General features: G+C 54.9%; 40 protein-coding genes and 1 tRNA gene (2 of these 41 cut by a window edge). 16 read left to right on the forward strand and 25 right to left on the reverse strand.

All coding sequences use genetic code 11. The features are described from left to right. Together DYU11_RS28930 and DYU11_RS28935 are read left to right on the forward strand one after the other, a co-directional pair. Window positions 1-2,547, forward strand: the 3' portion of a protein-coding gene (locus DYU11_RS28930) for a PVC-type heme-binding CxxCH protein (protein ID WP_119671232.1). The gene continues 447 nt to the left of window position 1, outside the view; 2,547 of the gene's 2,994 nt are visible here — the last part of the coding sequence; its start codon lies beyond the left edge, outside the window; the stop codon is at window positions 2,545-2,547. Window positions 2,548-2,771: 224 nt separating this feature from the next. Then, entirely contained in the window at window positions 2,772-8,903 is a 6,132-nt protein-coding gene (locus tag DYU11_RS28935; protein WP_119671233.1) for an alpha-2-macroglobulin family protein, read from the forward strand. Window positions 8,904-8,974: 71 nt separating this feature from the next. On the opposite strand, the gene DYU11_RS28940 is transcribed toward DYU11_RS28935, so the two are convergent. The 16 genes from DYU11_RS28940 to DYU11_RS29015 form a co-directional block, all read right to left on the reverse strand. Then, the gene (locus DYU11_RS28940) at window positions 8,975-9,313 is read right to left on the reverse strand and encodes a phage holin family protein (RefSeq protein WP_119671234.1); all 339 of its coding nucleotides are present in this window, start codon (window positions 9,311-9,313) and stop codon (window positions 8,975-8,977) included. Window positions 9,314-9,379: 66 nt separating this feature from the next. After that, window positions 9,380-9,988 (reverse strand): bifunctional phosphoribosyl-AMP cyclohydrolase/phosphoribosyl-ATP diphosphatase HisIE, encoded by a 609-nt coding sequence (hisIE, locus tag DYU11_RS28945; RefSeq protein WP_119671235.1) that lies wholly within the window; start codon window positions 9,986-9,988, stop codon window positions 9,380-9,382. A gap of 27 nt (window positions 9,989-10,015) precedes the next feature. Continuing rightward, window positions 10,016-10,825 carry a tryptophan synthase subunit alpha gene (trpA, locus tag DYU11_RS28950; RefSeq protein WP_119671236.1) on the reverse strand — a complete coding sequence of 270 codons (810 nt, stop codon included), beginning with the start codon at window positions 10,823-10,825 and terminating at the stop codon, window positions 10,016-10,018. Between the two features lie 75 nt (window positions 10,826-10,900). Beyond that, the gene (gene trpB, locus DYU11_RS28955) at window positions 10,901-12,103 is read right to left on the reverse strand and encodes a tryptophan synthase subunit beta (protein ID WP_119671237.1); all 1,203 of its coding nucleotides are present in this window, start codon (window positions 12,101-12,103) and stop codon (window positions 10,901-10,903) included. Next, a complete protein-coding gene (locus tag DYU11_RS28960; protein WP_119671238.1) occupies window positions 12,103-12,747 on the reverse strand; it encodes a phosphoribosylanthranilate isomerase in 645 nt (214 codons plus the stop codon). Before DYU11_RS28960 ends, trpB begins: the two co-directional genes overlap by 1 nt. Then, the gene (gene trpC, locus DYU11_RS28965) at window positions 12,744-13,568 is read right to left on the reverse strand and encodes an indole-3-glycerol phosphate synthase TrpC (protein WP_119671239.1); all 825 of its coding nucleotides are present in this window, start codon (window positions 13,566-13,568) and stop codon (window positions 12,744-12,746) included. The genes DYU11_RS28960 and trpC overlap by 4 nt, the downstream gene beginning before the upstream one ends. 76 nt (window positions 13,569-13,644) lie before the next feature. Beyond that, the gene (gene trpD, locus DYU11_RS28970) at window positions 13,645-14,631 is read right to left on the reverse strand and encodes an anthranilate phosphoribosyltransferase (protein ID WP_119671240.1); all 987 of its coding nucleotides are present in this window, start codon (window positions 14,629-14,631) and stop codon (window positions 13,645-13,647) included. Between the two features lie 93 nt (window positions 14,632-14,724). Then, on the reverse strand, window positions 14,725-15,291 hold the full coding sequence (locus tag DYU11_RS28975) for an anthranilate synthase component II (RefSeq protein WP_119671241.1): 567 nt from the start codon (window positions 15,289-15,291) through the stop codon (window positions 14,725-14,727). A 90-nt stretch (window positions 15,292-15,381) separates the two neighbouring features. Beyond that, entirely contained in the window at window positions 15,382-16,824 is a 1,443-nt protein-coding gene (locus DYU11_RS28980) for an anthranilate synthase component I family protein (protein ID WP_119671242.1), read from the reverse strand. A 205-nt stretch (window positions 16,825-17,029) separates the two neighbouring features. Further along, window positions 17,030-17,103: transfer RNA gene (locus DYU11_RS28985), tRNA-Pro, on the reverse strand. 43 nt (window positions 17,104-17,146) lie between these two features. Continuing rightward, complete coding sequence (locus DYU11_RS28990; protein ID WP_119671243.1) at window positions 17,147-17,932, reverse strand: alpha/beta fold hydrolase; 786 nt, start codon at window positions 17,930-17,932, stop codon at window positions 17,147-17,149. Window positions 17,933-17,964: 32 nt separating this feature from the next. Then, a complete protein-coding gene (locus tag DYU11_RS28995) occupies window positions 17,965-19,305 on the reverse strand; it encodes a family 1 glycosylhydrolase (RefSeq protein ID WP_119671244.1) in 1,341 nt (446 codons plus the stop codon). Window positions 19,306-19,420: 115 nt separating this feature from the next. Then, entirely contained in the window at window positions 19,421-20,989 is a 1,569-nt protein-coding gene (locus tag DYU11_RS29000) for a GMC family oxidoreductase (RefSeq protein WP_119671245.1), read from the reverse strand. 47 nt (window positions 20,990-21,036) lie between these two features. Then, a complete protein-coding gene (locus DYU11_RS29005) occupies window positions 21,037-21,636 on the reverse strand; it encodes a gluconate 2-dehydrogenase subunit 3 family protein (protein ID WP_119671246.1) in 600 nt (199 codons plus the stop codon). 78 nt (window positions 21,637-21,714) lie between these two features. Further along, complete coding sequence (locus DYU11_RS29010) at window positions 21,715-22,578, reverse strand: SDR family oxidoreductase (protein WP_119671247.1); 864 nt, start codon at window positions 22,576-22,578, stop codon at window positions 21,715-21,717. A 185-nt stretch (window positions 22,579-22,763) separates the two neighbouring features. Continuing rightward, window positions 22,764-24,674, reverse strand: coding sequence for a RecQ family ATP-dependent DNA helicase (locus DYU11_RS29015; protein ID WP_119671298.1), 1,911 nt, complete (start codon window positions 24,672-24,674; stop codon window positions 22,764-22,766). A gap of 94 nt (window positions 24,675-24,768) precedes the next feature. On the opposite strand from DYU11_RS29015, the gene msrB reads away from it, so the two are divergent. From msrB to DYU11_RS29030, 3 genes are all read left to right on the forward strand, one after another. Further along, window positions 24,769-25,176, forward strand: a complete 408-nt coding sequence (gene msrB / locus DYU11_RS29020) for a peptide-methionine (R)-S-oxide reductase MsrB (RefSeq protein WP_119671248.1) — start codon at window positions 24,769-24,771, stop codon at window positions 25,174-25,176. Window positions 25,177-25,290: 114 nt separating this feature from the next. Further along, a complete protein-coding gene (locus DYU11_RS29025; RefSeq protein ID WP_119671249.1) occupies window positions 25,291-27,918 on the forward strand; it encodes a T9SS type A sorting domain-containing protein in 2,628 nt (875 codons plus the stop codon). Window positions 27,919-27,996: 78 nt separating this feature from the next. Continuing rightward, window positions 27,997-29,268, forward strand: coding sequence for a D-alanyl-D-alanine carboxypeptidase/D-alanyl-D-alanine-endopeptidase (locus DYU11_RS29030; protein ID WP_119671250.1), 1,272 nt, complete (start codon window positions 27,997-27,999; stop codon window positions 29,266-29,268). Here DYU11_RS29030 and DYU11_RS29035 read toward each other — a convergent pair. Then, a complete protein-coding gene (locus DYU11_RS29035) occupies window positions 29,253-30,593 on the reverse strand; it encodes an APC family permease (RefSeq protein WP_119671299.1) in 1,341 nt (446 codons plus the stop codon). The genes DYU11_RS29030 and DYU11_RS29035 overlap by 16 nt on opposite strands. 115 nt (window positions 30,594-30,708) lie before the next feature. On the opposite strand from DYU11_RS29035, the gene crcB reads away from it, so the two are divergent. The 5 genes from crcB (at window position 30,709) to DYU11_RS29060 (ending at window position 38,363) form a co-directional block, all read left to right on the forward strand. Next, window positions 30,709-31,098: a fluoride efflux transporter CrcB gene (gene crcB / locus DYU11_RS29040; protein WP_119671251.1), complete on the forward strand. Its 390-nt coding sequence runs from the start codon at window positions 30,709-30,711 to the stop codon at window positions 31,096-31,098. Between the two features lie 86 nt (window positions 31,099-31,184). Then, window positions 31,185-32,618: a M14 family zinc carboxypeptidase gene (locus DYU11_RS29045; protein ID WP_119671252.1), complete on the forward strand. Its 1,434-nt coding sequence runs from the start codon at window positions 31,185-31,187 to the stop codon at window positions 32,616-32,618. A gap of 216 nt (window positions 32,619-32,834) precedes the next feature. Further along, window positions 32,835-35,702, forward strand: coding sequence for a TonB-dependent receptor (locus tag DYU11_RS29050; protein ID WP_119671253.1), 2,868 nt, complete (start codon window positions 32,835-32,837; stop codon window positions 35,700-35,702). A 35-nt stretch (window positions 35,703-35,737) separates the two neighbouring features. Beyond that, entirely contained in the window at window positions 35,738-37,411 is a 1,674-nt protein-coding gene (locus DYU11_RS29055; RefSeq protein ID WP_119671254.1) for an IPT/TIG domain-containing protein, read from the forward strand. Window positions 37,412-37,868: 457 nt separating this feature from the next. Then, entirely contained in the window at window positions 37,869-38,363 is a 495-nt protein-coding gene (locus DYU11_RS29060) for an RrF2 family transcriptional regulator (protein ID WP_119671255.1), read from the forward strand. A 92-nt stretch (window positions 38,364-38,455) separates the two neighbouring features. Here the strand turns inward: DYU11_RS29060 and DYU11_RS29065 are convergent, their stop codons facing one another. Continuing rightward, on the reverse strand, window positions 38,456-39,979 hold the full coding sequence (locus tag DYU11_RS29065; protein WP_119671256.1) for a DUF4301 family protein: 1,524 nt from the start codon (window positions 39,977-39,979) through the stop codon (window positions 38,456-38,458). Window positions 39,980-40,128: 149 nt separating this feature from the next. Here DYU11_RS29065 and DYU11_RS29070 point away from each other — a divergent pair, with 149 nt between their 5' ends. Beyond that, window positions 40,129-40,845 carry an HAD family hydrolase gene (locus DYU11_RS29070; protein WP_119671257.1) on the forward strand — a complete coding sequence of 239 codons (717 nt, stop codon included), beginning with the start codon at window positions 40,129-40,131 and terminating at the stop codon, window positions 40,843-40,845. On the opposite strand, the gene DYU11_RS29075 is transcribed toward DYU11_RS29070, so the two are convergent. From DYU11_RS29075 to DYU11_RS29085, 3 genes are read right to left on the reverse strand one after another with little or no spacing between them, the layout of a single operon-like run. Next, window positions 40,842-41,540, reverse strand: a complete 699-nt coding sequence (locus DYU11_RS29075; RefSeq protein WP_229366105.1) for an alpha/beta fold hydrolase — start codon at window positions 41,538-41,540, stop codon at window positions 40,842-40,844. The two genes, DYU11_RS29070 and DYU11_RS29075, sit on opposite strands and share 4 nt — an antisense overlap. Before the next feature lie 5 nt (window positions 41,541-41,545). Then, window positions 41,546-43,048 (reverse strand): DUF1501 domain-containing protein, encoded by a 1,503-nt coding sequence (locus tag DYU11_RS29080; RefSeq protein ID WP_119671258.1) that lies wholly within the window; start codon window positions 43,046-43,048, stop codon window positions 41,546-41,548. A gap of 36 nt (window positions 43,049-43,084) precedes the next feature. Next, window positions 43,085-45,838 (reverse strand): DUF1553 domain-containing protein, encoded by a 2,754-nt coding sequence (locus DYU11_RS29085; protein WP_119671259.1) that lies wholly within the window; start codon window positions 45,836-45,838, stop codon window positions 43,085-43,087. 40 nt (window positions 45,839-45,878) lie between these two features. On the opposite strand from DYU11_RS29085, the gene DYU11_RS33385 reads away from it, so the two are divergent. Further along, window positions 45,879-46,037 carry a hypothetical protein gene (locus tag DYU11_RS33385; RefSeq protein ID WP_158600386.1) on the forward strand — a complete coding sequence of 53 codons (159 nt, stop codon included), beginning with the start codon at window positions 45,879-45,881 and terminating at the stop codon, window positions 46,035-46,037. Here the strand turns inward: DYU11_RS33385 and DYU11_RS29090 are convergent. Beyond that, window positions 46,034-48,346 carry a sialate O-acetylesterase gene (locus tag DYU11_RS29090; protein ID WP_310589514.1) on the reverse strand — a complete coding sequence of 771 codons (2,313 nt, stop codon included), beginning with the start codon at window positions 48,344-48,346 and terminating at the stop codon, window positions 46,034-46,036. The genes DYU11_RS33385 and DYU11_RS29090 overlap by 4 nt on opposite strands. A gap of 247 nt (window positions 48,347-48,593) precedes the next feature. Here DYU11_RS29090 and DYU11_RS29095 point away from each other — a divergent pair, with 247 nt between their 5' ends. Next, entirely contained in the window at window positions 48,594-50,744 is a 2,151-nt protein-coding gene (locus DYU11_RS29095) for an FUSC family protein (protein ID WP_119671301.1), read from the forward strand. 8 nt (window positions 50,745-50,752) lie between these two features. Here the strand turns inward: DYU11_RS29095 and DYU11_RS29100 are convergent, their stop codons facing one another. Together DYU11_RS29100 and uvrA are read right to left on the reverse strand one after the other, a co-directional pair. Next, on the reverse strand, window positions 50,753-51,337 hold the full coding sequence (locus tag DYU11_RS29100; protein ID WP_119671261.1) for a hypothetical protein: 585 nt from the start codon (window positions 51,335-51,337) through the stop codon (window positions 50,753-50,755). 160 nt (window positions 51,338-51,497) lie between these two features. Beyond that, the gene (gene uvrA, locus DYU11_RS29105; RefSeq protein WP_119671262.1) at window positions 51,498-54,443 is read right to left on the reverse strand and encodes an excinuclease ABC subunit UvrA; all 2,946 of its coding nucleotides are present in this window, start codon (window positions 54,441-54,443) and stop codon (window positions 51,498-51,500) included. Window positions 54,444-54,609: 166 nt separating this feature from the next. On the opposite strand from uvrA, the gene DYU11_RS29110 reads away from it, so the two are divergent. Next, a complete protein-coding gene (locus DYU11_RS29110) occupies window positions 54,610-55,239 on the forward strand; it encodes an MgtC/SapB family protein (RefSeq protein ID WP_119671263.1) in 630 nt (209 codons plus the stop codon). 41 nt (window positions 55,240-55,280) lie between these two features. Further along, window positions 55,281-55,916 carry a hypothetical protein gene (locus tag DYU11_RS29115; protein WP_119671302.1) on the forward strand — a complete coding sequence of 212 codons (636 nt, stop codon included), beginning with the start codon at window positions 55,281-55,283 and terminating at the stop codon, window positions 55,914-55,916. A 52-nt stretch (window positions 55,917-55,968) separates the two neighbouring features. Here DYU11_RS29115 and DYU11_RS29120 read toward each other — a convergent pair whose 3' ends face one another. Beyond that, entirely contained in the window at window positions 55,969-57,156 is a 1,188-nt protein-coding gene (locus DYU11_RS29120) for an SGNH/GDSL hydrolase family protein (protein WP_229366106.1), read from the reverse strand. A gap of 159 nt (window positions 57,157-57,315) precedes the next feature. Here DYU11_RS29120 and DYU11_RS29125 point away from each other — a divergent pair, with 159 nt between their 5' ends. Next, a protein-coding gene (locus tag DYU11_RS29125; RefSeq protein WP_119671264.1) for an alginate O-acetyltransferase AlgX-related protein crosses the window boundary here: on the forward strand, window positions 57,316-57,671 show its 5' end (the start). 769 nt of this gene lie beyond the right edge of the window; only the first 356 of its 1,125 coding nucleotides appear in the window; the start codon lies at window positions 57,316-57,318; its stop codon lies off the right edge, out of view.

The following is a 57,671-nucleotide window of genomic DNA, read 5'->3' on the forward strand; positions in this document are numbered from 1 at the left end:
GTAATTGTTTCCTGCGCGCCCAACCTGGTGGTGTATACTGATGAGGACGGCGATGACCACCCCGATAAAAAAGAAATTTTGCTGACCGGGTTTGGCGGTCTTGATCATGATCACTCGCTTCACGCGCTGGTGGTCGGCCCGGATGGCAAGTACTATTTCAATACCGGCAATGCCGGACCGCATATCGTAACGGACAAAAGCGGCTGGACTCTGCGCTCCGGTAGCCTGTACGTCGGTGGAACGCCGTACAACAAGATCAACCACGGCAACCAGATCAGCGACGATGGTCGGGTCTGGGTTGGCGGGCTGGCACTCCGCATCAATCCCGACGGAACGGCCATGAAGGTGATGGGTCACAATTTTCGTAACAACTACGAAACAGCCCTCGATTCGTACGGAAATATGTGGCAGAACGACAACGACGACCAGGTGGTAGCTTGCCGGACGAGCTGGCTCATGGAGGGTGGAAACGCTGGCTACTTCAGCAGCGACGGCACCCGTTACTGGCAGGCCGACCAACGGCCGGGCCAGGACGTACCAACGGCCCACTGGCACCAGGACGATCCGGGTGTGATGCCGGCCGGCGACATCTCCGGGGCCGGTTCGCCGACGGGCGTGGTTGTGTACGAAGGTGATGAACTGGGTCCGCGGTACAGGGGAATGCTCCTGAGCGCCGAAGCCGGCCGGAACGTAATTTTCGGGTATAAACCCGAGCCGGAAGGAGCAGGGTACCGGTTGCCCCGAACCGATCTGATCAGTACGTTTCCGGCGGTCGATGAAAATTATAAATGGAACGATGTTGACAAAGACACCCGTAAGTGGTTCCGGCCCAGCGACGTAGCCGTTGGGCCGGACGGTGCCCTGTACATCGCCGACTGGTACGACCCGATTGTTGGCGGCCACCAGATGAAAGATGGAAAAGGCTACGGCCGTATCTACCGCATCACGCCCCGGGGAAAGAAGCTGAAAGTGCCTGACATCAATCTGAAAACTACGCAGGGGCAGATTGCGGCCCTGTTGAATCCGGCCGTAAACGTACGGGCGCTCGGCTTCGAAGCCCTCAAAGCTCAGGGTGATAACGTAGTGGAAGCCTTGTTGCCGCTGCTGTCGTCGAACAACCCATTTCACCGGGCCCGGGCCGTATTTCTGATGGCTAACCTCGGACCTGAGGGCGAGTATGAAGTAACGCGGCTGTTACGTTCTGAGGTGCCCATGCTGCGGATTGCGGCCATTCGGGCGTTGCGGAGTGCCAGCGCTGGAGTATCCATCCGGCCGGGGGAGGAGCTAACCCGTGCCGAAAAAGCTTTGTTGCCGCTGCTCGGTAACCTGGCCAATGATCCCTCACCGGCAGTACGTCGGGAGGTTGCCATTGCCCTGCGGGATGTTCCCTACGCCGATTGCCGGTTTATGCTGAGAAACCTGATCAAAGGATACGATGGCAAAGACCGCTGGTACCTTGAAGCACTCGGGCAAGCAGCCGACGGTAAGGAAGAAGCCCTCTTTGCCGACCTTCGCCCCGGCTTACCCGAAGACCCTACGCAATGGGACCAGCGTACGGCTAATCTGATCTGGCGGCTGCACCCGGCTTCGGCCGTTACGTTGTTGCAGCAGCGGGCGGCTTCGTCTGCGCTCTCGCCGGATGCCCGTCGGCAGGCGATAACTGCGTTGGGTTTTATCAAAAACGCACAGGCCGCACAGGCCATGGTGGCTCTGGCTAAAATGCCGGACAAGGATGTCGCCGATCAGGCTACGTACTGGGCTGGATTTCGGCGCGGCAACGACTGGGCTACGCTGATCAACTGGGAAGAAGCCATGCCCTCAAAGCTGTCGGCTACCGAGCAGGCGATGCTGGCCAAACGACAGATTCTGCTGGACGAGTACAAGTCGGATACGGAGAAACGCCGGGTTGCCCTCGAAATGGCCCGCAATGCCGAAGGGGGTAAAGTGCTGGTGGGTCTCGCGGCTGACAACAAATTGCCCAGTGAGTTGAAGAAGGTAGTGGCGCAGGCTATTCTGAAAAATCCGGATCAGAGTGTACGTACCATGGCAAAAGAGTATTTCGCTGAAAACACCGAAAAGTCAACCGATGGAGACAGGTCGTCGGCCGGTACGCTTTCCGTTGAACAGGTAGCCGCCCTGACCGGCGATAAAACCGCGGGCCAATCAGTGTTCAAAACCAACTGCGCTACGTGCCACCGTCATGGCAAGCAGGGGAACGACATCGGACCGGAGCTGACCAGAATCCACCAGAAGTTTGACAAAAACGGCCTGCTCGATGCCATCATTCACCCGAGCGCGGGGCTGGCGTTTGGGTACGAACCCTGGCTGATTACAACGAAAGCCGGACAAACCTACTACGGCTTTCTGATCAGCGACGGTACGCAGTCACTGGTAGTTAAAGACGCGGCCGGACAGAAACACACCATCCCGACCAGCAAAGTCTTTTCCCGAAAGCAATACAAAACCAGTCTGATGCCTGATCCTGCATCCATGGGACTGAATCAGCAGCAACTGGCCGACCTGGCGGCTTATCTGCTGAAACAGTAAGTTCTGCACCGGTGGCCTGAGCGGATAAGGATGATCAAATTGACTACACAGATAAACGGTTAGTCTGTGCAAGCAGTCACTGTAAAACAGTCGCTGTGAAGCAGTCGCTTTGAAGCGGTCGGATCAGCCTTATCCGCGTTTTAGTCTGTGGAAAACCACTTAATCGAGCATCTACATTAAACGAATGCCCGGTTTTGTTGTCTCTCCGAAAACGGATCGCCACCATGTGTAAATTTGTCAGTACGCTGTTTATCCTGCTTCCCATTCTAACCTGGGCGCAACCGTCTAAAACCTTGCCCGACTATCGCAGTGAGTGGAAAAAAGCGGATTCGCTGGTGGCGGCCGGGCTACCCAAGTCGGCCCTGGCGATTGCGAACCGGGTATATGAACAAGCCAGGTCTACTAAAAATTACCCGCAACTGGCTAAAGCGGCCATGTATCGGCTGATTTCCCGCGGCTACACCGACGAAGAAGGCTACGTGGAACTCGTCCGGTCGCTTTCGCAGGATATTCGGGATACGCCGGAGCCAACCCGATCCGTTTTATCGTCTGTTTTGGGTGACCTTTATTGGCAGTACTTCCAGCAGAACCGGTACAAATTCTACGACCGAACAACCGTTAAGCAAGGTATAGCGCAAAAGCCGACCCCATCAAAACTTGATGCCTCTGATCCCCGCGCCTGGGATGCTCACAAGCTTATAGAAGCAACTACGGCGGCTTATTTAGCCTCCGTGCGGCAACGGGACTTGCTGCAACAAACGCCAGTAGCCACTTACGACGTTCTGATTACCAAAGGTGATGCCGACAGCCGGGTGCTGCGGCCCACCTTGTTTGACTTGTTGGCCCACCGGGCCATTCGCTTCTTTCAGAACACGGAACCTGATCTGCTTAAGCCAATCTTCCGCTTTGAACTCGATCAGGCTGGTTATCTGGCGGCTCCCGAAACCTTTGTCAAACTGCCGTTGCAGTCCAGCGATACGTTGTCCGGACGGTTTCAGGCGCTGCAACTGTATCAGCAGTTGGTACAGTTTCACCTGACCGACAATAACCCCCTGGCGCTGGCTGATGTTGATGCCCTTCGGCTGGCGTTTGTACACCAGTACAGTGTCGTTCCCGAAAACGATTCGCTGTATCACCAGACGCTCCGGCAGCAGATTGCCCGTTTCAGCAATCAACCGGCCGAAGCGGTGTATGCCGTCGCGCTGGCCACTTCACTCGTAAACCTGGCAAATCAGTACCCGCTAGCTTCTACGCCACGGGATTCGTCGACGAGATGGAATCGCAAACAGGCCGCCGAGATTTGCCGGGACGTGATGACCCGCTACAAGGGACGCAAAACGGCGCAGCAGGCCGAACAATTGTTAGCAGTACTGCTTCAGTCTTCCTACTCAGTTGAGGTTGAGCGTGTAAACGTACCAGACCAGCCGTTCCGGGCCTTCGTGCAGTACCAGAACGTAGCGCAGATTCGCTACCGGGTTGTTCGAATGTCTGCACCGGAATATCAAACGCCGGATGGCCAGGCCGAAACGGAAGCGGGTCGGAAAGAGCAGCTAAACCGTTGGCGGAAGCGCAAAGCCGTGGCTGAAGCTACCGTTACGTTACCCGACGACGGTGACCTGAACCAGCACTCGGTTGAGATTCCGATAGCCGGGCTACCCCTGGGACAATACGTACTGATCTTAACTTCCGGCCGCAAGGCAGGCGATACTGAAAGCGACGTTCGCGTGGTCACTTTTTCGGTGTCGACCTTATCGGTTCTGGAGCAGGGACAATCGACCCAGGCCGGAGATGGTGTTTTTGTGGTGGATCGTCGGACCGGTCAGCCTTTGCCAGGGGCGAGCGTACAGATTATACACTGGAAACGGCCTGAAGCCCCACAGTATACACCGCTGTATCGGACCGACGCGCAGGGGAGAGCCAGGGTCCAGAAAGGAGACATACCCAACCAGACGCAATATCGCTACCGGATTGTTCTGGCCGGTGATACGTTGCTTTCTGACGCTCATTATCACTACGCCGGCTATGCTCAGCAGGCGAATGACGAAGACAGACCCCAGCTGAGACTGTTTACCGACCGGGCTATTTACCGGCCTGGCCAGCCAATTTACGTCAAGGGCCTGCTGTTCGACGGTCGCCACAATCAGTACCGCGTAAAGGCCAACGAGGAGGTAAGCGTGACGTTGGTTGACCAGAATGGAGAGAAGGTTGCCGACAAAACACTACGTACCAATGAGTTCGGAACGTTCACCACAACGTTTACTGCGCCCGTCGGGCGGGTAACCGGCTTTATGGCCATCAATTCCGATTATGGAAGCACGTCGATTCGTGTTGAAGAATACAAACGGCCAACATTTGAAGTGGTCGCTCAGCCCATACGCGAGTCGTTCCGATTAGGGCAGACCGTAACCATATCGGCCCAGGCAAAAACCTTTTCCGGCGCGGTAGTGGACAGGGCTGACGTACGCTATCGCGTTGTCCGCCGGTATCAGCAACCCTGGTGGGGCTGGTGGCGGTCCGAGTATGGCGGCCGGGGCGGTTCGTGGCCGGGACGTTCGACTGACGAGACTGAAATTGTAAATGGTGTGGCCAAAACAGATGCCCAGGGTAACGTAACCATTCAGTTTCAGGCCGTTTCCGACCGGAGCAAACCCCGGAGCGACAATCCGGTTTTTGATTTTGACGTCACGTTCGACGTAACCGACCTCTCGGGCGAAACCCGTAGTACGTCGAAGAAGCTACGTATTGGGTATACAGCCGTACAGGTAGACCTGGTAATCGCGTCGCCGGTCGACAAAGAGGAGACACACGCCTTTCCACTGCGAGTCACAAACCAACTGGGAGAACCCGTACGGACAACCGGAGAGATCCGGGTGTTCCGGCTTCAGGCGCCAACTCGCTTACTACGTAGTCGGTTATGGAGCCGCCCCGACCGCCATGTGTTGAGCCGGGCCGACTATGAACGACTGTTTCCTAACGATGTCTTCGATAATGAGAACGATCCGCGGAGCTGGGCTAAGGGCGAGCTGGTCGAACAGCAATCGTTCACGACCCGCACCGATTCGACGTTCCGACCTGAGCTGAACCGCTACCGTTCCGGCGAGTACGTTGCCGAGGTCATCATCCGCGATTCGACGGGGCAGGACATCAGGCAGCCAACGTATTTTTCCGTTGTTGATAACCAGCAACCCAGTGCGTTTACACAGCCGGATGCTTGGGTGCGGGTGCGTAAAGCGACGGTTGAGCCGGGCCAGGAAGCTATTCTTCTGGTTGGCAATGCACAGCCGGGGTGGGTGTTGATGCGGGTGGAAGAGAATCACGCCGTCACACGCTTCGAATGGCTCAAAACGGATGGTAAGCCCCGGCGGGTGGCTTTGCCGGTTTCGGAAAAGCAACGCGGTGGCTTTGCCGTTCACTTCACCATGGTGCAGAACGGCCGGCTCTACGATCATACGCAGGTGATTACGGTGCCTTTCACCAACAAAAGGCTCCACATCGAAACGCAGACGTTTCGTGATAAGCTGAAACCCGGGCAGCCTGAAGAGTGGACGCTTACCATCAGTGGACCCGACAAGGACAAGGTTCTGGCCGAGATGGTGGCCACACTCTATGACGCGTCGCTGGACCAGTTTAGTGCCTTGAGTTGGCCGACAGATCTGTATCAGCCCTACTGGGCATCATTTGGTACCATGCCAACAATGGGTTTTGGGGTGGCTATGAGCCGCTTGTGGATGAACAGGCCGTATCGGGAGCCGGTAACCGTTCGTCCGCGCCAGTACGATCAGTTGTCCCATTTCGGGTATGAGTTCGTTTGGGGTGGACGTCGGTTTTCGACGCGTGGCAATGCAACCATTCGGATACGGGGAGCAAACGCCCAGGCGTTGGAGGAAGTGGCTGTTGCCGGGTATGGAAACGGGGCTAAGAAAGAAATTTCCGGGGCTGTAGCTCGTATGGCCGCGCCCATGGCCGACCAGAGCCTCGGCGGAGGTGGGGCTGCTGCCGAAAAGGCCACCGAAACGGCAGCACCAAAACCGGTTGTTGCCGTGGTGCCCCGCCGTAATTTTAACGAAACAGCCTTTTTCGTTCCGCAGCTGCAAACCGACAGGCAGGGGCGTGTGGTGCTGACGTTCACCATGCCCGAAGCCCTGACCCGCTGGCGGCTGCTGGCGTTCGCGCATACAAAAGACCTGAAAATCGGTACGCTTGAACGGGAAGTTGTGACCCAGAAGGAACTGATGATCACGGCCAATGCGCCCCGCTTCCTCCGCGAAGGGGATACCCTTCGCCTGACCGCCCGATTAAACAACCTGACCACGAAATCCTTAACGGGAACGGCCCGACTGGAACTGTTCGATGCGCTGACCAACGAACCGATCAACCAGAAACTCGGCAATAGCGCCGGACCATTGCCGTTCACCATTGCGGGCAGTCAAAGTACAGCGCTCGGCTGGACGCTGGTCGTACCGGCCGGTTTGGAAACGGTAACGTATCGACTGAGTGCGCAGGCGGGCGATTTTACGGATGGCGAAGAACAAACGCTGCCCGTATTGCCGAACCGGATGCTGGTGACGGATACGCAACCGTTCTGGGTGAACGGCGGTAATCAGACCAAAGAATTTAAACTAACGGCGTTAACTGATCAAAATCCGGAGTTGCCCAGTCAACACGAGCGTCTGACGGTTGAGGTGACAAGCAACCCGGCCTGGTATGCGCTGCAGTCGCTACCGTACCTGATGGAGTACCGCTACGAATGCGCTGAGCAGTTGTTCAGCCGGGTCTATGCCAATACCCTCGCGGCTCATATCATCAGCAGCAAACCGGCGTTCCGGCAGGTGATTGACGAATGGAAACGGAATCCTCTCCGCAACCCGCTTCAGGCCAATGAGAAATTGAAGGCCGTGGCGCTCGAAAATACGCCCTGGCTGGCTCAGGCCCGTAACGAAGCGGAGCGGCAGGCCCAACTGGCGGTGTTGTTCGACCAGAACCGGATGAATACTGAACTGGCTGCGAACGTAGCAAAATTGATCCAGCTACAGGCACCCGAAGGCGGCTTTAGCTGGTTTGGGGGTATGACGCCCAGCCTGACTATGACGCTCCACATTCTGGGTGGATTCGGGCACCTGCAGAAACTCGGTGTTGCGCTGCCTCAATCGGTACAATCAGACCTGCGTTCGATGACGGAGAAGGCCATTCAATACGTCGATGCCGAACTGGTAACCTGGGTTAATGAGCAAAAGAAAGGAAAACCGGAGATCCAGAACACGTATCTGGCGGTACAGTACCTCTACGCCCGTAGTTTTTACCCCGAAAAACCGGTCAACAACGACGTACTGGCCTATCTCCGCCAGCAATTGACGACTAACTGGTTAAAGCAGAGCTTACAGGGACAGGCCTTAACAGCGTTAGCCTTGCATCGCTTTGGTAATCAGCCGGTAGCGCAGCAAATTTTAAAATCGCTGACGGAGCGGGCAAAGGTTTCGGACGAGCTGGGGATGTACTGGCCGGAAAACAAGAGCGGTTTCAGCTGGTACGAAACCCCCATCGAAACGCAGGCCTATCTGATCGAAGCCTTTGAGGAGGCCGGGAAAAGCCAGACCGTTGCAGACGATCTTCGGCGCTGGCTCATCCGCCAGAAACAAACGCAGGCCTGGCACTCGACAAAAGCGACGACCGAAGCTGTTTACGCCCTGTTACTGCGGGGCACCGACTGGCTCGATACCAGATCAACTACTGAGGTTCGGCTAGGTGGCCAACCAATCGACAGCCGGGTAACCAAAACCGAGGCCATAACCGGATACCAGAAAGTTACGTACACGGCTTCCGAAATCAAGCCGGAGATGGGCGTAGTGCAGATTTCGAAGAAGTCGGCAGGTCCTGCCTGGGGCGCCGTGTACTGGCAGCATTTTGAGCCGCTCGACCGGATTCCCGCCGGAAATGCGGGGTTATCGGTGCAAAAGGAGTTGTACGTTCAGACTGATTCGCCGGCGGGTCCGGTCATTACGCCGATCCAGTCGGCAGGGCCGCTGAAACCCGGCGATCTCATTACGGTCAGGCTGGTGCTTCAAACGGACCGTAGCATGGAGTATGTACACCTCAAAGACGGCCGGGCGTCAGGCTTTGAGCCGGTCGATGCGCTCTCCGGTTACCGGTACCAAAACGGGCTTGGCTACTACGAATCGCCCCGCGATGCCAGTACGGATTTCTTTCTGAACTACCTGCCCGTGGGTACCCATGTCTTTGAATACCAGCTCCGGGTGGCTCATACCGGCGATTTCTCAGCGGGTGTGGCTACGGTTCAGTGCTTCTACGCGCCTGAGTTCTCAGCCCACTCGACCGGCGAGCGCGTGAAGGTGAAATAACCGGTTCCTGTAAAATGCAAAAAAGCCAGGTACCCACATACCTGGCTTTTTTTATGATCGAATCTGCTGAATCAGCTAACGATGGCGTCGATCAGGTATGTAATTACCGACACAACGAAGCTGAACAGCAGAGCGGGAATAAAGCCGGCCACATTAAAACCTCCGATTAATGAATCGGCCAGGTAGACCATCAGCACGTTAATGACCAAGTAAAATAAGCCAAGTGTGAGAATGGTGATCGGGATCGTCAGCACAACCAGGATTGGCTTCAGAAAGGCGTTTAGAAGACCCAGTACAATAGCCACGATCAGGTACGTGCCAACTCCTCCCGTAACGCTGATACCCGGAATGAAAATACTGGCGATGTAAACAGCCACCGCGCTGATGAGAATACGAACGATAAGGCCCATGTAAGTGAGGTTTGTGGTTGCGTAGATATGTTTAATATCCGACAAATTCAAACCCGAAACATCAGGCTATTGTTTGGCGTGCCTTCCCTGCAGGACGGTAATCACATCGTCGAGGTCAAGGTTTTTCTGCTCCAGCAAGACCAAAAAGTGAAAAAGCAGGTCGGCCGCTTCGCCTTTGAATAAATCGTCGTTGTCGTCTTTAGCCTCAATCACCAGCTCAACCGCTTCTTCGCCGACTTTTTGGGCAATCTTGTTAACGCCCTTTGCAAACAGCTTGGTGGTATAGGATGCGTCCGACGGATTTTGCTTCCGATCCCGAATAACCCCCTGCAAGTAGTTGAGAAACTGGCCTTTGCCCTGATTGATTTCCTGAAAGCACGTATCCGCGCCCGTGTGGCAGGTTGGGCCGGCTGGAGCAGCTTTGATCAGCAACGTATCACCGTCGCAGTCAACGAGCAGCTCGCGGACGTGCAGAAAGTTACTGGATGTTTCGCCTTTTGTCCAGAGCCGTTGTTTGCTTCGGCTGAAAAAGGTAACGATACGCTCGGCCTGCGTTTTTTCATACGCTTCCTGATTCATGTAGCCTACCATCAGCACTTTCCCGGTTTCGGCGTCCTGAATCACAGCCGGAACAAGCCCATCCGGCGATTTATCAAAATTTACTGGAGAATCCATGTACAAATGTAGTCGGTCTGGCAGTCACTACGACCGGATTGTCTGCACGAACGCCCGGATACTTTCGGCTGAGGGGCCTTCCTGCTCCAAATGCCGGATAAACGCACTGCCTACAATAGCCCCGTTGGCATACTGACAGGCTGTTTCGAAGGTGTCGTGGTTGTTGATGCCAAAGCCAATCAGTCGCGGATTTTTAAGGGCCATGGCCTGTATCCGCTCGAAGTAGGCCCGCATGGAATCACTGATTCCCTTAACCGAACCCGTGATGCTGGCCGAAGATACCATATAAATGAAACCCTCGGTTTCGCTGTCGATCAGCCGGATACGGCTCTCTGCCGTTTGTGGCGTGATCAGAAATACATTCAGAATACCGTACTGCCGGAAGGTGGCTGCGTACTCGCTCAGATACAGATCGAGGGGCAGATCCGGCAGGATAACGCCGTCAACCCCCACTTCCCGGCACTTCTGGCAGAACGCTTCCACACCAAACTGCAGCACCGGATTGACGTAACCCATCAGCAGAATGGGTACGGTAACCGGCTCGCCCGACTGCCCGTCGCGACAACCAGCCAACTGGTCGAACAGCAGCTTCAGCGTCATGCCGTTATCAAGCGCCCGCATATTGCTCTGCTGGATCGTTTCACCATCAGCAACCGGATCGGAATACGGCATACCAATCTCGACCAGATCAACCCCCGCTTGCTGCAATCCACGCAGTACGGTGCAGGTATCATCAAGGTTCGGAAATCCAGCCGTGAAATAAACGTTCAGCAATCGTTCGCTTTTTTGAGCAAACAGATCATTTATGCGATTTTGGGTGAGAGGTTCGTGCGTCATGGCCTGTAGCCCGGACCGTGGCCCGGGCGTGCTAAGCGTGTACTAGTACCGGACCGAAGCCCGGTCTACTATTTTTTAATCGAGATACTTGGTGTAGGTACTCAGGTCTTTGTCGCCCCGGCCCGACAGGCAGACGACCACTACGTCGTTCGGCGTTAAGGGGAGTTCCTCCAGAGCCGCCAGGGCGTGGGCCGATTCCAGCGCCGGGATGATGCCTTCCAGCTTGCTCAGTTTGAAGCCGGCCTGAACCGCGTGCTCGTCGGTAATGTTACAGAAGATACCACGGCCTGACTCAAACAGATGGGCGTGTAATGGCCCGATGCCGGGATAGTCCAGCCCCGCCGAGATGGAGTACGGTTCAGTAACCTGTCCGTCGTCGGTCTGCATCAGAATCGTGCGGCTACCGTGCAGGACGCCCGGCTTACCGAGTGCGGTAGTGGCAGCGGAGTGACCAGTCGATACGCCCTGGCCGGCGGCTTCGGCGGCTACAAGCTTTACCGTAGGCTCGTTCAGATAGTGGAAGAATGCGCCGGCGGCATTGCTACCCCCGCCCACACAGGCCACCATGTAATCAGGCGTTTCGCGGCCTTCTTTCTCCAGCAACTGCCGGCGGGTTTCGGCCGAAATTACCGATTGAAAGCGAGCCACCATGTCCGGATACGGGTGAGGGCCAACCACGGAGCCAATGATGTAGTGCGTATCGACAGGGTTGTTGATCCAGTGGCGCATGGCTTCGTTCGTGGCATCCTTCAGGGTCTGGCTGCCACTGGTAGCCGGTACGACCGTAGCGCCCAGCATACGCATGCGATCCACGTTAGGCTTCTGGCGCTCCATATCGATAGAACCCATGTAGACAATGCACTCCAGGCCCATCAGGGCGCAGACCGTAGCTGTGGCAACGCCATGCTGGCCGGCACCGGTTTCGGCTACGATGCGTTTTTTACCCAGCCGCTGGGCCATCAGGATCTGACCAATGGTATTGTTGATCTTATGAGCGCCGGTATGGCACAGGTCTTCCCGCTTCAGGTAGATGGTAGCGCCGATGTCTTCGGATAGGCGTTTGGCCAGAAACAGAGGAGTAGGGCGGCCTACATAATCGGTCAGCAGAGCCTGGAAGTCAGCCTGAAAGGCAGGGTCGGCCATAATCCGACGGTAGCTTTGCCGGAGTTCTTCGACGTTCGGGTACAGCATCTCCGGAATGAAAGCTCCGCCGAAATTGCCGTAAAATCCTTTATCGCTCACCTCAAACGAGGTGGCTTGTTCAATCAGTTGTTCCATCAGACGATCTCTTCATGCTCAACGGGCCGGAGCCGGTGTATGAGCTCTTTTACTTTCTCCACATCCTTAACCCCCGGGGCGGTTTCAACCTGGCTGTTGACATCCACACCGTACAGCTTCATATCCTTCAGGGCCGTAAGCTGATCCAGATTGTCCAGACCAATGCCCCCGCTGATGAAAAACGGCTTTTCATTGTCGTATCGGCTCAGCAGGCTCCAGTCGAAGCGAATGCCGTTGCCGCCGGGCTGGTCGCCCTTTGCATCGAACAGAAAGAAGTCACACTGCAACTTGTAGTTGTTCAGCATGGAAAAGTTGAACGACTCATCGACACGAAATGCCTTAATCAAACTAATGCCCCGGTTGCGCAGGCTGCGGCAGTACTCAGGGGTTTCGGTGCCATGAAGCTGTACGTACTGCAGATCGTACTTCTTAACGGTACGCAGGATGGAGTCAGGGCTGGCGTTTACAAATACGCCCACTTTCCGGATCGAGCGGGGTAACGCTTTCACCACATCTGCATCCAATCCTTCACCGACAAACCGGGGTGACTGATCGTAAAAAATGAAGCCTATAAAATCGGGGCCTAAAGCCGCAATTTCCTTGATGTTTTCGGCGTCGCGCAGACCGCACACTTTAATCTTCATGGTGTAAACGTATTTGATGGGGTAGGTAGTTGCGAAGTATAATCAGCCACCAGATGCGCCAGCGATGCCGCCGGGTCGGTTGTTTTCATAAATGCTTCTCCGATCAAAAAACCATTGTAGCCCGCTTTCCACAGGGTTACCATAGTGGCGGCTTCGTGCAGGCCACTCTCCGTTATCTTCACAAAATCGTCAGGAATGCGATCGGCTAACCGCAGAGACGTATCGATCGATGTCACAAACGTCTTCAGGTTCCGGTTGTTTACCCCCACCAGATCTACCGTATCGGTCAGGCTGCGTTCCAGTTCGTCTTCGTCATGCACTTCCAGCAGCACTTCCAGCCCCAGATCATGCGCTTGCCGGCTCAGGTCAGCTACCTCTTTGGGCGTCAGACAAGCCGCAATCAGCAGCACCAGATCAGCTCCCCAGGCTTTTGCTTCGAGGAGTTGATACGTATCAATCACAAAATCCTTGCGCAGAATGGGCGTAGCCGGGTTTGCCTGACGGGCCGTTTGCAAATCCGCCGGCGTACCCCCGAAAAACGGCTCGTCCGTCAGCACGGACAGGACAGCCGCACCCGCCCGGACGTACCCCTGCGTTGTAGAGGACACGTCGGCGGTGTCGTTGATGATGCCTTTGGAAGGGGACTTGCGTTTGAACTCCGCGATGACACCCGACGAGCCGGGAGCCAGCAGGGCTGCCCGTGCTGAGTGGGTAAGCCGACTGAAAAGAGGGCTGTTTTTGAGGGCAGACGCTGGGGTGGTAGCCTGTCGCTGGGCTACTTCAATTCGTTTTTGTTCAATGATCCGGTCTAAAATTGTCATTCGTTCGGTGGACCGCGTCTATCATGCCTTGAGTTGCAGCAACTGCAAACCGGCAACTGTCAGGATGATGAGAACGTTATGCAATCAACTTCTTAAAACAACTCAACGCCCGCCCACTTTCCAGCGACTCACGAGCCAGTGCAACGGCCTCTTCGCGGGTAGCAGCCCGGTCGGCGGCAAGCAGCGCCATGGCCGAATTGGCCAGTACGGCCTGCTTCTGCGCCGGGGTAGCTTCGTCGTTCAGCACGTTCATGAAAATCTGCGCTGATTCATCGACTGTAGTTCCTCCGGCGAGCGATTCTGGCGTCAGCGTACTCAGGCCTAACTGTGTCGGTTCCAGCACCTGCTCCGTCTGGTTACTAATGACTTTGAAGGCGCCCGTCAGCGAAATCTCGTCGTACCCATCCAGCGCATGCAGAATCATGAAACGCTTGTCGGTTTGCTGATAAAGGTACGCATATAATCTGGCTAATTCAAGGCTGAACACGCCAACCAGCTGTTTCTGGGGCATCGCCGGGTTGACCATCGGGCCGAGGACGTTAAAAAAGGTTTTCACGCCGAGGTCTTTCCGGATTGGGCCGACGTTTTTCATGGCCGGATGGAACAGCGGAGCGTGCAGGAAGCAGATTCCGGCGGTATCGAGTTTGCGTTCCAGCTCGCCAACGTCGTTGGTAAAGCGGTAACCCAGCCGTTCCATAACCGTCGAGGAACCACACAGCGACGAAACGCCGTGGTTACCGTGTTTGGCAACCCGCTGCCCCGCACCGGCCACCACAAACGCCGAAAGGGTAGAGATGTTAAACGTATCCTTACCGTCGCCACCCGTTCCGCAGAGGTCCATCGGATCGTATGCCGACAGGTCAACGGGCAGACACAGTTCCAGCATGGCGTCGCGGAAGCCTTCCAGTTCTTCCACGCGCAAACTGCGCATCATGTAAACGGTCAGAAACGATGCGATCTGCGCCGGGTTGTACTCGCCCCGCCCAATGCCCAGCAGCACCTGCTTGGCCTGGTCTTTCGTGAGCGTCTTGTACTCGAATAAGTGATTTAGTATTGCTTTCATAGTCAATTAGTGAATGAGTGAATTAGCGAATGAGTGAATCTGAGCTGCTTGTGCGGTTTGGTAGCGGGTCTATTCGCTCATTCACTCTTTCGCTCATTGTTTAAGCCAGTTCTGAATCATCCTGACGCCGTTTTCTGTTAAAACGGATTCCGGGTGGAATTGCAGGCCTTTTACGTCGAATCGAGTATGGGTCAGGCCCATCACCCGCCCGTGTTCATCGACGGCCGTTACGCGGAGGGTTTCAGGCACAGAGTCGGTAACGACAGTCCAGGAGTGGTATCGCCCAACGGTCAGCTCCTCCGGTACACCATCGAACAACGGTTCAGTGCGGTCGGTAACGAAGGTCCGGTGCGCCACGCCATGCAGTACGTCGCCCAGGTTCGCGAGCTGGGCTCCGTATACTTCGCCGATGCCCTGATGACCCAGACAAATACCCAGAATACTCTTGGTTGGCCCGTATTCGGCCACCAGATTCTGCATGATTCCGGCTTCCGACGGAATTCCCGGCCCCGGAGACAGCATGATCTTGTCGTACTGCCCAACTGCATCCAGCGCAATCTTATTGTTCCGGATTACATCCGGCCGCTCACCCAGTTCGCGCAGGATATACACGAGGTTGTAGGTGAACGAATCGTAGTTATCTAAAACGAGGAGTTTCATTTTTCAAGGAGAAAGGGGAGGAGGGAGAAAAGGACGGAAAGGGAATGCTGCTATGCCCTGCTCCTTGTTCTCTTTCCTCTTTCCTCTATTTTAAAGGTTTTTTGCCTGTTCGATGGCCGTGCGCAGCGCGGCCAGTTTGTTATGTACTTCCTGTAGTTCGCTTTCAACAACCGACTTGGCCACAATACCGGCACCCGCCTGATAGTATAACGTATTGTCGCGGCTCATGAACGTACGGATCATGATGGCGTGGTTGAACTCGCCGTCGAATCCCATGTAGCCAATGCTGCCCGAATAAAAACTCCGGCTGATGCTCTCGTAGCGGTCGATGAGCTGCATGGCCATGTGTTTCGGCGCGCCCGACAACGTGCCCGCGGGGAAGGTTTCGGCTACGATCTGCAGCGGATCCGCCGTTTCGTTCAGCTCACCAACGACTTTTGATACCAGGTGGATAACGTGCGAGTAGTACTGCACTTCCTTGAACGTTTCGACTTTCACCACATCGCAGTTGCGGCTGAGGTCGTTGCGGGCCAGATCAACCAGCATTACGTGTTCGGCCGATTCTTTGGGGTCGTCGTAGAGTTTCTGTGCCAGTTCTGCATCGTGCGCATCGTCGCCCGTCCGGCGAAACGTACCGGCGATGGGGTAAATGGTCGCTTCTCGGTTTTTGACCACGATCTGCGACTCGGGCGAAGAGCCGAATAGTTTGTAGTTGCCATAGTCGAAGTAAAACAGATAGGGCGAGGGGTTCAGCGACCGTAAGGCCCGGTAGACGTTAAATTCATCACCTACAAACGGGGTCGAGAACCGGCGCGAAAGCACAATCTGGAATACGTCGCCCCGCTGGCAGTGGTCTTTCCCTTTCTGGATAACCGCCCGGAACTCGTCGTCGGTGAAGTTGGATTGCTCCGGCCCGGCGGGGCTGAAAGAGTAAGTGGGGTAGTTGCGGCTGGTAATCAGGTCGCTGATGTAGTCGAGATTACTGGCTGGCTCATGGGCAGTAGCCGTGTCGGGCAGGTAGCTGTGTTCGAAGAGGTGCAGTTCGTCTTTAAAATGGTTGATGGCAATCACGTAGCGATACACCGTGAAGACGGCCGCCGGAATTTGGTTCTCAGACGGGATGGGTGCCTGAAGGGTAATGTCTTCAAAGCTCTGAACGGCTGGATAGGCAAAATAGCCGAACAGACCATTGGTAATGAACGGAAACGAATCGGGCTCAGGCTGAAAGCTGTTCTTGAACTGCTGCAATGCATCCAGAACCTCCTTGGCTTCTACGGTGCTGGTTTGTTCAGCCTCGCCGGGCAGCTGAACCGTCAGCTGGTTTGCGTTATACGCGAACCGGGCTACCGGGTCAAAGGCGAGGTACGAGAAGCTGTTGTCGTTGCCGTGGTAATCAGAGCTTTCGAGCAGAATGCTGTTCAAAAAGCGGTCGCGGATACGGAGGTAGATGCTGACTGGCGTAATGATGTCGGCGAGCATCCGCTTGTGGCGGGTGCGGACGTGGTACGTAGCGGACTTCGTTAAGGTTTGCATGGGCGTTACCGGGTTCGTTAAAGGCAAAAAATAAGGCCTACCGGGATGAACGGTAGGCCTTGATTTAGTTTGTTTTTACACAAAATGGTGGCTCCATTCATCCCAGATGAGAAGAATGCCACCACCAGATCATGTTATTTGCAATAGCGCGGTTCACAAAGTAAAGCGGTTCAAGTACGAACGTTTTGCTCTAAACTTACTTAAGTCGGGGTGGCGGGATTCGAACCCACGACCTCTACGTCCCGAACGTAGCGCGCTACCAGGCTGCGCTACACCCCGAATTGGGGTACAAAGGTAACAGTTCGAACGTGGTATTGTAAAGTCAGGCGGCAATTTTTTTTGAAATAAACGCAGCTACAACGTCCGGAGCTTCCCACGGCAGCAGATGACCGGTTTCGGGAACAATGTCTACTGTGGCATGTGGTACGTAGGGTAGAACCAGCTCGGATTGAACGTTAGGCGGGAGCGCCTGGTCGTCGGAACCAACCAGAATCGACACGGGCACCCGAACCGCCGGCATACGATCCGAAATATTTTCCCGACTACCCGATTTCAGCCAGGCTTCCCAGGCTGGTTTAGCACTACGGAGGTCATCGGCTATGATTTGCTCACAGGCCATGTCGGAAATGGGTTTCGCCGTAATGTTTTTCAGCGTCTGCTCTGCCGACGTACGCTGACCATATCCCTTGAGCAGCTTTTGCCGTTCATCGTCGGGAATGGGCTCCGGCACCGGTGGCGAAGGCGACAGCAGGACGAGCGCCTGTAAATTAGCCAGTTCGATACGGTTAGTCTGCTCAGTCGCCACCAACAAGGCCACTTTGCCACTCATCGAATGGCCAACAAGAACAAATTTTTCAATGCCCAGCTGCTGTACCACGCAGGTGATGTCTTCGGCCATAGTGCCTACCGAGTACCCATCAGCCGGCGCATCCGAGTCGCCGAAACCCCGCAGGTCGACAGCCAGGCAGCGGTATCGGTCAGACAACAGGTTCATGACCGACTGCCATTCCCGAGCTGATCCCCCAAAGTAATGCAGAAAAATGAGCGTCAGCGGGCCGCTGCCCTGCTCCAGTATATTTAATCGAGTGCCGTTTATCAGATGCTTCATAACGTGCTTTCCGGTTGGTTTGCAGAAAATGCCTAGACCACGACTTTCAGCCGGGCGGGCCGGTCGGTCATTTCGAGCATTTCGCCGTATGGTACGATGGTGATCTGACCGAATTCTTTGAGCAGATCGCGGTAAGCCTGTGCGACGGGCCGCGGTTTGCGGTCGAGGTCGTAGAGACCGCACGCATTGACGCGGTTGTTGACTTCACCCAACTGCGTATCCCAGTCGATCTGGTCGATAAGGCTGTACCACGTAAAGCCCAGCACCGGTACGCCGTCCTTGCGCATCTGGAGAACATTAATCCACTGTTTCCAGAGCCACATGGGCGCGCTATCGGCCTCAAATACGTTAGTTTCCGTGTGCATCACCGGCTTGTGATACCGTTCGTAGTATTGCCGGGTCATCTGGTACCACCCCAATACGTCCATGGAATGATGCACGGAGCCGTCGGGTAGTTTGATCCGTTCATTACGACCGTAATAATCGTTACCCATGATCTGGTAGCCAGGAGGTTCGCCGGTCATAAACCAGTCGTATTCCTGCCGGGTCATGCCGTTGTCGAGCAGATACATGCACATGGTGGCCGAAGGCGGGTTAGCATAGAGCAGGTCAAGTGCCAGGAAGCGGCTTTCATTAGCCAGCATCGTTTCTTCGGAAGGCGTTGCGCAGACTTCGTGAATGTATTCGGCGCTTTCGCTCTGGACAATGACGCAGTCGTTCCGGTATTTGGCGATCTGCTGATTACCCATGATGCTGGCGGCTACCAGGTGTTTAAGCGCCGTTACAAAGCCTTTATCGGTCTTAAGCTGCTCATTCCAGACGCCATCCTTTGCGCTGATGCGGGCCGTTACATACACTTCGTTGACGGGGGTGTAATAGCGAACCCACGGATAGCGTTTGGCTACGGCCCCGGCATAATCGGCGAAAAGAACGGGCAGCTCCGGATTCTGAAAGTTACCGATCCAGTCGGGTACACCAAAGTGCATCAGATCCAGAATGGGTGTAATGCCCAGCCGTTTGATCTCATTCATTACGTCGTCGGCAAAACTCCAGTCGTATTTACCCGGCCCCTGATGTATGGCGTAGTAGGGGAGACCATAGCGCAGAACGCGTATTCCCATATCCTTGACCAGAGCCAGGTCTTCGCGCCAGCGGTCGTAGTGGCCACACTCGCGGAGCTGATCGCGACGAACAGTGCCTTTTTTAATGGTAGGGTAGGAGCACTCAATGCCCGTTGCGAACATGAAATTGCCCGCGTTGCCGCTTGGGAGGCCAGTTCCGTCGTGACCACCGGCTCCGCCGAACTGATCGCCGTCGTAGTTGCCATCGCCGTACTGCTTCTTGATGATGTTTAAAAATCCTTTCTGTGCCATGTTGCTTTGCTAGTAACACACGGAACCCGGCGCAGAATGTCTCCGCCGACCGTGTCGATTTATTTAACAGAAGAGGAAGCAGGGTACCAGCGATGTGCTGCCGGCCGGTATAAAATCAATCCAGGCGATTCAGCCGGTTCAGAAACCGGTCGGCTGTCCGGAGCGATAAGGCCATGATGGTCAGGGCCGGATTAACGCTCAGAGCGCTGGGAAACGTTGAATTGTCACTGATGTATACGTTAGGAATGTCGTACGACTGCCCCTCGGCATTCACAACCGCCCGGTTCGGGTCATTGCCCATCCGGCACGTACCGATTACGTGGGCATTGCGCGGAAACGCCCAGACGTTCCTGGCCCCGGCTGCGTCCCAGATACGACGCATAACCTGATTGGCGTGCGAGGTCATTCGTTCTTCATTATCGCCGTTTGAGAAGTAAATCCGGGGCTTGGGTAGTCCCCGCACATCCTTTTCATCAGAAAGCTCCAGGTAATTATGACCATACGGCAGGCAATCGCCCAGAATGTTAATCCCGGCTATATGGTTGTAAGCCGTGGCGGACTGTTTGAGCGCTTCGCCCCACAGGCCACGGGCGCGGGCCATCTGCGACAGATACGTTACGGGCATCACACCGATGGACTGCAGCAGGTACCCACCCGCAAAGTCGACCGGCCCGGCGAGCTGGTCCGATGGCCGGTGCGTGTCCTCCGAAATCAACGCACCGGGAATGCCTTTGTACGGCCGTACGTCTTCGTCAAATTCCCCCCAGATTTGAAGGGCCGTATGCGCCATCACGTTCCGGCCGACCTGTCCGCTCGAATTGGCCAGGCCGTTGATAAGCAGCAGCCGTGGCGTTTCGATGGTTCCGGCGCAGAGAAACACGTAACGGCAGCGCTGGCGCTCTTCCTGACCGTTACGGACGTAGATCACTTCGTCAATCCGGCCCGACGCCCCTTTTATCAACTGGGTAACAAAGCTCTCCGGCCGAATTTCGGCACCATGATGAACGGCTAGCGGGATGTAGGTTACGTCCATACTGGCCTTTGCGCCGACACTACAACCCGCCTGGCAGAAGCCCCGGTTTGTACAGGCCGACCGCCAGCCAACCCCTTCCTGAAAGTAATGGGCCGACAAAGCCGCATTGGCGGCCGGTGAGGTTCGAATGCCAAGCGTCCGGCAACCGCGCTCCATCAACTGCCCGGCTCCATTCACAGGCAACGGACCGAGTGGATACTGTCGTTTGCGGGCGGGCCCCCACGGGTAGCTGGCCGGTCCGGATACGCCCAGGAATCGCTCAATCTCGTCGTAATACGGCTCAATCTCGTCAAAATCGAAGGGCCAGTCTTCACCTACTCCGAAATCCGACCGCAGGCGCAGGTCGTCGGGCTGAGCGCGGGGCGTATAGGCGGTATAATGTAGCGTAGAGCCACCGACGCCTGTACCCGAGTTGTTGTTGCCGAACGGCAGCGGATCTTCGCCCGCGCTCAGCCGCTCGTCGTTCCAGAATAGTTTGCTTTGCGCCCGTTCGTCGGTCGGAAAATCAGCGGCTGGTTGCCAGTGTTTGCCGGCTTCGAGGGCGACGACTTTCAGGCCCGCAGCCGCCAGTCTGGCCAGTAAAGGGGCTCCGCCTGCGCCAGTTCCGATCACGACGGCATCAACGGTTTCTGATGTAGCGTACTGTTGCATGGTAGGTAATTACCAGCCGGGAAATCCCCCGGCCGTATATTGATTTGTTATAGCGGGCGCGGTTCCCGATCGTCCAGTTCGTTTAAACCAATGCGTTGCCAGGCCGGGGTGTCGGCCATCCCGACGTAGCCAATCGTTTCCTGAGCGAGCGGATGACTGTAATAGTTCTCAACGGCTTCCGCGAGGAGCTCTTCAAAAAAACGGTCGGCGGGCAGGTGATCCCATGGCTCGCCGTCCACCTCGGCTTGTTGAATCAGTGTAAGCAGAGCATCCTGCTGGTCCTCAGCCAAGTGCAGGAACGATTGCTGGTGCCGGCTTTGTGCGGAGGCTTCCAGAGCCGCCAGACCTAACCGGTAAGCGTCCTGATCGGGGGGCATGGCATCATATCGCCAGCCGTTGCTTTCATTGCGGGCTAACCGCTCGTCAATGCCACGGGCAATGTCGATGTAGTGAGCCTCCGAACCGGTTTGCGGAATGAGCCGGTCACAAACGGCTTTCAGCAGGGCGTATTCCGGGGCCGAGAAAAACCGGGGCTCATAAGCAGCCTCCAAAGCCAGCCGGGTTTCCAGCGCGGTTCGAGTTGCAAACGTAACGTGATCGGTGTTGAGTAAGGCCCGGACGGTGCCTTCGGGATAGTGATACGGCATGGCGTGTAGAGTTACGGTTCGGGGTTAGCCGTCAGGGTCCCCGGTCAGACGTTCCGTGCAGACCGGGGACCCTGACGGCTAACCGAGTTTGCCGCCTGTTACTTCAATAATGCTGCCTGTCATAAAACTACCGTCGCTCGATGCCAGCAATACGTAGGCCGGTGCCAGTTCTTCAGGCTGTCCCGGGCGAGCCAGCGCTACCTCATGACCAAACTGTTTTACTTCGTCTTTGGGCATCGTAGCCGGAATGTTGGGTGTCCAGACCGGCCCCGGCGCAACGCAGTTGACCCGGATTTTCCGTTCGCCCAGTTGTATGGCCAGTGATTTGGTGAAGGCATGAATAGCCCCTTTAGTAGCAGTGTAATCGACGAGAATGGGGTTGCCGACAATCCCGACAATACTCCCCGTGTTGACGATAACGTCGTCTTCGTGCAGGTGCGGCAAGGCGGCCTGCGCCATGAAGAAGTACCCGAAAATGTTGGTTTCGAACGTGCGCCGAAGCTGTTCTTCAGTAATATCTTCCAGTTTTTGCTGCGCCATCTGGAAGGCCGCATTGTTTACCAGAATGTTGAGCTTGCTATATTCGGCAACCGTTTCCTGCACGACCCTTTCGCACTCGGCTTTCTGCCGCACGTCGGCCTGAATAACCAGGCACCGGCGTCCTTTCGACTCTACCAGTCGTTTAGTGTACTTGGCATCGTCGGTGTTTTCGTTGTATACGATGGCTACGTCGGCACCTTCCATGGCAAACGCAATAGCCACCGCCCGGCCAATCCCGGAGTCGGCTCCTGTGATGATCGCTACCTTGTCAGTTAATTTGCCGGCGGGTTTGTAGTTCGACAGATCACTGTCGGGGGCGGGGTCCATGTCCGATTGACGAGCCGGATACGGAAGCTGCTGGCCGGTCATTTCCTCGGCCGTGGGGCGAAACTCTTGCTGCATGAGGTCGTTGAGTGAATGAAATTGACGAAGCCAGTGATCAACCGGCTGTTGTCATAGATACCTAAACCGTTGTTCAGCTGTTTTGTTGCTGACCTCACCGAATCATAATGTGGTGTAAAGCGAGTGAAGATTCCGGCAGGCTGGAGAACGTAACCGCAGCATTCACCCGACCCGTGTCAGACGGCTTACCCGTTCAGGGTCAGATTCCCGGCTTTGTTGTACCGGATCTCTTCTTCGGCCAGCATCAGCCGAATGGTTTGCGCCAGGGTATCGGCGTCGGTCTGGGCGAAGTGGTAGGAAAGCTGGCGGGGCGATACACCGGGGCCATTGGCCAGGGCAACGTACTGCCGAATCTGCTCCCGAACCTCGCCGAGCGCTGACCCTGCCTTTTTTTTCTGCTTCAGGCAATTATCGCAGATACCACAGGGTTCGTCTGGCTTTTCGCCGAAATACGCCTGTAGCAGCCGGGTGCGGCACTGTGTCGGGTGTTCGACGTACGTAACGGCGGCCTGGACTTTACGAAGCGCCCGCTGTTTGCGCTCGTTCAGTTCAGCTACGTTGACCGGCAGTTGGGGGGCGTCGAAGCGGGGCGTCAGAAACACAAGCTGTGGTTTATCCTTCTGTTTCTCATACACGACTACGTTGCGCTGGTGCAACTGCTCCAGCAACGTAACGATTTCCTTCTGGTCGACCAGGAAGGCCCGCGCCAGCGCCGATTCCGAAATGGTAACAAAGTCGGTGAACAGTTCGCCCCCGTACATCCGCAGCACCAGCTTGAGAAACGGGTCGAAGCGGGGGTTCATGACCTGAAACTCGTAGAGCTCCCGGTTATCCAGCGTCATGATCAGCCGCGAGGGATGGAAGTACGTTTCGCTCAGTTCGATGAATCCTTCCAGTTGCAGTTGCTTCAGGGCGTAGTGGGTTTCCTGGGGCGGCAGCTTGAAGGTAGTCGTAAACGTTTGCAGGTCGAAGTCGTAGCTGTTGAACTCGCCCCCGCCAACCGGTACGGCCGTGTAGTTGGCCAAGGCCTGATACACCCGGCGCAGCAGGTCAACGGGTGGATACAGCTGCTCGGTTTTATACTGCAGTCCCGACAGGTCGCCCTGGTTATACAGCAGGACGGCGTAGGCCTTCTGCCCATCGCGACCAGCCCGACCGGCTTCCTGGTAGTAGGCTTCGAGCGTGTCGGGTACGTCGAGGTGCACCACCACGCGAACGTCGGGTTTATCGATCCCCATCCCAAAGGCGTTGGTCGCCACCATCACCCGCGTGCGGTCATGAATCCAGGCATCCTGCTTGTCGCCACGTTGCTGGGTGGTCAGACCGGCGTGGTAAAAATCGGCTGAGATGCCGTGCCGGGTCAGCCAACTGGCTACCTGCTGGGTCTGCCGCCGACTGCGCACGTACACGACCGCGCAGCCGGGCACATTGGTTAGCACCCTCAGCAGTCGGTTTTCCTTGTTTTCTTCCTGAATAACCGAATACGACAGATTTGGCCGGGCGAAGGTCTGCCGGAAAACGGCCGGTTCGCGAAGGGCGAGTTTTGCCATAATATCAGTCTGGACTTCGGGCGTTGCCGAGGCCGTCAGGGCGATAACGGGCGTTTCCGGAATTAGCTCCCGAAACTCGGCAATCTGGAGGTACGGCGGGCGGAAGTCGTAGCCCCAGGCCGAGATGCAGTGTGCTTCGTCGACGGCCAGCAGGCAGATCGTCATCTGTTTGGCCCGTTCGATGACCAGTTCGGTGCGAAGCCGTTCGGGCGATACGTACAGAAACTTGGTATTGCCGTAGATGCAGTTATCGAGAATCGAATCGATTTCGCGGTAGTGCATACCGGAGTAGATGGCTGCGGCCGGAATGCCCCGTCGACGCAGCTGCTCCACCTGGTCTTTCATCAGAGCAATCAGGGGCGTCACCACAATGCAGACGCCTTTCATCGCCAGAGCCGGCACCTGAAAGCAGATGGACTTACCCCCACCGGTGGGCATGAGCACCAGCGCATCCTGCCGGGTCAGCACCGCGTTCACTACGTCTTCCTGCATGGGCCGGAACGACGAGTACCCCCAAAACTGCTGTAAAATCTGTCGGACAGTCATACCAACCGCGAAAATACAACCGAGATCAGACAATTCAGACCAATTATCGTTGTACATTTATACGTACATCCCAGCCATTGGCTGATCAGTCATTATGATTCAGAAGGTTATCAAATCCGACGACGAGTGGCGCCGGATTCTAACGCCGGAGCAGTATCGGGTTGCCCGCGGGAAAGGAACCGAGCGGCCGTTTTCGGGCGAATACTGCGAAGCAAAAGACCCGGGCATCTACGCCTGCGTCTGCTGCGACACCGAGTTGTTTGAGTCAACAACCAAATTCGATTCAGGAACGGGCTGGCCAAGTTTCACTGCTCCCATCGAGGACGAGCGCATCCGGCTGGAAAAAGATTTCAGTTACGGCATGATCCGGGTTGAGGTGCTATGCAACGTTTGTGATGCTCATCTTGGTCATGTCTTTGACGACGGCCCTCCGCCCACGGGCATGCGGTATTGCCTCAACTCGGTATCATTGGTGTTGAAACGGACTGCGGATACGGAATAAGCGAAACTGTCGTTAATGGTAAGTCAGTAGCTGTTGCGGTTGAGCCTCGATGTTCAGCCGCAACCGACTACCCTAATTAAACAGTCTATTTATTGACCCTAAGTTTACATCTACATGTACTATCGGAAGTTGCTGGTACGCTTCGTCGTTGCCGGCCTGGCGCTGGCCGGTACAGCGCTGGCTCAGAAGGCCCCGGCCCACCGCTCGGCCTATGAGCAGTATGTCCTGAAGACCCGGACACTCCCTGCTCCCCAAAGTATTTGCTACAAACTGGACCGGGATGTATTTACGCAGATTCTGCCCCCCGAAACGTTCCTGAAAAATCGCCAGAATCCCCGTGCCCGGACCTCGGCTACGGCCAGCTTCAGCGTTACGTACTCCAACTTCTCGCCCGAAGCCCGTACAGCGTTTCAGTATGCCGTCGATATCTGGTCGAACCTGCTGGCCTCACCCGTTCCTATCCGGATTCAGGCCAACTGGACCACCCAGAGCGAGGGCGTGCTGGGTTCAGCCAGCCCGGCTGAGGTGCGGCTGGGTTCCGATGGTACGCAGAAAGGGCGGGGTATTTATCCCATTGCTCTGGCCGAAAAAATCGCCCGGCGACCGCTGAACAACCCTAATGACCCCGACATCGTAGCCAGTTTTAACCGGAACAATAACTGGTATTACGGGCTCGACGGCAAAACGCCCCAGGGCCAGACCGACCTCGTTACGGTGGTGCTGCATGAAATTGGTCACGGGCTGGGAATGACCGGCTTCTTCAACGCGTCGAACAACCGGGGCGAATACCTGGTTGGCTTTCCGTCGATTTACGATCACTTTATCGAAAACAACCAGGGGCAGCGCATTGTAGCTGAAACCGGCCGTTTTCCGGATGGTTCGCTCGAACTGTATCAGCAGTTGACCGGGGAGAACCTGTTTCTGAATGGTCCGCTTCTGCAACAGCGGAGTGGGCAACGCATCAAGATTTACACTCCTACGCGCTACGACCGGGGCTCCAGTATCTACCACGTTGATGAAACGACGTATCCGGCCGGTAACCCTAACTCACTGATGTCCCCCCAGATCGGGCAGGCGGAGGCTATTCACTCGCCCGGCCCGCTGGTGCTGAACATCTTCCGGGATATGGAGTGGCGCACTACCTCCGTACTGCATGAACCGTTGTTGGACGTTGAGGATATTGCCGATCTGCGCTTTACGGTCCGGATTGTGAGTGATACGGCCGTTCAGGCAAACACCGTCCGGCTGTTCTACCGGAAAAGCGCCCCATCGGGTGCCGACACGACCTATACGAGTGTAACGCCAACGCTGGTTGCCGGTACGACTGATACGTATGCGTACACGCTGCCGGCTGCCCAGGCCAGGGGTGAGGTGTGGTACTATTTCCAGATTCAGGATGTGACGGGCCGGGCGTATACCAACCCCGGTAAGGCTCCCGCAGGTTTCCAGCTGCTGAACGTAGTACGGGTAGGCCCCGACAACATACCGCCTACCATTCTGGCCGGCCCCACGCGGAATTTCATCTTCAATCCGGCCGTAAATGACAGTTTACAGGTACTGGCCGACGTATCCGACGACCGTCAGTCGATCGATACGGTGTATGTAGAATACTCGGTCAATGGCCAGATCCGGCCGGCGGTTCCGCTACGTCGCACAACCACCCTGAACGATGTTCGGTATGACAGTTTGTACAGCGCAAAAATTCCGTTTGCCGCCAATACACTGAAAGACGGCGATGTGATTACGTACCGGATCGTGGCGCGGGATTCGTCGCGGGCCAGAAACCAGACCATCAGTCCCCGCACCGGTACGTATGAAGTGCGCGTGTCCTCCGCGTTGCCGACACGGGATAGTTACTCGACCACCTTCCAGGATCAGGCTACGGCCAATGAGTTTGTAGGGGCTGGGTTTAGCATTGCTACGCCTACCGGGTTTGCCGATCCGGCTATTCACTCGGAGCATCCGTATCGCAACGGCGCCGATTTTGAGTACCGAAGCAATTACGAGATGGTACTGCGAACCCCTATCCGCATCAAAGCCAACCCGGATAGTGCCGTTATGCGGTTTGATGAAATCGTACTGGTGGAGCCGGGCGAACCCGGTAGCCAGTACGGCGACGATGATTTTTATGACTATGTCATCGTTGAAGGGTCGAAAGATAACGGCCGTACGTGGCTGCCCATCACGACCGGTTATGACTCAAACGACCAGACCGACTGGATCAACGCCTACAACCGGAATCTGGTCAATGGCGCAAACGCGAACGAACGCAACTCGACAACGCCGGGTACACCAAGTCTGTATAAGCGCCGGGATGGAATCTCGCTGACCAGCAACGGCAACTTCCGGCCGAATGATCAGGTGCTCATCCGTTTCCGGCTGTTTGCCGACCAGCTGGCGCACGGCTGGGGCTGGGCTATCGATAACGTACAGATTCAGGTGCCGCCCCCGCCCCCGGTGCTGGGTGTAGAGCCGGTCAATGTGGGCTCGTTTGCTGTGTATCCGAATCCGGTGAGCAACGGGCTGCTTCGGGTAGAAGCGCAGTTGACCAAGTCGTTTGCCGAAGCGGGCCTGACGGTTACGGGTACCACCGGCCAGACCGTTCGGCAGCAAACACTGAAGGTGAGCGGCTCAAAAATCAGCGAACAGCTCGACCTGACGCAGTTGCCGACCGGCTTGTATTTTGTTAAGCTGCAGGTAGGCGAAACCCAACTGACGAAAAAGATTATCGTAACCAAATAGCGGAACCACACGCTGGAATGCTTAAAAGCGGGAAGTTGTCAGTACGTTTGCGAACGTCTGCCAATTTCCCGCTTTTGCATGAGAATCGTTTTACAGGTGCTGGCTGCTGTATGCCTCATAACAGGCTGTTCGCCGGTTGGTCGGATCAGCCGCGATCTGCGCACCAAACCCACCTACACCGATCATTTTACCGGCGTTGCTCTCTACGATCCAGCCTCGAAAAAAAAGCTGATTCAGCACAATGCCGACAAAGCCTTTACGCCGGCTTCCAACACCAAATTGTTCAGCTTTTACGCCGGGCTGCTGCTGCTGCCCGATACGCTGCCTACCCTGCGCTACGTCGTTCGGCAGGATTCGCTGATTTTCTGGGGGGCGGGTAATCCGTTGCTGCTACATCCTGACCTGACCGACACAACGGCGCTGGCGTTTCTGCGCGGCCGTACCGAACGCCTGTTCTATTCGCCCGCAAATTATACCGGTCAACGCTTTGGCTCCGGCTGGGCCTGGGATGATTACAACGATGATTATTCCGCCGAACTGGCTCCTTTGCCGTTGTATGGCAACGTAGTTCGGTTTACAACCTCCCCGGCTGGTCGCCGGGTTGTTCCGAAGCTGTTTGCCGACAGCGTGAGCGCTACCGCGAAAGACGGAAGCAGTCGGCGGGATGAATTCACAAACCGGTTCAAGGTGCCGACAACGCTACGAACCGGGCGGCAGAATGTGCCGTTTCGCTGGTCGCCCGTGCTGGCGGCTCAGTTGCTGGCCGATACGCTGCACCGGCCCGTCGGTCTGGTTAATCGGCCTGTTCCGGCCGACGCCCGGTTGCTGCGGAGCGCATCTGCCGATTCGCTGTATAAACGCATGCTGCAGGTTAGCGATAACCAGTTTGCCGAACAGATTTTGCTCATGGCTTCGGCCGAACGGCAACGGAACCAGTTGTCATCCTCCGCGGTGCTTCGCTACATGGCCGACAGCGTACTGCGTTATCCGGCAACGTCGGCCCGGTGGGCAGATGGCTCGGGCCTGTCGCGCTACAACCTGTTTACGCCGAACGTACTGATTGATCTGCTGGGACGTATCTACGAAAAAGTGCCGCAGCAGCGGTTGTTTGCCCTATTGCCGGCAGCCGGCCAATCCGGTACCCTGCGAGGAATGCTAACCGCCGAAAAGCCCTACGTTTTTGCGAAGTCGGGGTCTATGAGTGGTGTTTATAACCTGAGCGGCTATCTGCTCACCCGACGTGGAAAGCTGTTATTCTTCAGCATCATGCACAACAACTTCACGCAGCCGGTGGCCGATATGCGCCGACGCACGGCCGAACTGCTGCAGCAACTTCACGACCGGCTCTGACCAACCACCCCGACGCTCCGCCGGAGCAGCCGGTACAGCGGGTAACTAATCAGAATGAAGCCGATGGCGTAGATGCTACTGTTCAGATCGCCGATGACAACCCCCAGCAGGAACGCCAGCGATGCAATCAGGAGTGTCCAGGTGGAGAATGGATAGCCCCAGGCCCGTACGGGTCGGGGTAAACCCGGCTCGGTCTGGCGTAATCGGATCAGCGATGCAAAACCCGACGCATAGCAGAGCACGAAGAAAAACGTAGCGATGTCGGATAGCTTGCTGTACGTATTGGTCAGGATGAGGGCAATTGAAGCTAAGGCCGTCAGCAGAACGGCAATGGCGGGTGTACCGCCGGCGTTTACTGGTGTGACAAACCGGAAGAACAGACCATCCCGGGCCATTGCAAAAATTACCCGCGGATTGAACATGATCTGCGCGTTGATGATCCCCATAATGGAAATCATCAGCAGGAACGTAACGACCTGAGCGCTGCCAGGGCCAAACAACAGTTGAACCGCATCGGCAGCCGCCAGCTTTGAGCCAGCCAGCGTATCCATCGGCAGCACATACAGCAGCGCCAGATTAACAAGTACGTAGATGCCAATGATCAGCAGCACCCCACTAATCATGGAGCGGGGTAGATTCCGGCTGGGATCGACGTCTTCTTCCGTAAAATAGGCGGCCGTGTGCCACCCATCGTAGGTGTAAAAAACGGATTGCAGGGCCGCCAGAACGCCCAGCCAGACGCCACCCTCCGCCAGGGGCCGAACCGTGTCGGAAGAAGCAGCCGCCGAAGAGCCGGGGGAAAAGGCAAAACAGGCGATGACAAAGGCCAGCAACCCCACCGCTTTCAGTACGCTCATAATCTCCTGCGCCCGGCTCGCCGACCGAACCCCCAGCCAGTGAAACGCAACAAACGCCAGCAGAATACCAATCGCTACGGCTTTTTCATTGCCGGCTGTGGCAGGTAGCAGCAGCGCAATGTATTCGCTCATGACCGACGCGCCAAACGCCATGGCCGACACACTGCCGAGCCAGCTGCAGATGCCGATTACAAACCCGGCATAGTCGCCGAAGGCCCGCCGGGCGTAGACGTACCAAGCACCGGCTTTGGGCAGCATGGTGCCGAGTTCAATTACCGATAGGGAGCCGATCAGTGCGTAGATGCCAACCAGCAACCAGACGCCAATGATGAGCGTTGGGTCGCCGATGTCCTGGGCAATTGGGCCAGGTTTGCGCAGAATCCCTGTACCGATGGTGCCACCGATGGTTACCGCTATGCCGAAGCCGACGCCAAGAAGCTTGCGAAGTTGGGTGTTGTTCTGAGCCATGATCCGGTGGGCCAGCCCCACCTGTAGAGGGAGGATGATTACAATGATAGCGAAAATTGGTTGCAAAGGAGCGGTTTTGGAGTCACCTGCGGGTTTTTTCGTAAGTTTGACCCTCATGAAAACGTTGCTGAGCCATCCTTACACCCTCGTTTTTATGGGCGGAGGCATTGGCAGTTTGCTCCGGTTCCTTACGAGCCGATTCGTCCCGGCAACGCTGGCCGGCTCGCCGTTTCCACTGGCCATTCTGATGGTCAACGTAGTAGCCAGTCTGGTACTTGGCTGCGTGGCCGGGTGGCTACTGATGCGGTCGGCCGGAGAGGAAATGCGGCTGTTAATTGGGGTTGGCTTTTGCGGAGGGCTGAGTACGTTTTCCAGCTTCAGTTACGATACGCTCGCGCTGCTGCAAAATGGCCGGTTGGGCGCTGCGTGTCTGAACATAAGCCTGAACGTAGTACTGTGCCTGCTGGCCTCAGCGGGTGGCTTCTGGCTCGGCCAAAAATTTTGACTAAGCATTACCCAGGGTAGCTTACCGGCTGAAGACTTGTCGAAGCAAGCTGCGTAAATCTGCCCGATTCGGGACACTAAAACTTTATGGAGTATTCATCAGCCGAGGAGATTGCCCGGCGTTTATTTGATTCGCACAGTACGTACCGGGAGAAAGCACTGACGCACCGGCGCTTCAGGCACAGTGACATCGTTCCGTTACTGAATGCGCTACGGCAGCACTCTCCTTTTGACATCAGTAAGGTTGGTGAGTCTTTCGAAAACCGGGCGATCTACCAGGTTACGGCCGGAACCGGTCCCGCGCGGGTGTTGCTCTGGTCGCAGATGCACGGCGACGAAGCTACGGCTACTATGGCGCTGTTCGACATCTTTAATTTCCTGCGGGCCGCCGGCGATGGCTTCGATGACATCCGGCAGACGATTCTTCAGAACACCACGCTGTATTTTGTGCCGATGCTGAATCCAGACGGTGCCGAGCGGTTCCAGCGCCGGACGGCTACCGACATCGATATGAACCGCGATGCCCTCCGGCTTCAGACACCCGAAGGGGCTCTCTTAAAAAAATTACAACAGGAACTTCAGCCACTCGTAGGGTTTAACCTACACGATCAGAATCCGCGCTACAGCGTTGGGAAAACGGGTCGGCAGGCAGTTATGTCGTTTCTGGCAACGGCCTATGACGAAGAGCGATCGATAAACGAGGTTCGGCGTCGTTCTATGCAGCTGATTGTCGGCATGAACAGGGTGTTGCAGTCGTTTATTCCGGGTCAGATCGGCCGGTTCGACGATGAGTTTGAACCGCGGGCGTTTGGCGATAACATCCAGAAATGGGGAACAACCCTCGTTCTGATCGAATCGGGCGGCTACAAAGGCGATCCTGAAAAAATGGCTATTCGCCAACTCAATTTCGTGGCCATTCTGACGGCCCTGCTTGCCCTTGCCAATGGATCGTATCAGCAGGAGGATACCGCCGAATATCAGGTTATTCCCGAAAATGGGCGCTTGCTGTTCGATGTTCTGATTCGCAACGCGACGGTTATGCAGAACGGAAAGCCGGTGGTGCTCGATCTGGGTATCAACCGCTATGAAATTACGACCGACTCGGTACAGTATGAGGCAACGCCGGGATTTTATTACCGTAGTGTTATTGAGGACATCGGCGATTTATCCACGTTTACGGGGTTGGAAGAGATTGATGCAACCGGTCTTATACTAGCTCCTCTCGGGGTGTATTCCGAACAGCTCGAATCGGCCGATGACCTGAATCGGCTTGCTATTGACGACTTACGAAAGCAGGGAATTGCCGCCTTTCGGGTAAAGCAGAGTAACCCGGACGTGGCTCCCAAACAGCCTGTTCATCTGCTTGTTACCGAAAAATTACCGGCCGATCCTTTACTAGTTGGTCAGTCGCCATCATTTCAATTGCTGGTAAATTCGCAGCCCGCTTTTGTATTTATCAATGGCTTCTATGAAAACAGAACGATAAATGTCAATTTCTTGTCAAATGGAATTGCCGAATAATCAATGGCCGTTACTTACGTATAGCCAATAAAGTTATCAATTTCGGTTGCTTCGTTTTGTTAAAATTCTGCGTATTTTATAAACTCACAATTAATTGATTTTTAACACTTTACCCATTTTATAAATATAATTCAAGCGTAATATTAGCATAACATTAGCATAACATTAGGAAGGTAGCTTTGCAACGCAAATTAGCATGCGATAGCTACTGCCAATATGAACATTAACTACTTACTTGTATTTTTCTTATTTCTCTCCACTACGGTTCTGGCTCAGACCGGAACAATCCGCGGGTCAATTAAAGACGCCAAATCAAAAGAAGCACTGATCGGTGCTACTGTCCGCGTAGATGGAACACAGCTTGGCGCAGCCGCCGACGTTGAAGGTAATTTCACCATCGCCAACGTACCGGCCGGGACGCACAAGGTGCTCGTTTCGTTCGTATCGTATAAGACGAAGGAAATTCCCAACGTTCGGGTTGAGTCGGGGAACACCACGGTAATCGACACCGAACTGGACGAAGAAGGAACGGCGCTTCAGGAAGTCGTTGTACGGGGCAACCGGGCCACTAATACGGAAGTGGCCGTGATCACTGAAATCAAGCAGTTGAAGCCGATTGCGGTGGGTATCTCAGCCCAGCAGATTCAGAAGTCGCAGGACCGCGACGCAGCCGCAGCCATCCGGCGCGTACCGGGCGTCAGTATTATTGACAACCGCTTCGTGTTGATTCGGGGACTGGCCGCCCGCTACAACTCTGTATTGATTAACGATGTAATCACGCCATCAACCGAAGTTGACACGCGTTCATTCTCCTTTGATTTAGTACCCAGCAACATCATTGACCGGATGATTGTCTTCAAATCTGGTTCGGCCGATCTTCCGGGTGATTTTGCGGGCGGTATTGTGAAAATTTATACGAAGCGTCGCCCGGAGCAAAACTTTGTTGACGCCGGTGTAACCCTTGGATATCGCGCCAATACGACGTTTCAAACTGTACAAACGCATACTCGCGGTGGAGCAAACTGGTTAGGCCTTTGGAGTGCCGATCAGCAGCTTCCTAACAGCTTTCCAACCCAGGCTGGTAACTTTAATAACCTGAATGCACCCCAACGTGCTGCTTATGCCCGGTTGCTACCCAATTCCTGGGGCCTCAAAGAAATAACGGCTATGCCGGATCTTCGGTTTGCCTTGAATATGGGTCGTCGCTTCGATGTTGGCGACGTACGGGTTAGTAATCTGACCAGCATTAACTATGCAATGACAAACCAGTTTGCAGACATTGATTTTAACGTGTATCAGCCTGGTGCTACTGCAAACTCAATTGGTCAGCAGTATAGAGATCTGAACTACGCACGTGGTACTCGCTTAGGGGTTCTGCACAACTGGTCTGCCCGGTTCTCGCCTGCATTCAACCTGGAGTGGAAAACGCTCTTTAACCAGTTGAGTACTACGGAAACGGTTATACGGGAGGGCCAGAATATAGATAATGCTCAGGACGTTCGTAGTTATTCGCAGCGTTTTGAAAACCGTAGTATTCTGACAACTCAGTTAGCAGGGGAACACACGGTCAGCGAACTAACAAAGATTAATTGGGTAGGTGCCTTCGGATATACAGGTCGGTGGGAGCCAGATTGGAAACGCGCTCGCTATATCCGTCCGCTTGAGTCAGAAGAGCCATTTACAATCACAACGCCCAACGATCCAACGCCGACCGAAACAGGGCGGTTTTATTCAAGGCTTCATGAGTATACGGCCTCAGCGATCGGTAATTACGAGCATACGTTTGGTAACCCGACCGATCGTGAACCAAACCGGATCCGATTCGGGGTTTATGGCGAGCGTAAAAACCGTGATTATGCAGCCCGGTTTTACGGATACCAGACTGTAGGGAACGCAACGGAGACGTTGAGACAACGGCCAATAGGCTCTGTCTTTGCGCCAGAAAACGTAACCGGCCAGAGTGGTGGGTACTCGTTGCTGGATGGTACAAGAGATCTGGATTCGTACCGAGGAATAAATAGCTATGTAGCGGGGTACGTAAGTGGCGATGTATACTTTGGCCCGAAAGCAAACTTAACCGTTGGATTCCGGGGAGAGTATAATGATCAGCAGGTAAGAGCTACGATCAGAGGTACGGATACTCAATTAGTGTCGAACAAGATTTTTAGCCCGCTACCGTCGCTGAATTTCACGTACAAGTTAAGTGAACGAACAAATTTACGCTTAGCTTATTCAGCATCAGTGAACCGGCCGGAGTTCCGTGAGCTGGCGCCATTCCGGTACTATGATTTCAACTTATTAGCTGATATTCAGGGTAACACAACGCTGACAACAGCTACGATTCAGAACCTTGATGCCAAGTGGGAGTTTTACCCTACACCCAATGAAGTAATCTCGGTAACCGGCTTCTTCAAGCACTTCAACAAGCCAATCGAGTCGCTCCTGTTGCTTCAGACCAACGGATTTGCTTACACATTCTTTAACAGCCAGTCGGCTCGTAGCTATGGCGTAGAAATTGAAGTTCGTAAGGGATTCGCCAATTCACCCAGCGTCTTCCTGCAGAATACTACCCTGGTTGGTAACGTATCATTTATCAATAGCCAGGTCACAGTTGGTGACGTAGTCACTGCGCCAGATTTGAGCGGACAGATTAATGAATATCGGGGTGTAACGGATACCGAACGCGCATTGACTGGTCAATCGCCTTACCTGATTAACCTCGGCGCTTATTATGCCGCTCCGAAGACGGGCTGGCAGGGAAACATTCTGTACAACGTATTCGGCCAGCGGATCTTCACCGTGGGTAACATTGACAACCCGACTGTTTACGAAATGCCGCGTCACGTTATTGATATCAACGTAACGAAACAGGTTGGTAAGCAGCTTGAACTACGGTTCGGTGTACAGGATATCCTGAATCAGCCAGTACGCTTCTCACAAGATTTCAATCGGGACGGAAAAGTTGGTAGTGACGTAACATCTCAATCAGCCGACGCCGATCAGAACATTCGTACGTTCAGACGTGGTAGCTATTTCACAGTTAGCGCTATCTACACGTTTGGCCGCCGGATAGTAGTGCCCTAAGTCTGGTAAAGTAAGTAAAACAAAACCAATCTCTTATGCAACTTTTGAAAAGCTGGAAGTATTCGCTGTTACTGTTACTTGGTCTGACAGTAGCAATAACAGCCTGTGACAATGATGATGAGCCAGAGGCTGTGCTGAGTATCACAGGAGTTAATCCAACTTCGGCGCCGATTAGTAGTACAGTTACAATCACGGGGACACAGTTTAACTCAACACCAGCTAGTAACACAGTAACTTTTGGTGGAAATGCTGTGGCTACAGTAGTATCCGCTTCACCAACTCAACTGGTGGTTACAGTACCGGCCAACGCTCAAAATGGAGCAATCACGGTTGCTACTGGAAGCCAAACGGCTACAAGTACTCAGCAATTTACGCTGGCAAATCGTCCGGTTATAACTATAGCCGGTAACATCACGGCAAACCAAAACTGGACTGCAGGCAATGTCTATGAATTACGCGGGTTCGTAAACGTTGACAACAACGCAGTATTAACAATTGAACCTGGAACGCTCATCAAGGGTGCAGGACGGGATCAGGATCCTTCGGGTCAGCAAAGAGGGGCTACGCTTATTATTAGACCGGGTTCAAGACTGGAAGCTCGTGGTACTGCCGCTGCTCCTATTGTATTTACCTCGGCCAGAGCGGCAGGCCAGCGTGCTCGTGGCGATTGGGGCGGTATATTCCTGATCGGTAGAGCGCCCATCAACCGCCCGGGTAGTGAGCTTATCGAAGGCGGTATCGGTGGTACTACCGGTACGTTCAATGAGCCCCAGGATAATTCAGGTACGTTGCAGTATGTACGCATTGAGTTTAGCGGTATCGCCTTGCTGCCGAATAGTGAAAGTAATGGCTTAACCATGTATGGTGTTGGATCGGGTACGACGATTGATCACGTACAGGTTTCTTTTGGCGGTGACGATGCATTCGAGTGGTTCGGTGGTACGGTGAACTGTAAGTATCTGGTGGCCTTGCGCAACTTCGATGATGACTGGGACGTAGACTTTGGGTATTCAGGTAAGGTACAGTATGGTGTATCGCTTCGCGATCCAAATGTTGCCGACGTATCGGGTTCAAATGGATTTGAGTCGGATAACTTCAACCCTGGCGCGCCTGCAACTGGCCCGAATGCTGGTCTTCCGTTAACATCGGCGGTATTTGCGAACATGAGCAACTTCGTATTCAGCGGAGCACCGTCCAATGCGCCGACATCAGGAGGTAGTGGTCCTTTTCAATCAGGTATGCACCTGCGTCGGAATACATCCATCAGCATTTTTAACTCATTGGTGTTTGGTTATCCGGAAGGCCTGCGTCTCGACGCGCAGACCGGTACTAAGAACACCCTGGAAAATGCTACGGCTGGTAATCTTCAATTGAGAGGTATCGTTGTTGCCAATACGACGACGCCTGTTCGTGGAGCGCAGAACGTAACTAACGACGAAGCAACTGCTTTCTTTAATACCGCAGCATTCGGAAACAGAGTGTATGCCACTTCTGACATTGCCCAACTGCTGCTTAATGCCCAGAATTTCAATCTTACTGCCCCGAACTTCCTGCCGCAAAGCGGTTCTCCGCTGTTGAGTGGCGCTATTTGGGACGGAAAAGGCGCTGACAATTTCTTCACCAAAGAACAGTTCCGTGGTGCTTTCGGTACAACCGACTGGACGCAGGGCTGGACGAACTGGGATCCGAACAGCACGCCTTATAACTAAGCATTCTTTTTAATTTTCATATTGGTGTCGCACGAAAGGGCCGGGGCTTTGCACCGGCTTTTTTCTTGTCAGTACGGTCTGGTTTTTGGCTCAGTACGCATGACTGAGGGTGGGCGCTGCCTCGAAAAGCCTGCCCAACCGAAAAGGGTTTTACGTAGAGATACTGGATTATAAAATTCCGCAACCGCACTTGTTACCTGTCAGTAACTTCAGCGTCTAATAGCAATTAAATGCTGTTGAACTTTTGGCTTAATTTATGCTGTTTGTCCATGAACATAGTAGTTTGTTCGAGGGCAATTATTGCAGTTAAGGCTTTCTTTCATACATTAGCAGTGAAATAAGCGCTGAAAAGTTTGCTGATAATTAAGAGCTTACTAAATTGGCCCTTTGAATAGTGATAAAATCACAGTTAACATCAATTAACCTTTAATCACCGCAACCTCTTAGGTACCGTAACATGATCTCTAAGAAAGCAAAGTATGCAATCAAAGCCCTGAAGGTTTTGACTGAAGAGTACGGGAAAGGCCCTGTACTGATTTCCTACATATCGGCGAAAGAAAATATCCCGAAAAAATTCTTAGAGGCCATCCTCCTGGAGTTGCGCAACCATGGCATCCTTCAGAGCCAAAAAGGAAAAGGCGGTGGTTATTTGCTGCGGGTTGATCCGGGCCGTGTAAACCTGGCTCAGGTACTGCGCGTGATTGATGGACCGATTGCCCCAACGCCCTGTGTTTCGTTTAATTTCTACGTTCGCTGCGACGATTGCGAAGATGAAGTGACGTGTGCCCTCAAGCCAATCATGGAACGCGTACGAGATGCGAACCTGGGCGTTTACGAAAACACAACCCTGCTGACATTCATGAATCCGTCGTCCCTGGAGACGAAAGAAATACCCATTGGCAGCAAAGCCAGCGACTCCGTTGACAGCTCGGCCAAGCGGATGTCGGCTTAAGCCGGGATCATACGTATAAAACGACGGGGTAAAGTAGAATCGAATGCTCGATTCTACTTTACCCCGTCGGCTGTTTCAGGCCTTGTGCTTTTTTAAGGCTGATGCTCTTTACGAAGCAGGTCGTTAACGGTCTTAACCGGGTTGAACGTAATCAGCGGGACCTCCACAAAGATGGTGTTCCAGTCGGCCATCGCTCCATTCCAGAGGCCGGGCAGCTCCTGCGCCTTTAGGTCTTTTCCATCTTTTGACTTCTGCGTGATGAAGCCCGTTTGCGGATCGCGGTAAGCCGGGAGGTCAAATTTGCGGCCGTGCTGATCTTTCAGACCGCAAACCAGATCAACCGGATTGAAGTGCGTAGCGGTATCGAAGATCGCTTTCTGATCCGGGTCCGACAGGTCAATCTGAGCCGACTCGACAATCTGCAGGGAAACGGAGCCATCCTGGTTTCTTGCCCAGAACGGTCCGCCCCCGGGTTCGCCTACGTTCTTAACCATACCGCAAACCCGCACGGGGCGGTTCAGCTTCCGGCGGAAGTACGTGAGTTTCTCGGCTGTCGACCAGCTGTCAAATTCCGCAGGAGGCAAGGTAAACAGCGTTCGGCGGAATAATTCGTCGGCTTCACTCAGATAGCCTTCGCTGACATCGTCCGATTCGAGCAGACCCTGCAGCCGCGCCACCTGCTGCTGCGCGTCCAGCAGCACAGCCGCCAGTACTTTCTTGTACGTAACGGTTGGTTCTTTGAGTTCATCGGGCACCACGTTATCAATGTTCTTGATAAACACGATGTCAGCATCTATGTCGTTCAGGTTTTCGATCAGCGCACCGTGGCCGGCCGGTCGGAACAGCAGCGTATCGTCGGCGTTCCGGAAAGGGGTGTTGTCCAGATTGACCGAGATGGTGTCTGTCGATTTCTTCTGCTCTGAATACGTTATGTCGAATGTAACGCCGAGCCAGGCTTCGTAGTCGGCCAGGTTCTCGTCGATAAGCTGCTCGAAACGATCGCGGTGTTCGGGGGAAACGGTGAAATGAATACGAACCAGGCCGTCTGCATTGGCATACGAAGCGCCTTCGACCAGGTGCTCTTCGACGGGGGTTCGGGGGCCATCAGGGTAGCGGTGGAATTCGAGCAGTCCCTTTGGCAGGTTGCCGTATCCGAGGCCGTCGTCGAGCAGCAGAAACCGCAGTACGGTCTGTCGCAGCAGCGGCTGCCAGTCTTTATCAGCTACGGCCTTGTCGAGGTCAACGCCTTTGGTGGCCAAGACCGCTTTCAGATCGTCGTAGAAGGCAAAATCCGGCAGACGGACAAAAAACTCGTCGGCAGCTTTGTCGGATTTGCCGTCAAGAGCGGCAAACAACGATTTGAACATACGGGTAGCAGCCCCGGAGGCCGGCACAAACTTGAGCAATGATCGTTCATGAGCGGCTTCGTCGAACCGGTGGATATAAGCCGGCAGTTGCTCTTCCGGAACCTGCACAATGCCATCGCCTACGGTAGCGGCTTTAATTACGTTCAGGAACGGAAATCCCTGAACAAAATGCTGTATCTGCTGATCGATCTGGTCGAGTGAAATACCCTGCGCCAGTATCTGGTCCTGATCTTGTTCGGTGAACTGCATGGAGAAAGGCAAGAAAATCTGTTTAGAACTCCGGCAAATTGGAAATTTAGGGAACGTGACGCAAATCAAATTTACGGGGTAGTCCGAATCTTACTATCGTCAACGGCCGCACTGTTGTAATTTTGTCACAAAAACCAGTTTGCTCCTCCATGCAGGCCGTATTGACAACCTCCTCGCTTAAACTGATTGCCTTTGACGCCGACGATACGTTGTGGGTCAATGAACCGATGTATGTGAATGTGCAGCAGCAGTTTCGTACGTTGCTGATGCATCACGTCAGCGAAGAAACGGTAGCTGCCCGTTTTTATGAAGCACAGATGCGGAACCTGCGCCTGTTTGGTTACGGCGCTAAGGGGTTCATGCTGTCGATGATCGAAACGGCCATCGAATTAACGGAAGGGGCCATTACAGGCTCAGAAATACAGCAGATCATCAACATCGGTAAAGAACTGCTGGCATTTCCGATCGACGTACTGGACGGGGTTCAGGACGTGCTGGAAACGCTCTCCGGCCAATATGACCTGATGGTACTGACCAAAGGCGATCTGCTCGATCAGGAAAGCAAAATTGCGCGGTCGGGGCTGGGTCATTATTTCAAGTACGTTGAAATTGTCAGCGAGAAAAACGAACCGGCCTACCAGCGGATCATGCAACGCTATGGCCTGCAACCGAATGAGTTCTTGATGATTGGAAATTCACTGCGCTCCGATGTACTGCCGGTGGTTCACGTTGGTGCCAACGCCATCCACGTACCGTATTCCGTAACTTGGGCGCATGAACAAGTTGAAAAAGAGCAGCTTGAAGGTAAATCGTTTCTGGCGTTCGAACGAATTGCAGATGTACTTCCGGTGCTTAGCCGGTATTAATTATCAGGCCGCTGACGGGTTCCGGAAGCGCTGCCGGATAACAAAGAATTGATTTGAGCCGCTACAACATCCGGGTGAAAAACCAGGCTGAAATGGTCGCCGGGTACTTCTACGTACGGCTCGTCCGGCGGGGCAATGATGTTGTCGGGCCGGGCATGAATACGCAGCTCTGGTTGAACCGACAGCGGGGAGACTTTTGCAAAAAGCGTCTGGATCTGGAACCACAGATAGCGCCGGTCCATCTGGCGGGAGCCGGAGAGCAGCGTTTGAAAGAACGTCCGGGATTCGTCGAAAGGGTACTGCCTGACCGACAGCTCAGTAAAGAAACGGCTTTGGGTCAGGCCGGAAAGAAATAGAACGCGAAGGATGCTGAGGTTGTGCGTTGGAAAAAGGATTTTCTTCTGATTCGTCCACGAAGCGATCTGGACAACCGCAGCACCCGTCAGTTCCTTAACGTAGGCCGCAATCCAGCCCCCCATGGAATGACCAATAACCACGTCGTCGGCGTTGACAGCGTACTGATCGATTACGTATTGCGCCACCTCCCGAACGTTGACGGAGCCGGAGGGTTTCCAGCGACGAAATTCGTCGGCCAGATTGATCCGTATCTGCTCAGTAGGCGGCAGCAGGGATGTGAGCCGATCAAACACCGTTGGCTCTTCAATGTAGCCGTGGATGAACAGGATGCGCGTCAAAGCAACTAAGCGAGCAAAGGTTTGACAATCTTACCGGCCACATCGGTCAGGCGGAAGGGGCGCCCCTGAAACTGATACGTCAGTTTGGTGTGGTCGAAGCCCAGCAGATGCAGGATGGTGGCCTGCAGGTCGTGAACGTGAACTTTGTCTTTAACGCCGTAATAACCGATGTCGTCGGTTTCGCCGTACGCAAACCCGCGTTTAACACCCCCGCCGGCCATCCAGACCGTAAAAGCTTCGAGGTGGTGATCCCGACCCATGAACGGCAGCACCTGACCGTCGCGGTTTTCCTGCATGGGCGTCCGACCGAACTCGCCACCCCAGACCACCAGCGTATCGTCGAGCAGGCCGCGCTGTTTCAGGTCTTTCAGCAAGGCGGCTACGGCCTGATCGGATTCCTGGCACTTTTTGCGCAGGCCAATTTCAATGGCTCCGTCAGCACTGGTGCCATGCGTATCCCAGCCCCAGTCGAATAACTGCACAAATCGGACACCCCGTTCGACCAGCCGACGGGCCAGCAGGCAATTGCGGGCAAACGACCCCTGGTTCGGATCAACGCCGTAGCTGTCCAGGATGTACTGTGGTTCCCCCTTGATGTCCATGGCGTCGGGAACGGACATCTGCATCCGGAACGCCAGTTCATACTGGGCAATACGGGTCAGGATTTCAGGGTCTTTGACATCCTCGTATTGCTGCTGGTTGATTTCGCTGATGGCGTCGATGGTCTGCTTCCGGATGTCGCGGTTCATACCCGACGGGTCTGATACGTACAATACCGGGTCGCCGTCCGTGCGGCACTGAACGCCCTGATACACCGTTGGCAGGAAGCCGCTGCCCCAGATGGACTTACCCGCGTCGGGCTGTTTGCCACCCGATGCCAGAACGATGAAGCCGGGCAGGTTATCGTTTTCGGTACCCAGCCCGTAGGTTACCCACGAACCAAGACTGGGGCGACCCAGCCGGGCGCTGCCGGTGTGCATCAGTAATTGCGCCGGGGCGTGGTTGAACTGGTCGGTGTGCATGGCTTTGACGAACGTAATGTCATCCACAACGCCCTGCAGGTGAGGGAGGTAGTCGGATACCCACGCGCCCGACTGGCCATGCTGCGCAAATTTGCCCTGCGGTCCCAGCATCTTTGGAACGCCCCGGATAAACGCGAACTTTTTGCCTTCAAGCAATTCCTGCGGACAATCCTTGCCGTGGTACTTCACCAGCTCGGGCTTGTAGTCAAACAACTCAAGCTGCGACGGTGATCCGGCCATGTGGATGTAGATCACCCGCTTGGCTTTCGGCAGGTATTGCGCGGCCTGCGGAGCCATCGGTTCTCCCGACTGAAGCGCTGCCCCGGCTACGTTGGCAGCCTCATCGCGACGGCCCAAAAAACCGCAACTGCTTAAAATTGAACCGAGGGCCATAGCGCCTAAGCCCGTTGAGCAGGTATGCAGAAAATGCCGCCGGGTTTCGCGCAGAGCGGCTGTTTGCTGGAGTTCGTGTTGGAGGTCGCTCATGGTTGTATCCGTAAAAGATGCCGGACTGTGCTACATTTATTCTTTCGTAATGACTTCGTCCAGATTCAGCATGGTATTGGCCGTTACGGTCAGCGCGGCCAGTTGAGGGGTTGCATCGTTGCAGCCCGCGATCTTTCTGCCATCAGCGGGTTGTTGCTGGTACTCTTTTTCGGTAGTACGGTACAGCCGGGCCAGCACCGCCAGTTTTTTGGGTGACAGATCGCGCAGCATAATGCGCCGGAATCCGGCCTGAATCTGCTGCTCAGGCGACTGGCCATGTTTCTGCATGTAGTCGGCGAGTCGTTGCGCGGCTTCGATGTACACCGGATCATTTAGCGTAACGAGAGCCTGAAGCGGGGTGTTGGTCCGTAACCGCCGAAGCTGACAGAATTCCCGGCTGGGGCTGTCGAACGTAATCATGGAGGGATACGGGGCCGTTCGCTTCCAGTAGGTATACAGGGCCCGGCGGTACTGATCGTTGCCTTCGCTCAATTTCCACGCTTCGCCGTTGTAAGGCGATTGCCAGATGCCGTCCGGCTGGGGAGGCATCACACTCGGCCCGTACATTTTCAGGCTCAGCAACCCACTCACGGCCAGTACTTGATCGCGTACCTGCTCGGCCGACAGGCGAACCCGTGGCCCGCGGGCCAGCAGCCGGTTGAACGGATCTTTGGCCAGCAATTCGGGCGAGGCTTCTGACCGTTGCTGATACGTGGCCGACATAACCATTCGTTTCAGCAGTTTTTTGACGCTCCAGCGGTCGGTTTCAATAAACTCAACGGCGAGGTAATCCAGCAGTTCGCGGTGGGTAGGAGGGATGCCCTGCGTACCCATATCCTCGACCGTCTCGACGATGCCCGTTCCGAAGAGCTGTTCCCAGAAACGGTTGACCGCCACCCTGGCCGTCAGCGGGTGGTCGCGGCTCACCATCCAGCGGGCCAGGCCCAGCCGGTTTCGGGGCATATCCGGACGCATAGCCGGCAGCGACTTCGGCACATCGGGTTTCACCTCTTTGCCTTTCACCATCCAGTTGCCGCGCTCAAACACGTGGGTTTTCCGAAACAGATCGCCCGTTCCGTCGAACATGACAGGCGTCTGATCGGTGTCTTTATTGAGCAGGTCAACATACTGTTGTTCCTGCGGGCCGATTGCGTTGGCGGGTTGACCGGGCAGGGCCGACTGGAAAGCCACCCACTTAACCATCAGCCATTTCTTCGGCTCTTTAGGGCTATTGAGAGAGACGAACAGGTTATGCCGCCCCTGCATCGATGGAATCGGGAAAATCTGAACGGAGTCTTTCCATTCGCTGCCCGTTTTGGGCACGGCAGCAGTGAGCACCACCGGACCGGTCAGGCTGTCTTTATGAACCGTGACAACAGCATCGGGTGCGCCGGTTCCCCAGGCAATCAGCAGGCGGTTTTTACCGGTGAGGGTTACGTTCTTGATCCGGGCCGATCCCTGGTGCTGAACGCCGAAATACTTAGCATCCAGCAGCGACGCATTGACGTACTGATCGAAGTCGTGGGAGTTGATTTTGGGCTCCATCACGCGCAGAAAACGCTCGTATTCGGTTGCTTTCTGGCGGGGGAGGTGCGCCGTCAGCCAGCGTTTCATATCCAGGACCGCTACGGAGTCCCGGTCCTTATAAAAACGCAGCGTTGGCGTATCGCTGACTACGTCCTCGTCGCGGGTGTTGTTAAAAAACGCCAGGTATTTGTAATACTCCTCGTTGACAAACGGATCGTAGGGGTGGCTGTGACACTGCACACAGGAGAACGTCGTGCCATGCCAGACATCCCAGGTTGTGTTGACCCTGTCGAGGACGGCGGCAATGCGAAATTCCTCATCCTGCGTTCCGCCCTCGTCGTTGTTCATCGTGTTGCGGTGAAAGCCGGTTGCAATAAGCTGGTCGTCGGTAGGCTGGGGGAGGAGGTCGCCGGCCAGTTGCTCAATCGTGAACTGATCAAAGGGTTTGTCCTGATTGAACGCTTTGATCAGCCAGTCGCGGTACCACCAGATCTTGCGCCCTGCATCCCGTTCATACCCCTTGGTGTCAGCATAACGGGCCAGGTCGAGCCACATTCCGGCCCACTTCTCTCCGTAGGCCGACGACGCAAGCAGGCGGTCAACTACGTTTTCATAGGCGTTTGGGGAGGTATCCCTGATAAAATCCGCGACCTCCCGCTCCGTTGGCGGCAACCCGGTCAGATCCAGCGATACCCGCCTTAGCAGCGTTGGGCGATCGGCTACCGATGAGGGTTTCAGGTCTTCAGCTTTTAATTCATCCAGGATAAAGTGGTCAATTTCGTTCTTGACCCACTTGGTTTCGTCGCTCTCGGCAAGGCCCAGCCGGCTCCAGAACGTACCAACACTGGGTACGTCCGGCTTTTCAATGCGCTGGTACGCCCAATGATCGCCCCATTCGGCACCCTGATCGATCCAATCACGTAGTAAGTCAATTTCGTTTTCTTTGAGGGGCGGGTGGTCAAGCGGCATCCGCTCGTCGGGGTCGGCCAGCGTCAGCCGCCGGATCATCTCGCTACCGTCGGCATCGCCCGGGATAATAGCGGGCTTACCCGACTTGGCAGGAGCCAGGGCTTCGTGTCTGAATAGCAGCGAAAACCCACTGGCTTTCTTAACACCACCATGGCAGGCAATGCAGTTCTTGTTCAATAGCGGCTTGATCTGGGTATTATAATCTACCCGGTTCCCGAAAATACCGAGAAACGAGGAAGATACTAACCCGACCGCCACAATCCCTGCCCCAACGGCTATTAACTTGAGTTTCATAGTATGCGCCCAGACAACTTGCTTACCTGTAAAAGACTCAATGCTCCGTTTTGTACTCAAACCCGACTCCAGCTATCAGTTTGCTGAGTATCGGCCGGTAAAGAATTCGATGCGGTACGTATTGTACAAATCGAATCTCTTATTTCAGGAAACGAAGATACGGTATAAGTCGTTCAGCAGCAATTTGATTGCCGGTTAACGGACGCGAATTTCGACCCGGGCGGTGTCGTCTTCGCCGTTGGTAGTGCCGTTGCCCGGTGCCGAATCTGGATCAGGAATGCCGGCTACCGTAAGCTGAGCGGGGCACATCAGACGGCCGGGCTGGGTGGCTCTGGCGCGAAAACGAAGTGAATAGCTCGTTTTTGGGGCCAGGCTACTGATGCCGCCCGAAACCGTCCCGACACCAGGCGCCATGTCGCTGCTCGATTCAAAAACCAGTCCGGCGGGCAAATAAGCCGCTACGTTCAGGAGCGTGGCCGTTTGCCCGCCCAGGTTGGTCAGCGTCAGGGTGTATGTCAGCGTATCGTTCAGCGCAATTGCCTGTCGGCTGGCTGAAATGGCCAGTTGTACATCGGCTTTGCTGGGATCGGGAGCCGGCTGGTTGCTGACTACGGCCGGTAAGGGAGCCTGATTTGGGTTAGGCGATGTGAAGACGGCGGAGCTGGTTTCGCGGGTTCGGAAGCTGAGCTCGGCGGCATCGTCCTGGCCATCGGCGGTGCCGGTATCCGGCTGGCTGTCTGGGTCGGAGTTGCTGGTCTGGGCAATTTCGGCTGCATTCCGGTACGTACCCGCTGCCGTTGGCCGAGCCACAAAATTGAATGAAACGGCACTGCCGCTATCCAGGCTGGCGACGGTGCCGGTCAGCACTCCATCGGCGAAGGTTAGCCCGGAAGTGGACAAAACGGCGAGGTTAGCCGGCAATCGATCGCGAACCGTTACGTTGACGGCTCGTTTGGGCCCTGCATTCTGAAGCCGCAATGTAAACGTGGTCTGATCGCCGGTGCCGGGCGTCCGGTTGCTGACCGACAGCGTCAGGTTCAGGTCGGCGGGTCCGGACGGGGCGGGTGGGTTTCCAAGCCGGAACAGGTTGGATGGTACGGCCGGTAGCCAGGGTGAGGTAGCTACAACCCGAAGCTGAAAACGGCCCGAGGTCAGATTGCCGGGTAGCTGAACGGCAACAGGACTGGCTGGCCCGGTGCCCAGCGTGGCCCTGTAGTTGCCGGCGGAGTCGAGCAGTTGAACCTGCCATTGATTATCGGCTGCAAATGTGCCCAGCGTAGCAAACGAAACCTGAAGTGGACTGCCCGGTGGCACGTAGTCGGCGATGTTGCCGGTTACGGCAAACTGCTCCGGCAACACCGGCTGTGCATTCTGAAAGAAGCTATTGTCGAGGCTGTTGTTCCAGTTGCGGGCAAACCGCGACAGACCCATGGCCGCCGGAATTGCACCAGGGTTTAGGTAGTAGCGCGGATGGGGCGTAGGCCGGAAGCTGTTCCGGAAGTGAACATCGGACTGACCAGCGTTCCGGTTCACGATAGTATCATTGTAAGGCCCCTGGAACACGTTGAGGTTTGGCGTATTGATTACGTTCTGCTGTTCCGTGATCAGATCCGGGCGGGTTACCGTACCATCGAAGGAGACCCGTGCGACAACCCAGGGCACATTCCGGCCACCAAAGTCCTGCCGGGATTTTTGAATCAGCGACTGAAGTCGATTCCGGTAGTCGGGAATACTGCCCGAGCCGGCGTCGCCGTATTCAGCTTCACCCTGGTGCCAGAGCACCGACCGGACGCCGGCCATGGACGCATAATACCGGAGTACGTTCTTCAGGTTGGTATAAGGCTGCAGGTTCGGCCAGTTTTCGACGCAGTAGTAGCGGTTACAGGTAGGGATGCCATTGGCCGAATTGATCCAGTTTTCGATGGTCGACGCATCCCAGCCTGCGGTATAGAAGGCCACCGGTACGTTGTATCGATTGACGATGTAATCACCGAGTTCGCCCCAGCCCCATGAGCTCTCAGCCATGGGAAAGACGCGCCGGGCAGCCGTAAGGGCCTTGTACGCAGGAACCGGCATCGGGTCGCCCGAAGAGAACAGGGACTGGCCGTTGGGCGGATAATAATGGTTGATGGAGTCGATGGCGTTGACCCGGTCGGTGGCTGTGCCGAGGTCGTTATCGGCAACGCCTAGTCCCCGGGAGTTCGATTGGCCGGCTGTAATAAATACCTCGCCGATGCCAACCGGCTGAACAGTAGCCTGGCCAATGCTGACATTATTCCGAATGGCCCGAACCGTTACTACGTACCAGCCGCCGGAACCAGTGAGGTAGCCCAGAAACAAATTACCCGATGGATTGGTCTGTATGGTTTGCCAGCCGGTGGCGGTGCCCTGGCCAGCCGCCACGGGAGTTAACTGGGCCTCAATCCGGTCGGCTGCGCTGGTGAGCCGGCCGGCTATGTATAAACGACCGGTGTTGTCGGTACCCCGCTGAACAACCAGACGAGGCATGGGATGGGTTATGGTTACCTGAGCGAGACAAACAACGGGGAGGCTCACAAACAATATGAGCCACCTTAACAAACTGGGCATGAACAATGGCGTAAAATCAATCGCGAAAATAGATTAATTTCTGGTCATATCCGTATGGCATTGATCATCGGATAAAACGCCGGTATCGGCTGGTACTAGGGCGACCAGGGATAGGTTTTACCAACTCAGGATGCTTATTGGTTACGCTTCTGAGTATATTATCGGCATGAAAGAACAGCTACGGGAAGTACGCTATTTTTTATTCGGACAGCATTTTTCCGACGGGCTGCGCATTACCCTGGCGATTCTGATACCATCTATGGTGATGGCGCAAGTAGGGCAGTTCAACACCGGCCTGACCATTTCACTGGGGGCATTGGGGGTGAGCATTGCGGATTCGCCGGGCCCCGTTACCCACAAGCGGAACGCGATGCTGGTTTGTTGCCTGATTATCGGACTGGTAGCCATCATAACGGGTTTTGCCCGGATGAATACCTGGGTGCTGGGAGCCGAGATCTTGTTGATGAGCTTTCTTTTATCAATGCTCGGGGTTTATGGTACCCGGGCAACGGCCGTCGGTACGGCGGCTTTGCTGATCATGATTCTGGTTATGGACCGCCCCCTGGAGGCTATGGCTGTGTGGCGCTTCGGCGCGTTAGTCGTGGTCGGTGGGCTTTGGTATATGCTGATCAGCCTGTCGTTTTTTCGCGTGCTTCCCTACCGGGCTTCGCAGCAGGCACTTGGTGAATGTATCCATGAGATCGCCAAGTTTTTGTCTATAAAAGCTGATTTTTATTCCATTCAGACCAGTCTGGACGAGGATTATAAGAAACTGTTTGCGCAGCAGGTAGTGGTTAGTGAAAAGCAGGATGCCGTTCGGGAGCTGCTTTTCAAAAGCCGACAGATTGTGCAGGAATCAACCCCCATGGGCCGACGTCTGGTGCTGACATTTGTGGACGTAATGGATCTGTACGAGCAGATCGTTGCTTTCTATTACGATTACGCCGATTTACGCGACCGCTTTGGCGCAACCGGGATTCTGGACGATATCGCCCGGATCATTCACCGGATTGCGATTGAGATTGATTACGTCGGGCTGGCCATTCAGGCAAATCGGCCGCGGCAGTCACGGCTCGATCTCAGCCGGGATTTAGAGCGGTTGAAGCGAAAGGTTGACGACATTGAGGCTGCGGCTACAGACAGCCATACGCTGGTGCTGAAAAAGATTATGGTCAGCCTCCGCAGCGTAGACCAGCGGCTGAACAGTATCCTGCGCTACACCAACAGCCCAGTCAACGCACAACAGGACGAGTACAACCTTCAGTTCGATCGGTTCATAACCCATCAGACCGTAAGTGTAACTACGATTCGGGATAACCTCACTCTTTCCTCGTCTATTTTTCGGCATTCGGTGCGGATGGGCCTGGCGTGTCTGGTGGGATTTATCGTTGCCAAACTGTTCAACTACGGTACGCACAGCTACTGGATTCTGCTGACGATTACGGTGATTCTTAAACCCGGCTATAGCCTGTCCAAACAGCGCAACTACGAACGCCTGCTGGGAACGTTAGCGGGCGGGGCCATTGGGGTAGCGGTGCTGTTATCGATCTCGAACCAGACCGTCTTGTTTTTGATCATGCTGGTGCTGATGATCGGTACATTCAGTTTCCAGCGGACCAACTACGTCGTGATGGTTGTGCTGATGACGCCTTATGTGCTGATTCTGTTTACTTTACTCGGCATGGGCGGCCTCCGAATCGTTGAGGAACGCGTACTGGATACGCTGATCGGATCGGTGATTGCTTTCGCGGCCAGCTATTTTCTGTTCCCGCGCTGGGAGTCGCAGCAATTGAAAGAGTTTTTGCGCGACGTTCTGAAAGCGAACCTGAATTACCTGCGAATCCTGTCCGACGGCTTATCGGGACGTAGCATCACTGAAATAGAGTATAAACTGGCGCGGAAAGACGTGTACGTCAGTTCGGCGAACCTGTCGGCGGCTTTCCAGCGGATGACTTCCGAGCCGCGTAGTAAACAGTGGCACCAGAACGAGGTGAACGAGTTTGTGGTCCTGAACCATATTCTGTCCGCCAATGTCGCCACGATTGCCTCAAACCTGCTGGCGGAGCAATCATCGCTGAAAGGCCACCCCGAAGACCTGCTGCGGCTGGTTCGGCGGGCCGTACTGGCGTTGGAAGAAAGCCTGCGCAAACTTGGAACAGCCGTCGAAGCGGTACCATCTGGCCACTCGGCACCAGAAGTAAGTGCCGAAGACGTACCCTCCAAACCGGCGAACGATCCCCTGCTCAGGAGTCAGCTTGAGTTTATACAACGCGTCAGTTATGATATTGGCCGACTAACGGACACCATTCTGGTGTAATAGAACGTCTAAACCGGTTTGACTGCCTGCTGTCGGCGCGACCTGGTGAACTTGCGGATCGCCAATCGTATTAACCCGTAGAGAACGGTGGCGATGACCGCAAAAAACGCAATCCATTTCAGGTTGGTAAATACCAGACAGGCGGTCACGATTGGTGATGGTAGCTCAGGAAAGCTCTTCAGCAGCCATACAATGCAGGTGTTTTCCAGCATATCGATAGCCCAGACAACCAGGGGAAGCACATTAATTGAACTGGAAGGCGATACGGACTTCTGGCGAAACAGCAGCGAGAGAATGATACAAAACAGACAGGTATATACAATCGGATAAACTATGTCGGCTGTCAGCTCGGCTTGTGCGTAGTATGCGCGCCCTGCCTCTCCATACTGAGCGATCATCTGCTCAACAACAGACGGATTGCCGTTAAAAAGCAGCAGGTCGAGTGGGCCGATCGCTTTTCCGGCATACTGATTGAGCTGGGCTTCTACATTTTTCAGGATATAACCCGGGAATAACGCATACAGGACAAGAGAGAACAGCAGGGTCTGCCAGGAGGCAATCCGGTAGAAGAAGGCAGATAAACGGTGTCGCATGAGGCAGGTAAGAGTTTGGCGGCCAATATACTAAACGGCTGCACGCCTGATGGGCACTTTTGAGTTTTCGGATATGACCCGGGCATGCTGGCCTCAAAAAAAGACCCCAGTAGAGAGCAGATGGTCTACTGGGGTGAACAGGGGTTTGTCAGAAAAGAACTTACACTTTTCCCCGCAAAAAATCAGCTGTATAGTTCGTGCCTTCGGGCAGCGCTGCCATTTGCTCGGGCGTGCCGGTAAAGGTTACGTAGCCGCCCGATTCGCCACCTTCCGGACCAAGATCGATGATGTGGTCGGCAGATTTGATAACTTCCATATTGTGCTCAATAATGAGCACCGAGTCACCCTGATCAACCAGGGCGTTGATGGCTTTCAGCAGCTTACGGATGTCGTGGAAATGCAGACCCGTAGTCGGCTCGTCGAAAATGAACAGCGTTTGGCCCTTGTTGGGATTGCCTTTGCTCAGAAACGACGCCAGCTTCACCCGCTGGGCTTCCCCACCCGACAGCGTGTTCGCCGATTGGCCCAGCCCGATGTAGCCCAGCCCCACTTCCTGCAAGGGCATCAGCTTGTCGGCCATTTTAGAGTCAGCTTTGCGGAAGAACTCGATCGCTTCATCGACAGTCATATCCAGAATATCGGATACGTTCTTATCGTGCAGCGTCACTTCCAGCACCTCCTGCTTGAAGCGTTTGCCGTTACACCCCTCGCACCTGAGGTAAATGTCGGCCATAAACTGCATCTCGATCTTTACTTCGCCCTCGCCCTGACACACTTCGCAGCGGCCCCCGTCGACGTTGAACGAAAAGTGCGACGGTTTGTAGCCACGCGCTTTCGCTATCTGCTGATCGGCCATCACCTGACGGAGGTAATCGTAGGCTTTGATGTATGTGACGGGGTTCGACCGGCTCGATTTGCCAATCGGGTTCTGATCAATCATCTCCACGGCCGCAATCCGATCAATGCTGCCTTCCAGCGAGTCGTACTTACCTGCTTCTTCGGCCGCGTCGCCTTTCAGGCGGCAGAGGGCCGGGAACAGTACCTTCCGGATCAGCGTACTCTTGCCCGAGCCCGAAACGCCCGTCACGACCGTGAGCGTATTGAGCGGGATGCGCACGTCAACATTTTTGAGGTTGTTCTCCCGCGCGCCTTTCAGCTCCAGGTAATTGGTTGCCGTCCGCCGGAACTTCGGCACCGGAATCGTTTCGGCCCCGGTCAGGAAGTCGATGGTGTGGGAGCGAAGGGCACCGTTGCCTGTGCCATTATCCTTTGCTCCGTGCTCCAACCCCTGCGCAATGTCATCCCAGGTGCCCTGAAACACGAGCTGACCCCCATGTATGCCTGCATCGGGGCCAATGTCGATAAGCTGGTTGGCCGCCCGCATCACTTCCTCTTCGTGTTCAACCACGATCACGGTATTGCCCATGTCGCGGAGCGACTCCAGAACGCTGACCAGCCGCTGCGTGTCGCGGGGGTGCAGGCCAATGCTCGGTTCGTCGAGAATATACATTGAACCAACCAGCGCCGAGCCAAGCGAAGTCGCCAGCTTGATACGTTGGTATTCGCCCCCCGACAGCGAGTTGGTCAGGCGATTCAGGGTCAGGTAACCCAGTCCCACGCGCTCCATGTAATCAAGTCGGTTCCGGATCTCGACCAGAATACGGTTGGCAACCTGCTTCTGGTGAGCGGGCAGTTCCAATGATCGGAAAAATTCGGCCACCTGTGTAATCGGCATCAGCACCAGATCCGTGATGGACTTTCCGGCTACTTTCACGTAGCTGGCATCCTTACGAAGCCGTGACCCCCGGCATTCCGGGCAGGTCGTTTTGCCCCGGTAACGCGACAGCATCACCCGGTACTGCACCTTGAACGTCTGGCTCTCAACAAAATCAAAAAAGGCGTTGAGGCCGTTGAAGTATTGATTACCCGTCCAGAGCAGCTCCTGCTCGGCAGGCGTCAGGTCTTTGTAAGGCCGGTGAATGGGAAAGTCGAAGCGAATGCCGTTTTTAAGCAGTGGGCGCAAAAACTCTTCACTCATCTTCTCACTCCGCCACGGCATAATAGCCCCCTCAAACACCGACAGGTTCTTGTCAGGAATGACCAGGTCAGGATCGATGCCCAGCACTTTGCCAAAACCATCGCACCGGCGGCACGCACCGTAGGGGTTGTTGAACGTAAACAGGTTGACACTTGGCTCTTCGAAGGCAATGCCGTCCAGTTCAAACTTGTCGGAGAACGTCCGTGAGTCGGCTGGAGCACTGGACCGCCCGACCACATCGACCCGGCAGATGTTGTCGCCTTCGTTGAAGGCGGTCTGCACCGAATCCGAAAAGCGGTACTGCGTGTCCTCGTCGGGCTGGCCGGCGTCGTCGAACAGGACGGTGCCGCGGTCAATCAGGATTTCAAGGGTAGCGCCGGAAGCCAGCGCGTTGATCTGTTCGACGGGGTGTTCCAGCAACTCCTCAATCTGAACCACCTGCCGACCCGTCGGACCGTCATCGGCAACGATCCGGGTATAGCCCTTCTGCAGCAGAATTTTCAGTTCGTAGTCGAGGGTCCGGCCGGGATGGATAATCAGCGGGGCCATGATCATGACCCGCTGCGACGAACCGTCCGGCTCGGGCGTATGCTGGAAAATGAAATTAACAACGTCGGTAACGGTGTCTTTTTTCACTTCTCCGCCCGATATGGGTGAATACGTAACCCCCGCCCGTGCAAACAGCAGCTTGAGGTAGTCATAAATTTCGGTGGAGGTTCCAACGGTTGACCGGGGGTTGCGGGTCGTTACTTTCTGTTCGATGGCAATGGCCGGCGAAACGCCCTTGATGTACTCCACCTCGGGTTTTTCCATCCGGCCCAGAAACTGCCGGGCGTAACTGCTCAGGCTTTCAACGTACATCCGCTGCCCTTCGGCAAACAGTGTATCGAAAGCCAGCGACGACTTGCCCGACCCCGACAGGCCGGTCAGCACCACCAGCTGGTTGCGGGGAATGGCAACGTCAATATTTTTAAGATTATGTACTTTCGCCCCCTTGATAATAATAAATTGCTTGGGGTCAAGGTAATCAACGGAACGTAGGTTCTCGGTTTCCGTGGTCTGAATCATTCCGGTTCGTTAGCAAACTCTATCTAAGTTCTAACGGTTTTGATTGAAAGTTGGTTTCTATACGGAATAAGGATTACCAGTGATTACACAGATTTAACAGACCGGAAACGTAGCGAACCGGTTGCGCAGTCTGCATAATCAGGGGAAACGTCGAAACTGATGAATTATGGATTTCGCCGAAGAAGATATCATCCGGCTAGTGGCCGCGCTGCTGATGGGCGGACTAATTGGTGCCGAACGGGAATACACCGGCAAAGCGGCCGGATTCCGGACAACGATCATGATCTGTGTCGGGTCGACGCTGTTCACACTGGCGTCGGGACGTATTGGCGGCAGTGGCGACCGGATTGCGGCCAACATCGTTAATGGAATCGGCTTTTTGGGGGCCGGCATAATTTATCGGGAAGCAAACCGGGTCAAAGGACTAACGACGGCCGCCACGGTCTGGGCCGTATCGGCACTTGGTATGTGCCTGGGGGGCGGTCAGTATGACATTGCGCTGATGGGCTTCGTGGTCATTATGGGGGCATTGCTGCTGCTCACCGGCTTGTCGCACCGGATCGGTAAGGTAAACCAAAGCCGCGAGTATAAAATCGTGACGCAGTTCCGCAATAAGACACTGATTCAGTACGAAAAATTTTTCGAGGAGTGCGGCCTGTCGCCAACCCGACGCCAGCAGCAACGAATTGGTACCGAAATCATCGGTCACTGGCACGTAGAAGGCTCCGAAAAGAACCATGAAAAGTGTATCAAACGACTGCTGAACGACCCGGATGTAAAAGAATTCACCTTCTAATTTCGTTACTGTAAATGATCTTCAATTTTGTACAATCAACCATGAATCATATCGGAAAACTAATGTTACTCACCGCATTGCTGAGTAGCAGCGTTGCATTTGGGCAGCTAACCGCCGACCCTGAAGAACGTCGGGACCAGGGTAAGGACCCGCTCCGGACGCAAACCCCGGAAGGGCGCCCGTTGCCGTTTAGCCAGCGGATACGGTTTGGGGGTGGAATCAACGGCTTCCGGTTCGGTAATCCGTTTAGCCTGGGTGTATCGCCGGTGGTGGCTTATCAGGCAACCGAGCGGTTGCTGGTCGGCGTTGGTGGCACGTATAATTACACGCGCTACAAAGGCTATACGACGACGGGGACTACGGTTCCGCTCGAAACCTACAATCAGTACGGTGGCCGGGGCTTCGCCATGTTCGAAATCATTCCCGCTATCCTGCCTAACCTGTACGCGCATGGCGAGGTAGAAACCACGTCAATTCAGGTGACGGAGAACCAGACTGGCCGCAAAGCCAGCTACGGTCTGACGGCTCCGTTGCTTGGTCTGACCTATTCGCAGCCGATTTCACGGCGGTTTGGCATAAACCTGACGGCACTGTACAATCTGAACTATAACCAGAATCAGGCCTTGTCGCAGGCTATCTACGGCAGCCCGTTTGTGCTACGTTTGTCGTTTTTCTAAGCAAAACACGCCTAAAACGCGAAACGCCAGCCGATCGGCTGGCGTTTCGCGTTTATTTCTGAATCTGTTCCCAGATTAAGTCGGCAATGACCTGCATGCCCGCGTCGTTGGGGTGAGCCGCTACGCCGGGGTCAGCGTACTGAGCGGCAAAATACTGGCCTTTCCCCTCGATCACGCTGACTTCGGCCAGAGCGTAGCCTTTCCGGGCCACTACGTTGCGAATGGACTGGTTGGTGCGCGGCCGATTCCAGACGCTGGTTGTGCAAACGACTTTTGCCGGGCCGGAGAACTGCACCAGCCGGTTAAGCAGCCGCTCAAACGCCTGCTCGAAGTTGGTCCCACTAACGTCGCCTTCGTTGACGTTCTCACCAATCCGGACAACGATCAGGTCGGGCTTAAACTCCTGCAACTGCGCATTAAATTCGTCGAGGTTGTACGAAACAAAATTACGCTCGAACCCACCGCCCGATTGCAGTCTGAATGTGGCCTGCGGGAAGATGGTGGTCAATTGCTTATCGAGCAGGTGAACAAAGTCTTTGTCGCGGGCAGAAGCCGCCATACCGTTGAAATTAAACCAGCCCAGGTTGGGCGCCGGGGCGTGGTTCATAATGCTGTTGCCGACTACGAACATACGCTGGAAGTAAGGCGAAAACGTAGCCTGTGTCGTCTGTGATACCAGGTCATTGATTCGGGTGCGGGCCAGAACGGGTGTTTTGGTGATAGCCGCCATCTGGTTCCCTTCCGTCCAGGTCTTGCCATTATCATACGAGTATTCCAGCACCGCCCCTATCGGCATTGATGACGCCGACAAGCGAACGCTGGTACCGTAGGCAATCTTGCCCCCCTGCGGCTCGAAACTGGGTTTGGGAAGGCCCTGCGGAGGGAGTTTGGGTGGTTGAAGCCGCTGAATGGCAATGGAAAGGCAATTGGGTTCGCACGCAGACTTAACCGGCTGTTTTGTGTCCTGTACGCGCCCGATGGTTTCGAGTTGAGCGCAACCAGATTGCCAGAAACACAGCACAAGCAGAGAGGTAAAAAAATAGCGAACACCTATTCGGCCGGCCGTATGACGATACAAAAGCTTATCCAAAGCGAAAGCAACTAAGGTCCAGCCGAGCACATCGCCAAAAGTGTGCCAATTTTTTACATCAACAGGCAGTGGTATAAAGCCATCCATAAGCTGGCTGCATAGCACGGTGTTCATCGGTAGCGCGTTATAGAACAGTAGGTTTACGAGCATATAATCGGAACAAGTCGAAAGTTGTTGGCGAGGATGCTTAATTTTGCTGGAGTCTACCCATACGGCTATGGCTGCGAACGCTGTTAATAAGATCAGTATAGCAGCCGGCGCGGGACAGTTACGTTGCCCGGGCTAACACTGTATGATCAGCACTACTGTATGAAAAGAGTTCGCTTTTACTCATTAGCGATTGGTTTTGCCCTGATGCTGATACTACCGACACTGGACAACGTGTTTCATCTGTCGGACCGCTTCGCCGGAAATGAAAACCGCCGGTTGAGTGAAAAACCAACGTTTCGCTTTCCGCACGTCGGTACGTACGTCAGTCAGTTCGATCGGTATTTCAAAGAAAACTTCGGATGGCGAAATTTCCTGTTTTTTATTTATAGTCGCTGGAAATATTATGGGTTAGGTACGTCGCCCCTGCCCGAAAAGGTTGTAGTCGGCCGCAATGGCTGGTTTTACCTGGGTAATAGCTACAACAACGTAGTGCAGCAGCACCAGGGGCTGATGCC

It is taken from the genome of Fibrisoma montanum (assembly GCF_003583365.1).
Classification (GTDB): domain Bacteria; phylum Bacteroidota; class Bacteroidia; order Cytophagales; family Spirosomataceae; genus Fibrisoma; species Fibrisoma montanum.

Bases quoted from the DNA above. Each gene is read 5' to 3' on its own strand.
- DYU11_RS28935 (WP_119671233.1), top strand. From the start codon at position 2,772: ATGTGTAAATTTGTCAGTACGCTGTTTATCCTGCTTCCCATTCTAACC.
- DYU11_RS28940 (WP_119671234.1), bottom strand. From the start codon at position 9,313: ATGGGCCTTATCGTTCGTATTCTCATCAGCGCGGTGGCTGTTTACATC.
- hisIE (WP_119671235.1), bottom strand. From the start codon at position 9,988: ATGGATTCTCCAGTAAATTTTGATAAATCGCCGGATGGGCTTGTTCCG.
- trpA (WP_119671236.1), bottom strand. From the start codon at position 10,825: ATGACGCACGAACCTCTCACCCAAAATCGCATAAATGATCTGTTTGCT.
- trpB (WP_119671237.1), bottom strand. From the start codon at position 12,103: ATGGAACAACTGATTGAACAAGCCACCTCGTTTGAGGTGAGCGATAAA.
- DYU11_RS28960 (WP_119671238.1), bottom strand. From the start codon at position 12,747: ATGAAGATTAAAGTGTGCGGTCTGCGCGACGCCGAAAACATCAAGGAA.
- trpC (WP_119671239.1), bottom strand. From the start codon at position 13,568: ATGACAATTTTAGACCGGATCATTGAACAAAAACGAATTGAAGTAGCC.
- trpD (WP_119671240.1), bottom strand. From the start codon at position 14,631: ATGAAAGCAATACTAAATCACTTATTCGAGTACAAGACGCTCACGAAA.
- DYU11_RS28975 (WP_119671241.1), bottom strand. From the start codon at position 15,291: ATGAAACTCCTCGTTTTAGATAACTACGATTCGTTCACCTACAACCTC.
- DYU11_RS28980 (WP_119671242.1), bottom strand. From the start codon at position 16,824: ATGCAAACCTTAACGAAGTCCGCTACGTACCACGTCCGCACCCGCCAC.
- DYU11_RS28990 (WP_119671243.1), bottom strand. From the start codon at position 17,932: ATGAAGCATCTGATAAACGGCACTCGATTAAATATACTGGAGCAGGGC.
- DYU11_RS28995 (WP_119671244.1), bottom strand. From the start codon at position 19,305: ATGGCACAGAAAGGATTTTTAAACATCATCAAGAAGCAGTACGGCGAT.
- DYU11_RS29000 (WP_119671245.1), bottom strand. From the start codon at position 20,989: ATGCAACAGTACGCTACATCAGAAACCGTTGATGCCGTCGTGATCGGA.
- DYU11_RS29005 (WP_119671246.1), bottom strand. From the start codon at position 21,636: ATGCCGTATCACTATCCCGAAGGCACCGTCCGGGCCTTACTCAACACC.
- DYU11_RS29010 (WP_119671247.1), bottom strand. From the start codon at position 22,578: ATGCAGCAAGAGTTTCGCCCCACGGCCGAGGAAATGACCGGCCAGCAG.
- DYU11_RS29015 (WP_119671298.1), bottom strand. From the start codon at position 24,674: ATGACTGTCCGACAGATTTTACAGCAGTTTTGGGGGTACTCGTCGTTC.
- msrB (WP_119671248.1), top strand. From the start codon at position 24,769: ATGATTCAGAAGGTTATCAAATCCGACGACGAGTGGCGCCGGATTCTA.
- DYU11_RS29025 (WP_119671249.1), top strand. From the start codon at position 25,291: ATGTACTATCGGAAGTTGCTGGTACGCTTCGTCGTTGCCGGCCTGGCG.
- DYU11_RS29030 (WP_119671250.1), top strand. From the start codon at position 27,997: ATGAGAATCGTTTTACAGGTGCTGGCTGCTGTATGCCTCATAACAGGC.
- DYU11_RS29035 (WP_119671299.1), bottom strand. From the start codon at position 30,593: ATGGCTCAGAACAACACCCAACTTCGCAAGCTTCTTGGCGTCGGCTTC.
- crcB (WP_119671251.1), top strand. From the start codon at position 30,709: ATGAAAACGTTGCTGAGCCATCCTTACACCCTCGTTTTTATGGGCGGA.
- DYU11_RS29045 (WP_119671252.1), top strand. From the start codon at position 31,185: ATGGAGTATTCATCAGCCGAGGAGATTGCCCGGCGTTTATTTGATTCG.
- DYU11_RS29050 (WP_119671253.1), top strand. From the start codon at position 32,835: ATGAACATTAACTACTTACTTGTATTTTTCTTATTTCTCTCCACTACG.
- DYU11_RS29055 (WP_119671254.1), top strand. From the start codon at position 35,738: ATGCAACTTTTGAAAAGCTGGAAGTATTCGCTGTTACTGTTACTTGGT.
- DYU11_RS29060 (WP_119671255.1), top strand. From the start codon at position 37,869: ATGATCTCTAAGAAAGCAAAGTATGCAATCAAAGCCCTGAAGGTTTTG.
- DYU11_RS29065 (WP_119671256.1), bottom strand. From the start codon at position 39,979: ATGCAGTTCACCGAACAAGATCAGGACCAGATACTGGCGCAGGGTATT.
- DYU11_RS29070 (WP_119671257.1), top strand. From the start codon at position 40,129: ATGCAGGCCGTATTGACAACCTCCTCGCTTAAACTGATTGCCTTTGAC.
- DYU11_RS29080 (WP_119671258.1), bottom strand. From the start codon at position 43,048: ATGAGCGACCTCCAACACGAACTCCAGCAAACAGCCGCTCTGCGCGAA.
- DYU11_RS29085 (WP_119671259.1), bottom strand. From the start codon at position 45,838: ATGAAACTCAAGTTAATAGCCGTTGGGGCAGGGATTGTGGCGGTCGGG.
- DYU11_RS33385 (WP_158600386.1), top strand. From the start codon at position 45,879: ATGCTCCGTTTTGTACTCAAACCCGACTCCAGCTATCAGTTTGCTGAG.
- DYU11_RS29090 (WP_310589514.1), bottom strand. From the start codon at position 48,346: ATGCCTCGTCTGGTTGTTCAGCGGGGTACCGACAACACCGGTCGTTTA.
- DYU11_RS29095 (WP_119671301.1), top strand. From the start codon at position 48,594: ATGAAAGAACAGCTACGGGAAGTACGCTATTTTTTATTCGGACAGCAT.
- DYU11_RS29100 (WP_119671261.1), bottom strand. From the start codon at position 51,337: ATGCGACACCGTTTATCTGCCTTCTTCTACCGGATTGCCTCCTGGCAG.
- uvrA (WP_119671262.1), bottom strand. From the start codon at position 54,443: ATGATTCAGACCACGGAAACCGAGAACCTACGTTCCGTTGATTACCTT.
- DYU11_RS29110 (WP_119671263.1), top strand. From the start codon at position 54,610: ATGGATTTCGCCGAAGAAGATATCATCCGGCTAGTGGCCGCGCTGCTG.
- DYU11_RS29115 (WP_119671302.1), top strand. From the start codon at position 55,281: ATGAATCATATCGGAAAACTAATGTTACTCACCGCATTGCTGAGTAGC.
- DYU11_RS29120 (WP_229366106.1), bottom strand. From the start codon at position 57,156: ATGCTCGTAAACCTACTGTTCTATAACGCGCTACCGATGAACACCGTG.